At 61.9% G+C, this 57,002-nt stretch carries 51 protein-coding genes, 1 tRNA gene and 1 riboswitch (2 of these 53 cut by a window edge); of the genes, 15 read left to right on the forward strand and 37 right to left on the reverse strand.

What is annotated here, in order from left to right; all coding sequences use genetic code 11:
- From rplS to leuC, 4 genes are all read left to right on the forward strand, one after another.
- Window positions 1–37 carry the final stretch of a 50S ribosomal protein L19 gene (gene rplS, locus ACEN84_RS07830; protein WP_112718353.1) on the forward strand. It extends 500 nt beyond the left edge of the window, so 37 of the gene's 537 nt are visible here — the last part of the coding sequence; its start codon lies off the left edge, out of view; it ends in the stop codon at window positions 35–37.
- Between the two features lie 149 nt (window positions 38–186).
- Window positions 187–984 carry a transporter substrate-binding domain-containing protein gene (locus tag ACEN84_RS07835; RefSeq protein ID WP_413710487.1) on the forward strand — a complete coding sequence of 266 codons (798 nt, stop codon included), beginning with the start codon at window positions 187–189 and terminating at the stop codon, window positions 982–984.
- 16 nt (window positions 985–1,000) lie between these two features.
- Complete coding sequence (locus tag ACEN84_RS07840) at window positions 1,001–1,819, forward strand: amino acid ABC transporter permease (RefSeq protein WP_413710488.1); 819 nt, start codon at window positions 1,001–1,003, stop codon at window positions 1,817–1,819.
- A gap of 241 nt (window positions 1,820–2,060) precedes the next feature.
- On the forward strand, window positions 2,061–3,470 hold the full coding sequence (leuC, locus tag ACEN84_RS07845; RefSeq protein WP_112718341.1) for a 3-isopropylmalate dehydratase large subunit: 1,410 nt from the start codon (window positions 2,061–2,063) through the stop codon (window positions 3,468–3,470).
- A 226-nt stretch (window positions 3,471–3,696) separates the two neighbouring features.
- Here the strand turns inward: leuC and ACEN84_RS07850 are convergent, their stop codons facing one another.
- On the reverse strand, window positions 3,697–4,527 hold the full coding sequence (locus ACEN84_RS07850) for an aldo/keto reductase (protein WP_413710489.1): 831 nt from the start codon (window positions 4,525–4,527) through the stop codon (window positions 3,697–3,699).
- Window positions 4,528–4,622: 95 nt separating this feature from the next.
- On the reverse strand, window positions 4,623–5,171 hold the full coding sequence (locus ACEN84_RS07855; protein WP_413710490.1) for a L,D-transpeptidase family protein: 549 nt from the start codon (window positions 5,169–5,171) through the stop codon (window positions 4,623–4,625).
- Between the two features lie 141 nt (window positions 5,172–5,312).
- Here ACEN84_RS07855 and ACEN84_RS07860 point away from each other — a divergent pair, with 141 nt between their 5' ends.
- Both ACEN84_RS07860 and ACEN84_RS07865 read left to right on the forward strand, forming a co-directional pair.
- Window positions 5,313–5,996 carry a response regulator transcription factor gene (locus ACEN84_RS07860; protein ID WP_112718335.1) on the forward strand — a complete coding sequence of 228 codons (684 nt, stop codon included), beginning with the start codon at window positions 5,313–5,315 and terminating at the stop codon, window positions 5,994–5,996.
- 13 nt (window positions 5,997–6,009) lie between these two features.
- Window positions 6,010–6,465 carry a cyclic nucleotide-binding domain-containing protein gene (locus tag ACEN84_RS07865; protein WP_112718333.1) on the forward strand — a complete coding sequence of 152 codons (456 nt, stop codon included), beginning with the start codon at window positions 6,010–6,012 and terminating at the stop codon, window positions 6,463–6,465.
- On the opposite strand, the gene xth is transcribed toward ACEN84_RS07865, so the two are convergent.
- The 6 genes from xth to tesB all read right to left on the reverse strand — a co-directional run bounded on the left by xth (window position 6,466) and on the right by tesB (window position 13,954).
- Window positions 6,466–7,269, reverse strand: coding sequence for an exodeoxyribonuclease III (gene xth / locus ACEN84_RS07870; RefSeq protein WP_413710491.1), 804 nt, complete (start codon window positions 7,267–7,269; stop codon window positions 6,466–6,468).
- Window positions 7,270–7,389: 120 nt separating this feature from the next.
- Window positions 7,390–8,058 carry an outer membrane lipoprotein carrier protein LolA gene (locus ACEN84_RS07875; protein ID WP_130283179.1) on the reverse strand — a complete coding sequence of 223 codons (669 nt, stop codon included), beginning with the start codon at window positions 8,056–8,058 and terminating at the stop codon, window positions 7,390–7,392.
- 137 nt (window positions 8,059–8,195) lie between these two features.
- The gene (locus tag ACEN84_RS07880; RefSeq protein WP_413710492.1) at window positions 8,196–10,868 is read right to left on the reverse strand and encodes a DNA translocase FtsK 4TM domain-containing protein; all 2,673 of its coding nucleotides are present in this window, start codon (window positions 10,866–10,868) and stop codon (window positions 8,196–8,198) included.
- Between the two features lie 244 nt (window positions 10,869–11,112).
- Entirely contained in the window at window positions 11,113–12,480 is a 1,368-nt protein-coding gene (locus tag ACEN84_RS07885) for an ammonium transporter (protein ID WP_413710493.1), read from the reverse strand.
- Between the two features lie 28 nt (window positions 12,481–12,508).
- Window positions 12,509–12,859: a P-II family nitrogen regulator gene (locus ACEN84_RS07890; RefSeq protein ID WP_162698828.1), complete on the reverse strand. Its 351-nt coding sequence runs from the start codon at window positions 12,857–12,859 to the stop codon at window positions 12,509–12,511.
- A 210-nt stretch (window positions 12,860–13,069) separates the two neighbouring features.
- Window positions 13,070–13,954, reverse strand: coding sequence for an acyl-CoA thioesterase II (gene tesB / locus ACEN84_RS07895; RefSeq protein WP_413710494.1), 885 nt, complete (start codon window positions 13,952–13,954; stop codon window positions 13,070–13,072).
- 82 nt (window positions 13,955–14,036) lie between these two features.
- On the opposite strand from tesB, the gene ACEN84_RS07900 reads away from it, so the two are divergent.
- Window positions 14,037–15,251 carry a ubiquinone biosynthesis hydroxylase gene (locus tag ACEN84_RS07900; protein ID WP_413710495.1) on the forward strand — a complete coding sequence of 405 codons (1,215 nt, stop codon included), beginning with the start codon at window positions 14,037–14,039 and terminating at the stop codon, window positions 15,249–15,251.
- On the opposite strand, the gene ACEN84_RS07905 is transcribed toward ACEN84_RS07900, so the two are convergent.
- From ACEN84_RS07905 to ACEN84_RS07920, 4 genes are all read right to left on the reverse strand, one after another.
- Window positions 15,248–15,436: a Trm112 family protein gene (locus tag ACEN84_RS07905; protein ID WP_112718321.1), complete on the reverse strand. Its 189-nt coding sequence runs from the start codon at window positions 15,434–15,436 to the stop codon at window positions 15,248–15,250. The genes ACEN84_RS07900 and ACEN84_RS07905 overlap by 4 nt on opposite strands.
- Before the next feature lie 10 nt (window positions 15,437–15,446).
- Window positions 15,447–16,118: an LON peptidase substrate-binding domain-containing protein gene (locus ACEN84_RS07910; protein WP_112718319.1), complete on the reverse strand. Its 672-nt coding sequence runs from the start codon at window positions 16,116–16,118 to the stop codon at window positions 15,447–15,449.
- Window positions 16,119–16,219: 101 nt separating this feature from the next.
- A complete protein-coding gene (gene trxA / locus ACEN84_RS07915) occupies window positions 16,220–17,200 on the reverse strand; it encodes a thioredoxin (protein WP_413710496.1) in 981 nt (326 codons plus the stop codon).
- A 58-nt stretch (window positions 17,201–17,258) separates the two neighbouring features.
- Complete coding sequence (locus tag ACEN84_RS07920; RefSeq protein WP_413710497.1) at window positions 17,259–17,768, reverse strand: prolyl-tRNA synthetase associated domain-containing protein; 510 nt, start codon at window positions 17,766–17,768, stop codon at window positions 17,259–17,261.
- A gap of 254 nt (window positions 17,769–18,022) precedes the next feature.
- Between ACEN84_RS07920 and ACEN84_RS07925 the strand changes: the two genes are divergently transcribed.
- Together ACEN84_RS07925 and ACEN84_RS07930 are read left to right on the forward strand one after the other, a co-directional pair.
- Window positions 18,023–18,097 (forward strand) — tRNA-Gly (locus ACEN84_RS07925).
- Between the two features lie 168 nt (window positions 18,098–18,265).
- Entirely contained in the window at window positions 18,266–19,591 is a 1,326-nt protein-coding gene (locus tag ACEN84_RS07930; RefSeq protein WP_413710498.1) for a glucoamylase family protein, read from the forward strand.
- Here ACEN84_RS07930 and ACEN84_RS07935 read toward each other — a convergent pair.
- The 6 genes from ACEN84_RS07935 to ACEN84_RS07960 form a co-directional block, all read right to left on the reverse strand.
- Window positions 19,588–20,628, reverse strand: coding sequence for an ABC transporter ATP-binding protein (locus ACEN84_RS07935; RefSeq protein WP_413710499.1), 1,041 nt, complete (start codon window positions 20,626–20,628; stop codon window positions 19,588–19,590). The two genes, ACEN84_RS07930 and ACEN84_RS07935, sit on opposite strands and share 4 nt — an antisense overlap.
- A complete protein-coding gene (locus ACEN84_RS07940; protein ID WP_413710500.1) occupies window positions 20,625–22,295 on the reverse strand; it encodes an ABC transporter permease in 1,671 nt (556 codons plus the stop codon). Before ACEN84_RS07940 ends, ACEN84_RS07935 begins: the two co-directional genes overlap by 4 nt.
- 63 nt (window positions 22,296–22,358) lie before the next feature.
- Window positions 22,359–23,372 (reverse strand): iron ABC transporter substrate-binding protein, encoded by a 1,014-nt coding sequence (locus ACEN84_RS07945; protein ID WP_112718497.1) that lies wholly within the window; start codon window positions 23,370–23,372, stop codon window positions 22,359–22,361.
- 139 nt (window positions 23,373–23,511) lie between these two features.
- Entirely contained in the window at window positions 23,512–24,501 is a 990-nt protein-coding gene (locus ACEN84_RS07950) for an Ldh family oxidoreductase (protein WP_413710501.1), read from the reverse strand.
- A gap of 77 nt (window positions 24,502–24,578) precedes the next feature.
- The gene (locus ACEN84_RS07955) at window positions 24,579–26,117 is read right to left on the reverse strand and encodes an aldehyde dehydrogenase family protein (RefSeq protein ID WP_413710502.1); all 1,539 of its coding nucleotides are present in this window, start codon (window positions 26,115–26,117) and stop codon (window positions 24,579–24,581) included.
- A gap of 21 nt (window positions 26,118–26,138) precedes the next feature.
- Window positions 26,139–27,422 carry an NAD(P)/FAD-dependent oxidoreductase gene (locus ACEN84_RS07960; protein ID WP_413710503.1) on the reverse strand — a complete coding sequence of 428 codons (1,284 nt, stop codon included), beginning with the start codon at window positions 27,420–27,422 and terminating at the stop codon, window positions 26,139–26,141.
- 188 nt (window positions 27,423–27,610) lie between these two features.
- Here ACEN84_RS07960 and ACEN84_RS07965 point away from each other — a divergent pair, with 188 nt between their 5' ends.
- The 3 genes from ACEN84_RS07965 (at window position 27,611) to ACEN84_RS07975 (ending at window position 30,101) form a co-directional block, all read left to right on the forward strand.
- Window positions 27,611–28,501, forward strand: coding sequence for a LysR family transcriptional regulator (locus ACEN84_RS07965; RefSeq protein WP_413710504.1), 891 nt, complete (start codon window positions 27,611–27,613; stop codon window positions 28,499–28,501).
- A 67-nt stretch (window positions 28,502–28,568) separates the two neighbouring features.
- Window positions 28,569–28,805 carry an Lrp/AsnC ligand binding domain-containing protein gene (locus ACEN84_RS07970; protein ID WP_016556708.1) on the forward strand — a complete coding sequence of 79 codons (237 nt, stop codon included), beginning with the start codon at window positions 28,569–28,571 and terminating at the stop codon, window positions 28,803–28,805.
- Window positions 28,806–28,943: 138 nt separating this feature from the next.
- Window positions 28,944–30,101: a glycosyltransferase family 4 protein gene (locus ACEN84_RS07975; protein WP_413710505.1), complete on the forward strand. Its 1,158-nt coding sequence runs from the start codon at window positions 28,944–28,946 to the stop codon at window positions 30,099–30,101.
- Here the strand turns inward: ACEN84_RS07975 and ACEN84_RS07980 are convergent.
- The 9 genes from ACEN84_RS07980 to epmA form a co-directional block, all read right to left on the reverse strand.
- Complete coding sequence (locus ACEN84_RS07980; protein WP_413710506.1) at window positions 30,098–33,403, reverse strand: polysaccharide biosynthesis C-terminal domain-containing protein; 3,306 nt, start codon at window positions 33,401–33,403, stop codon at window positions 30,098–30,100. The two genes, ACEN84_RS07975 and ACEN84_RS07980, sit on opposite strands and share 4 nt — an antisense overlap.
- Before the next feature lie 69 nt (window positions 33,404–33,472).
- A complete protein-coding gene (locus tag ACEN84_RS07985; protein WP_413711275.1) occupies window positions 33,473–34,648 on the reverse strand; it encodes a glycosyltransferase family 4 protein in 1,176 nt (391 codons plus the stop codon).
- 13 nt (window positions 34,649–34,661) lie between these two features.
- The gene (locus tag ACEN84_RS07990) at window positions 34,662–37,139 is read right to left on the reverse strand and encodes a glycoside hydrolase family 2 protein (RefSeq protein WP_413710507.1); all 2,478 of its coding nucleotides are present in this window, start codon (window positions 37,137–37,139) and stop codon (window positions 34,662–34,664) included.
- 16 nt (window positions 37,140–37,155) lie between these two features.
- The gene (locus ACEN84_RS07995; RefSeq protein WP_413710508.1) at window positions 37,156–38,118 is read right to left on the reverse strand and encodes a DUF1839 family protein; all 963 of its coding nucleotides are present in this window, start codon (window positions 38,116–38,118) and stop codon (window positions 37,156–37,158) included.
- Between the two features lie 8 nt (window positions 38,119–38,126).
- Entirely contained in the window at window positions 38,127–39,035 is a 909-nt protein-coding gene (locus ACEN84_RS08000; protein WP_413710509.1) for an amino acid--[acyl-carrier-protein] ligase, read from the reverse strand.
- Between the two features lie 5 nt (window positions 39,036–39,040).
- A complete protein-coding gene (locus tag ACEN84_RS08005) occupies window positions 39,041–40,222 on the reverse strand; it encodes an acyl-CoA dehydrogenase family protein (RefSeq protein ID WP_112718293.1) in 1,182 nt (393 codons plus the stop codon).
- Window positions 40,222–40,473: an acyl carrier protein gene (locus tag ACEN84_RS08010; RefSeq protein ID WP_130283140.1), complete on the reverse strand. Its 252-nt coding sequence runs from the start codon at window positions 40,471–40,473 to the stop codon at window positions 40,222–40,224. Before ACEN84_RS08010 ends, ACEN84_RS08005 begins: the two co-directional genes overlap by 1 nt.
- A gap of 256 nt (window positions 40,474–40,729) precedes the next feature.
- Window positions 40,730–41,782, reverse strand: coding sequence for a lysine-2,3-aminomutase-like protein (locus ACEN84_RS08015; protein WP_413710510.1), 1,053 nt, complete (start codon window positions 41,780–41,782; stop codon window positions 40,730–40,732).
- Window positions 41,779–42,843 carry an EF-P lysine aminoacylase EpmA gene (gene epmA, locus ACEN84_RS08020; RefSeq protein WP_413710511.1) on the reverse strand — a complete coding sequence of 355 codons (1,065 nt, stop codon included), beginning with the start codon at window positions 42,841–42,843 and terminating at the stop codon, window positions 41,779–41,781. Before epmA ends, ACEN84_RS08015 begins: the two co-directional genes overlap by 4 nt.
- Window positions 42,844–42,993: 150 nt before the next feature.
- Between epmA and efp the strand changes: the two genes are divergently transcribed.
- Window positions 42,994–43,563 (forward strand): elongation factor P, encoded by a 570-nt coding sequence (efp, locus tag ACEN84_RS08025; RefSeq protein WP_112718285.1) that lies wholly within the window; start codon window positions 42,994–42,996, stop codon window positions 43,561–43,563.
- A gap of 54 nt (window positions 43,564–43,617) precedes the next feature.
- Here efp and ACEN84_RS08030 read toward each other — a convergent pair whose 3' ends face one another.
- The 6 genes from ACEN84_RS08030 to metA form a co-directional block, all read right to left on the reverse strand.
- The gene (locus tag ACEN84_RS08030) at window positions 43,618–44,346 is read right to left on the reverse strand and encodes an SIS domain-containing protein (protein WP_413710512.1); all 729 of its coding nucleotides are present in this window, start codon (window positions 44,344–44,346) and stop codon (window positions 43,618–43,620) included.
- Between the two features lie 2 nt (window positions 44,347–44,348).
- The gene (gene nagA, locus ACEN84_RS08035; RefSeq protein WP_413710513.1) at window positions 44,349–45,500 is read right to left on the reverse strand and encodes an N-acetylglucosamine-6-phosphate deacetylase; all 1,152 of its coding nucleotides are present in this window, start codon (window positions 45,498–45,500) and stop codon (window positions 44,349–44,351) included.
- Window positions 45,500–46,531, reverse strand: coding sequence for an SIS domain-containing protein (locus tag ACEN84_RS08040; protein ID WP_413710514.1), 1,032 nt, complete (start codon window positions 46,529–46,531; stop codon window positions 45,500–45,502). Before ACEN84_RS08040 ends, nagA begins: the two co-directional genes overlap by 1 nt.
- On the reverse strand, window positions 46,528–47,301 hold the full coding sequence (locus tag ACEN84_RS08045) for a GntR family transcriptional regulator (RefSeq protein ID WP_413710515.1): 774 nt from the start codon (window positions 47,299–47,301) through the stop codon (window positions 46,528–46,530). The genes ACEN84_RS08040 and ACEN84_RS08045 overlap by 4 nt, the downstream gene beginning before the upstream one ends.
- Window positions 47,302–47,414: 113 nt before the next feature.
- A complete protein-coding gene (locus ACEN84_RS08050; protein WP_112718275.1) occupies window positions 47,415–48,437 on the reverse strand; it encodes an aldose epimerase family protein in 1,023 nt (340 codons plus the stop codon).
- A gap of 138 nt (window positions 48,438–48,575) precedes the next feature.
- On the reverse strand, window positions 48,576–49,499 hold the full coding sequence (gene metA / locus ACEN84_RS08055; RefSeq protein WP_413710516.1) for a homoserine O-acetyltransferase MetA: 924 nt from the start codon (window positions 49,497–49,499) through the stop codon (window positions 48,576–48,578).
- A gap of 61 nt (window positions 49,500–49,560) precedes the next feature.
- Window positions 49,561–49,638: riboswitch (SAM riboswitch) on the reverse strand.
- Between the two features lie 149 nt (window positions 49,639–49,787).
- Here metA and ACEN84_RS08060 point away from each other — a divergent pair.
- Window positions 49,788–51,623, forward strand: coding sequence for an ABC transporter ATP-binding protein/permease (locus tag ACEN84_RS08060; protein ID WP_413710517.1), 1,836 nt, complete (start codon window positions 49,788–49,790; stop codon window positions 51,621–51,623).
- Window positions 51,624–51,629: 6 nt separating this feature from the next.
- On the opposite strand, the gene ACEN84_RS08065 is transcribed toward ACEN84_RS08060, so the two are convergent.
- The 4 genes from ACEN84_RS08065 to ACEN84_RS08080 form a co-directional block, all read right to left on the reverse strand.
- Window positions 51,630–52,253, reverse strand: a complete 624-nt coding sequence (locus ACEN84_RS08065) for a hypothetical protein (RefSeq protein ID WP_112718269.1) — start codon at window positions 52,251–52,253, stop codon at window positions 51,630–51,632.
- 100 nt (window positions 52,254–52,353) lie between these two features.
- Window positions 52,354–54,177: an ABC-F family ATP-binding cassette domain-containing protein gene (locus ACEN84_RS08070; RefSeq protein ID WP_413710518.1), complete on the reverse strand. Its 1,824-nt coding sequence runs from the start codon at window positions 54,175–54,177 to the stop codon at window positions 52,354–52,356.
- Between the two features lie 3 nt (window positions 54,178–54,180).
- Complete coding sequence (locus ACEN84_RS08075) at window positions 54,181–54,837, reverse strand: thiamine diphosphokinase (RefSeq protein ID WP_246777534.1); 657 nt, start codon at window positions 54,835–54,837, stop codon at window positions 54,181–54,183.
- A gap of 42 nt (window positions 54,838–54,879) precedes the next feature.
- Window positions 54,880–55,407 (reverse strand): MarR family winged helix-turn-helix transcriptional regulator, encoded by a 528-nt coding sequence (locus tag ACEN84_RS08080; RefSeq protein WP_112718263.1) that lies wholly within the window; start codon window positions 55,405–55,407, stop codon window positions 54,880–54,882.
- A 115-nt stretch (window positions 55,408–55,522) separates the two neighbouring features.
- Here ACEN84_RS08080 and ACEN84_RS08085 point away from each other — a divergent pair, with 115 nt between their 5' ends.
- Window positions 55,523–57,002, forward strand: the 5' portion of a protein-coding gene (locus tag ACEN84_RS08085; protein ID WP_413710519.1) for an MDR family MFS transporter. 56 nt of this gene lie beyond the right edge of the window; 1,480 of the gene's 1,536 nt are visible here — the first part of the coding sequence; it begins with the start codon at window positions 55,523–55,525; its stop codon lies beyond the right edge, outside the window.

Consider the following 57,002-nt stretch of genomic DNA (forward strand, 5'->3'; position numbering starts at 1 on the left):
AGAAGCAGCAGCCGCCGCTGAGCCGGCAGCAGAATAAGTTCTGCGAAGCAAAATCATTGCATGAAAAGGCGGTCTTCGGGCCGCCTTTTCTGTTTTAAGGCAGCAACTGCAAGTTCACCGCTCTTGCCATCGCCTTCTCTTCTATGACAGTTTTCGCCAGCCACATTTTTCCGGGGACTTTTCAGCATGCTTTTCCGCCGCACCATTCTCGCAGGCCTTGCCGCTCTCACGCTCTCGCCGCTCGCGGCCGTCGCCGACACCCTGCCCGATCTCGGCGGCAAGACGGTCGTCGTGGTCACCGAGAACGCTTATCCGCCGTTGCAGTTCGTCGACCCGAAGTCCGGCAAGCAGATCGGCTGGGAATATGATGCGATGAACGAGATCGCCAAGCGGCTGAACTTCAAGGTCGAGTACCAGAACACCAGCTGGGACGCGATGATCCAGGCCGTCTCCGACAATCAGTACAACATCGGCATGACCGGCATCACCATCAAGGACGACCGCAAGGCGAAGGTCGATTTCTCCGACCCCTATATGCGCTCGCAGCAATTCATGCTGGTTCGCGCCGATGAGAGCCGCTTCACCGACGGCAAGACCTTCGGCGCCTTCAAGGACGGCCTGGTCGGCGCCCAGCCCGGCACCTCGCCCTTCTACACCGCCGTCTACGAAATCCTCGACGGCAACGAACAGAACCCGCGCATCAAGCTCTTCGAAACCTTCGGCGCCACCGTCCAGGCCCTGAAGACCGGCGACGTCGACACCGTCCTGACCGATGGCGTTGCTGCAAAGGGCTATGTCGATGCCTCGAACGACACGCTGAAGGTCATCGGTGGCCCGCTCGGCACGGAGGATTTCGGCTTCATCTTCCCGAAGGGTTCCGATCTCGTTGCGCCCGTCAATGCGGCAATTGCCAGCCTGAAGGCCGACGGCACGCTCGACGCCCTGAACAAGAAGTGGTTCCTCGACTACAAGATGGGTCAGTAATTCCGGATCATCGCAGATGGCGCCACATCCATCCCCGCGATCCGAGAAGGGCGACTATCCCTGGTGGCTGGTCGCCCTTGCCATTATCGGCATCATTCTCGCCATCGTCATCGTCACCAACGGCATCTATGCGCAGGTCTTCCAGACCGTCGTCAACGGCGTGTGGGTGACGGTCTTCGTTACCGTCGTCGCCTTCGCGCTGGCGACGGCGCTCGGCCTCGGCATCGCCCTCCTCGGGCTGTCGGACAGCGTCGTCCTCAGGCAGATCTCGCGCTTTTATATCGAGGTCATCCGCGGCATCCCGATGCTGGTGCTGCTCTTCTACGTCGCCTTCGTCGGCGCGCCTGGGATCGTTGCCGCCTATAATTTCCTGATCACGCCGCTCATCAAAGCCGGTGCCGCCGAGCCTATTCTCGTGCGTGACCTGTCGCTGATGTGGCGGGCGATCATTGCGCTGATGATCGGCTATTCGTCCTTCATCGCCGAGGTCTTCAGGGCAGGCATCCAGTCGGTCGATCACGGCCAGATCGAGGCCGCCAAGGCGCTCGGCCTGTCGCGCTACCACCGCTTCCGGCTGGTCGTCTTTCCGCAGGCAATCAAGGTGATCTTCCCGCCGCTCTCCAACGATTTCGTCTCTATGGTGAAGGACAGTTCGCTGGTTTCTGTGCTCGGCGTCTCCGACATCACGCAGATGGGCAAGGTCTATGCGTCAGGCTCCTTCCGCTTCTTCGAGACCTATTCGATCGTCACCTACATCTACCTGATCCTGACGATAGGCCTGTCTCTGGCGCTGCGGCGGGTGGAGATGCGCATGCGCCGGACAAGAGGCCGCTAGGCCACCTCACGATTCGAATTGCCGACACGCGGAAAAATCGCTATATCCAGCGCCATGGAAAGCAAGTTCAAGTGCATTGGCGCGCATATCTTCGTGCTGCAGGACCATTACCGCCTGCCCGCACGCTTCTTTGCGTCCGTTTCCGGTGCGCTCAACAGCCGACTTCGCTGATCGACGCCGGCCGGCGGGCCTTGCCGCCATTTCCCTTTTTCCATTGCATCCAAACACGGATTGAACTGCCATGAGCGCACCGCGTACTCTTTACGACAAGATCTGGGACGATCACCTGGTTGACGAACAGGCTGACGGCACCTGTCTTCTCTACATCGACCGCCACCTGGTCCACGAAGTCACCTCGCCGCAGGCTTTCGAAGGCCTGCGCATGACGAACCGCAAGGTTCGCGCGCCGGAGAAGACTCTGGCGGTGGTCGACCACAACGTTCCGACCTCGCCGGATCGCCACCTCGGCATCAAGAACGAGGAAAGCCGCATCCAGGTCGAGCAGCTCGCCATCAACGCTGCCGAATTCGGCGTCGAATATTACTCCGAGAACGACAAGCGTCAGGGCATCGTCCACATCATCGGACCGGAACAGGGCTTCACCCTGCCGGGCATGACGATCGTCTGCGGCGACAGCCATACCTCGACGCACGGCGCCTTCGGCTCGCTCGCCCATGGTATCGGCACGTCTGAAGTCGAGCACGTTCTCGCCACCCAGACGCTGATCCAGAAGAAGGCGAAGAACATGCTGGTGCAGGTCGATGGCCAGCTGCCGGCAGGCGTCACCGCCAAGGACATCGTTCTCGCCATCATCGGCGAAATCGGCACCGCAGGCGGTACCGGCTACGTCATCGAATATGCCGGCGAAGCGATCCGCGCGTTGTCGATGGAAGGCCGCATGACGATCTGCAACATGTCGATCGAAGGCGGCGCCCGCGCCGGCCTGATCGCGCCTGACGAGATCACCTTCGAATATCTGAAGGACAAGCCGCGCGCGCCGAAGGGCGAAGCGCTGGAACAGGCGATCGCCTACTGGAAGACGCTGAAGACCGACGAAGGCGCGCATTACGACCGCATCGTCAAGCTCAACGCCGCCGAACTGCCGCCGATCGTTTCCTGGGGCTCCTCGCCCGAGGACGTCATCTCGGTTCAGGGTATCGTTCCGAACCCTGATGATATCCAGGACGAGACCAAGCGTACCTCCAAGTGGCGCGCGCTCGACTATATGGGCCTGAAGCCCGGTACGCCGATCACCGATATCAGCATCGATCGCGTCTTCATCGGCTCCTGCACCAACGGCCGCATCGAAGACCTGCGTGAAGTCGCCAAGGTCGTCGAAGGCAAGACCGTTGCTTCCACCGTCAACGCCATGATCGTTCCGGGCTCCGGCCTCGTGAAGGAACAGGCCGAGAAGGAAGGCCTGGACAAGATCTTCAAGGCTGCCGGCTTCGACTGGCGCGAGCCGGGCTGCTCGATGTGCCTCGCGATGAACGACGACCGCCTGAAGCCGGGCGAGCGTTGCGCCTCGACCTCGAACCGCAACTTTGAGGGCCGCCAGGGCTTCAAGGGCCGCACGCACCTCGTGTCGCCTGCGATGGCCGCCGCTGCGGCGATTGCCGGCCACTTCGTCGACATTCGCGAATGGAACTGAGCCTTTAGGTTCAAGAGATGAAAAGGGCGGCTTGAGCCGCCCTTTTTCGTTTGCGAAGACCCCGCCCCAAACCCCTCCCCACAAGGGGGAGGGGCTTATCTTGTTGCGCCGCCGCGACCCAACCTGACCATCAAATAGGGAGCCGGTGCGCAAACCTTGCGGCTCGCCGCAGCGAGCCCCTCCCCCTTGTGGGGAGGGGTTGGGGAGGGGTCTTGACCGCGGGATATTAGAACGTAGCCGTATAAGGATCCGGCCCCATCCGCGCGCCCTTGTCGTCGAGCTTGGCAATCGCAGCCATATCGTCCGCATCCAGCTTGAAATCGAAAACCTTGAAGTTTTCTTCGATGCGCGACGGCGTCACCGACTTCGGGATGACCACCAGGCCGGTATCGATATGCCAGCGGATGATCACCTGCGCCGGCGTCTTGCCATGCTTCTTAGCGATGGTGCCGATCACCGGGTTGGCGATGAACTTACCCTGGCCAAGCGGGCTCCAGGATTCGGTGACGATGTTGAGCTTCTTGTGAGCCTCCTGCGCCGCCTTCTGCTGGAAGTCGGGATGCAGTTCGATCTGGTTGATCACCGGCACGACGCCGGTATCACCGATGATGTGCTCGAGATGATCGGGATAGAAGTTCGACACGCCGATCGAGCGCGCCCGGCCCTCTTCCTTGATCTTGACGAAAGCCTTCCAGGTCTCGCGGTAGAGGCCGCGATGCGGCGAGGGCCAGTGCACGAGGTAGAGATCGACATAATCCATGCCGAGCTTCTTCAGGCTGCCGTCGAAGGCGCGCAGCGTATTGTCGTAGCCCTGATCGGTGTTGCGCAGCTTGGTGGTGATGAACACGTCCTTGCGGTCGAGACCGGAAGAACGGAAGCCTTCGCCGACACCTTGCTCGTTGTCGTAGCCGGATGCCGTATCGATGTGGCGGTAGCCGGCTTCCAGCGCCTTCAGCACTGTCGGCGCGGCGATATCCTGCGGCGTCTGCCAGACGCCGAGGCCGACCTGCGGGATGGAATGTCCGTCATGGAAAGTAATAATGGGTTGATTGGCCACAATATGTCTCCGTCAGTTTGAAAGCCGGCGCGCCGGGCAGCGCGACGTCGAAAAGCCATATAGGACGGCGGCGAAGAATTATCACCCCTTGAGATTCAGAGAACCCGGACGACCGTCCCCTTGCGCATGTGGGGAAGCATCCGGCGCATGTCCTGCGGTTTGACGGCGACACAGCCATCCGTCGGCTGATAGCCCGGGCGGATCAGGTGGAAGAAGATCGCCGAGCCGCGATGGCGCGCCCGCGACGAGACGTTCCAGTCCATGACGAGGCAGACGTCGTAGAGGCCGTCCTTGCGCTTCAGCTCCTCGTGGCTCGGCTTGAAGGGTGCCTTGACCAGCCGGTTATAATTGGCGTTCTCGGCCTGATCGCACCAGAGCATCCCGGCGCGGATCCGCGAAAGAGCAAGCGGCGTTGTGAGCCGCTGCGGGCGCTCGCCGCGCCGGAAGCCGTAAAGCAGCTTCATCGCCGCGACGGGTGTTGCCCCGTCGCCCTCACGCTTCAGGATGCTGCGCCCGGTCCGGCCGATCGCCGCAGGCACGACCATAGGCCCGCATTGCACCAGCGCCCGGCTTTTTTTCCCCGGTTGAGGCCTTACAAGGATGGTGGAGATGCGCTTCGGCGCTCTCTGCCTTGTTTTTTCCATTATTCTCACATGTTTTTGTTTTGCTTGGATGTTCGATGAAATCATATCGATCCGAGCCCCGCAACCGCGCGTCTTGTGCTCTTTGCCAATCGTCGAATTTGGCGTAGGACTTGTAAGACGGAACCTGAGGAACAGACCCGCATGACCGCACGCACCATTCTACTGGTGGATGACGATGACGACCTCCGCGAAACCCTGACGGAGCAGCTGTCGCTCTATGAGGAGTTCACGGTTCTCCAGGAATCGACCGCCGGCAAGGGTGTGCAGGCGGCGCGCAGCGCGCCTGTGGACCTCCTGATCATGGACGTGGGCCTGCCCGACATGGATGGCCGCGAGGCCGTCAAGCTGCTCCGCAAGGGCGGCTTCAAGGCGCCGATCATCATGCTGACCGGTCACGATACGGATTCCGATACGATCCTCGGCCTTGAGGCCGGCGCCAACGACTATGTCACCAAGCCCTTCCGCTTCGCCGTCCTGCTCGCCCGCATCCGCGTGCAGCTGCGTCAGCACGAGCAGAGCGAAGACGCGACCTTCACGGTCGGCCCCTACCTCTTCAAGCCGAGCCAGAAGCTGCTGACCGCCGAAAACGGCCAGAAAATCCGCCTGACCGAAAAGGAAGCGGCGATCATCCGCTATCTCTACCGCGCCGAACAGAAGGTCGTGACCCGCGACGTGCTGCTCGAAGAGGTCTGGGGCTACAATTCCGGCGTGACGACGCATACACTTGAAACTCACGTCTACCGCCTGCGCCAAAAGATCGAGCGCGACCCCTCCAACGCCGAAATCCTCGTCACCGAGAACGGCGGCTACAAGATCATACCGTGAGGCAGATGCGCAGATGGCGCTGACCGACGACATCCACACGCTCTCGCAGCTACCCTTGTTCAACGGCATGTCCGACGATCAGCTTCGGCTGATCGCCTTCGGCGCCGACCGCCGCATCATCTCCACCGGCCAGATGCTGTTCCGAGAGGGGTCGCCGGCGGAAAGCGCCTATGTCGTGACCAGCGGCGCGCTGGAGCTGACGGTGATGGACAAGGATGGACATCACCGCGTCCAGCATGTCGCCGGACCGGGCACGCTCTTGTCGGAGCTCGCACTGGTGACGCTCGTCGAGCGCAAGTACACGGCGGTCGCCCGCGAGGACACCGGCATCATCCGCATCACCCGCGCACTCTTCCATCGCCTCATCGAGGAATATCCGGAAGCCGCAAAGCTGATCGAAAACCGCATCCGCGACAACATCGCCGCGCTCGCCGCCCGGGCGACGGCGCAGCTGCATCGCTTCTCCTGATCAGAGATTGAAGTACGCCGTGACGGGCACGTGGTCCGACGGCTTCTCCCAGCCGCGCGCTTCCTTGAGGATATCGACGCGCTGAAGCAGCGGGCCGAGATCGGAGGACGACCAGATATGGTCGAGGCGGCGACCCTTGTCGGCCGCCTCCCAATCCTTGGCGCGGTAGCTCCACCACGTGTAGAGCTTCTCGTTGGCCGGCACGTGCTGGCGCATGAGGTCGAGCCAGGCGCCGCGCTTGATGACCTCAAGCAACCCTTCGGTTTCGACAGGCGTATGGCTGACGATCTTCAGGAGCTGCTTGTGCGACCAGACATCGTGCTCCAGCGGCGCGATGTTGAGATCGCCGACGAGGATGGCCGAAGTATTCACCTCGGCTTCCGCCTTCAGGAGCTTCATCTCCTCGATGAAGTTCAGCTTGTGCTCGAATTTCGGATTGATCGCCGGATCCGGCTCGTCGCCGCCTGCCGGAACGTAGAAGTTATGCAGGCGCACACGGCGGCCGCTGCGCTCGAAGATCGCCGAGATATGGCGGGCATGGCCGACGCTGCCATAATCGAAACTATGATCCTCGGTGAGCGGAATGCGCGAGGCGATCGCCACCCCATGATAGCCCTTCTGCCCATGGATGATGATGTGCTCGTAGCCCATCGCCCGCAGTGGCGCGAGCGGGAAGAGCTCGTTCGGAACCTTGGTTTCCTGCAGGCAGAGAATATCCGGCTGATGCTTCATCAGAAACTTCTCGACGATCGGCATGCGCAGCCGCACGGAATTGATGTTCCAGGTCGTGATCGAGAAGCTCATGCCAATGCCTTTCATCAGGGGTCGCAGAGGCTTTAGAGCAAAGCGGCGCCAGAGGAAACGGGCCGCAAACAAAAACGCCCGGACGAAGCCGGGCGTTTCCAGAAACCGCGGAAGGCGGGATCAGTCGCGATAGGCGGCAGTGCCCGGGATGCTCTCGTAGGGCACTTTGAAGACCTTGTCGTCGAACTGCACGCCGGTCTTGACGTTGAACACCATGACGGAGGTGTCCTTGCCCTGATTGTCGGTGATCGTCCACTGACGCAGATCGTAGGTCTTCGGATCGAACATCATGGTGATCGTCGAATTGCCGAACACCGTGTTGTTGCCGAGCGCGATCGTCGTCAGGTCGGACTCTTCCTTGACGCTCTTTACCGAGCCGTCGCTCAGATTGATCTTCTGTGCCAGCAGCAGGCTGAGCGGCGTCTTCGACAGCGGATAGAGGTTCCAGGTCTTGAGCTTCAGATTGCCCACGGCAACGTTCTTTCCATCCGCGATCACGCGGATCGGCGATGGGTCGTCGTAGTTGAAGCGCAGCTTGCCGGGGCGCTGGATGAAGAACTTGCCGCCGGTCTGTTCACCGCGCGGTCCGAACTGCACGAACTCACCCTGCATGGTGCCGACGCTCGAGAAGTGGTCGGCAATCGCCTGAGCCGTCGCCGAACCTCCGGCAGCAGCCTGAGCGAAGACATTGACCGGCAGGGCCGCAGACGCAGCCACCAGCGCCATCGCGCCCAGCATATGGCGGCGCGTCAGCGAAAAGCCTTCGAGGAAGGAATCGGAGTTGTTCATCTAAGTCTCCTTTATGCGACCTGCTTGCTGCCGAAAGGCGGCGTCTTCATGGCGCAGAAGCATGGCTGACGCAGGTAACGTTTTCGAGGCGATCAGGTTTCCGTGAAGTTGTTGCCTCGAAAGATTTTTTTCGGCCTCTAGCGATCGAGTATATCACCTTCGGTCGGAACGAGAATCTCGCGTTTACCGGCATGGTTCGCCGGACCGACGACCCCTTCCTTCTCCATACGCTCGATCAGCGATGCGGCACGGTTATAGCCGATGCCGAGACGGCGCTGGATATAAGAGGTCGAGGCCTTGCCGTCACGAAGCACGACGGCCACCGCCTGATCATAGGGATCGTCGGAATCGGCAAGATTGGAGGTGCCGGCCGGGCCGCCGCCGTAGTCGTCGTCTTCATCGTCGTCAGCAGTAATCGCGTCGAGATATTGCGGCGCGCCCTGGGTCTTCAGGAAGGAGACGATCTCTTCGACTTCCATATCGGCAACGAACGGACCATGGACGCGCTGGATACGGCCACCACCGGCCATGTAGAGCATGTCGCCCATACCGAGCAGCTGCTCGGCGCCCTGTTCGCCAAGGATCGTGCGGCTGTCGATCTTCGAGGTGACCTGGAACGAGATGCGGGTCGGGAAGTTTGCCTTGATCGTACCGGTGATGACGTCTACCGACGGACGCTGCGTTGCCATGATGACGTGGATACCTGCGGCACGCGCCATCTGCGCCAGACGCTGAACGGCGCCTTCGATATCCTTGCCGGCAACCATCATCAGGTCGGCCATTTCGTCGATGATGACGACGATATAGGGCATCGGCTGCAGATCGAATTCTTCCGTCTCGTACATCGCCTCGCCGGTGTGGCGGTCGAAACCGGTCTGGACGGTGCGCGAAATCTGCTCGCCCTTGGCAAGCGCCTGCTCGACGCGGGCGTTGAAGCCGTCGATGTTGCGTACGCCGATCTTCGACATCTTCTTGTAGCGCTCTTCCATCTCGCGGACGGTCCACTTGAGCGCCACGACGGCCTTCTTCGGATCGGTCACAACAGGCGAGAGCAGATGCGGAATGCCGTCGTAGACGGAGAGTTCGAGCATCTTCGGATCGATCATGATCAGGCGGCACTGCTCCGGAGTCATCCGATAGAGCAGCGACAGGATCATCGTGTTGATGGCGACCGACTTACCCGAACCGGTGGTACCGGCAACGAGCAGATGCGGCATCTTCGCGAGGTCGGCGATGACGGCTTCGCCGCCGATCGTCTTGCCGAGCGCCATGGCGAGCTTCGCCTTGGACCCCTCGAAGTCGCGCGATGCGATGAGTTCGCGCAGGTAGACGGTTTCGCGGGTCGAGTTCGGCAGTTCGATACCGATCGCGTTGCGGCCTGGAACGACGGCGACGCGGGCGGCGATCGCGCTCATCGAGCGGGCGATATCATCCGCAAGACCGATGACGCGCGACGACTTGATGCCGGGAGCCGGCTCCAGCTCGTATAGCGTGACGACCGGGCCGGGGCGGACATGGATGATCTCGCCCTTGACACCGAAATCTTCGAGAACGCCTTCCAGCATGCGGGCATTCTGCTCCAGCGCGTCGGCCGAGAGCGAGGAATCGCGCACGACATTCTTCGGCTCCGCCAGAAGATGCATGGGCGGCAGCTGGAAGCCTTCGGGGCGAATGAAGCTGCCCTGCGATTCACGATCGACGCGGGCACCGGGCTTGGGACGAGATGCCGCGGGAATGACCCGCGGTTCCGGCTTGCCGCCGTTGGAGCGCGCCGGAGCGCGCATCATCCAGGCGTCTTCATCGTCATCAGGCAGGATGTCGGCAGGACGCGGCGGCATGTCCGTATCGAACGGCGCGTCATCATCGTCATCGTTGAGCGAGATCGACGGGGCGGAAACGACGCGGCGCTGCGAGCCCGCACCCATCTCCATCGACGGGTCCATGCGCTCGCCGCGGCCGGCGGGCGCCTTGGCGCGAACCGGTTCGTTGAGCTTGCCGAACTCGTCGTCGTTGAAATCGTAAGGCGATTCGAAATCGCTCTGGCGGCGCTTGCGCGGACCCATGCCGAAGATGCGGCGCATGCGCGCCTGGCTCATGTACCAGGCATGCGTCAGCGCGCCGAAGGCAAGCCAGCCACCCTCGTCTTCGCCATCGTCCTCATCGGCTTCGCCGACCGAGCGCGCCTTCGAAGGGGTGGCGGCAGCGTAGTCTTCGGCGAAATCCTCGTCCTCTTCGGTACGGCCGACGAGACCGGCAGCAAACAGCATCATCCAGACGGTCGGAATGGCGAAGACGCAGCCGACAGCAGTTGCGAAGGTGCCGGTCGGGTAGGCGCCGACGAAGAGGGCCGGAAAGCGCAGGATCATGTCGCCGACGACACCGCCGATACCGTTCGGGATCGGCCAGGTGAGCGGCGGCGGGAAGCAGCCGACAACGGCCGAGGACAGCACCGAGCCGAGGGCCCATGCGCCACCACGGGCCGGAATGCGGCTGATATGGCGGCCGGAGATCAGGGAGAGCGCCCAGGCGACGACCGGCAGCAGGGCGATGACGCTGGCGAGGCCGAAGAACTGCATGGCGATATCGGCGAAAGCGGCGCCGCTATAGCCGAGTATGTTGGTGGGGGCATTGCCGGTGGCATAGGAATAGCTCGGATCGGCAACATTCCAGGTTGCCAGCGCTGCAACGGCAAGCGCCAGCATCAGGAAGATCGCAAAGCCCAGAAGAGCCTGCGCCTGCCTGAAAAGGAACCCCGAAAGGGAGAAACGGTCCGGCCGGCTATCGATCGCCGGCGACGTGCTTCTTGCCATGTAACCTACCCGTCCATTTGCTGCGGCGCGAATCGCCCTCGCGCCATCCACGCAGAATGCGTCCGCTCCACCTAATCAGAGGACGGTTAAAGCGATGTTAACCATGACAGGCAGGATTAGCAGCTTCAAAATAAAAGGGCCCGAACCTTGGAAGGTCCGGGCCAAAATGCGGTCTAGGCGTTTCGCTAGGCCGCGACGGGCCATTCAGCGGCGCCCTTTGTTTCCGGGCGCCGCAATCCCTTGACTACGAGTGGTAGGCAGCTTCGCCGTGGGTTGCGAGGTCGAGACCTTCGCGTTCGGCTTCGACTGCAACACGCAGGCCGACGATGAGGTCGACGACCTTGTAGAGGATCGCCGAGCCGATGCCGCACCATACGATGGTGGTGGCGATAGCCGTGATCTGGGTCATGACCTGACCGCCCATCGTTACGCCTTCTGCGTAACCGACGCCGCCGAGCGAAGCGCTGGCGAAGATGCCGGTAGCAACGGCACCGAACATGCCGCCGACGCCGTGAACGCCGAAAACGTCAGCCGTATCGTCGTAGCCGAACTTGTTCTTCACGACGGAGACGAAGAAGTAGCAAAGCGGCGAAACGATCAGACCCATGACGATCGCACCCATCGGGCCGACGATGCCGGCAGCAGGCGTGATGGCAACGAGACCAGCGACCATACCGGAAGCGCCGCCGAGCATGGATGCCTTGCCGCGCGTCAGGCTTTCAACGATCGCCCAGGAGATGACGGCAGCAGCGGTTGCAACGAAAGTGTTGACCGTTGCGAGCATGGCGCCACCGGAAGCTTCGAGGTTGGAGCCGGCGTTGAAGCCGAACCAGCCGAACCAGAGCATGGATGCACCGACCATGGTCAGCGTCATCGAATGCGGAGCCATCATGTCCTTGCCGTAGCCGGTACGCTTGCCGACCATGATCGCGCCGATCAGACCGGCAACGCCGGCGTTGATGTGAACGACCGTGCCGCCTGCGAAGTCGAGCGCGCCCATCTTGAAGAGCATGCCGTTGGCATCCCAGACCATGTGAGCGATCGGGAAGTAGACGAAGGTTGCCCAAAGTGCGCAGAAGAGAACGACTGCCGAGAACTTGATGCGTTCGGCGAAGGCGCCGACGATCAGGGCAGGCGTGATGGCTGCGAAGGTCATCTGGAACATCGCAAAGATGAACTCAGGAATGACAACGCCCTGCGAGAAGGTCGCAGCCGTCGAATCCTTGGTGACGCCGGCAAAGAACATCTTCGCCGTACCGCCCCAATACGGGCTGTCCGAGCCGCCGAAGGCGAAGGAATAGCCGTAGATGACCCAGATGAGCATCAGAACTGCAGCAACCATCGTGCACTGCATGAGAACCGAGAGCATGTTCTTGGCGCGAACGAGACCGCCGTAGAACAGGGCGAGACCCGGCAGGATCATGAAGAGAACCAGCAGCGTAGAAATGAACATGAAGGCGGTATCGCCCTTGTCAGCAACCGGTGCTGCAGCGGCAGCTGCCGGAGCGGCCGTCGTTGCCGCATCCTGTGCGAAAGCGGCGACTGGCGCGAGAAGCGCAGCCGACGCAGCGCCGAGCCGCGCAAAAGTGGAGGAAAACTTCGAAATTGACATTGGTATAAAGCTCCTTGCTCAGCGGTTCTTAGAGCGCTTCGGTATCGGTTTCGCCGGTGCGGATGCGGACGGCATGGTCGATCGAGTAGACAAAGATCTTGCCGTCGCCGATCTGGCCGGTCTTGGCCGACGACGCGATGGCTTCGACCGCCTTGTCGACGATCTCGGTGGCAACAGCGATCTCGATCTTGAGCTTCGGCAGGAAGCTGACCGCATATTCAGTGCCGCGATAGATTTCGGTATGTCCCTTTTGGCGCCCGTAGCCCTTAACTTCGGTCACGGTCAGGCCCTGGATGCCGATCGCGGTGAGGGCTTCGCGCACCTCATCGAGCTTGAACGGCTTGATAATGGCCATCACAATTTTCATCTGGTTTCCCATCCTTCGTTATCCTCGGCACGGAGCCGACTCTCCTTGCCGCTGACGTTCACGACCAGCGACCGGGGATACACATTCAAGGGGCGTGCCAGATTCGAGGCGCGTTATAAGTTATTGAAAAGTAAAGACGATATTAGAGGATGCCAATTATGAGGCATCTGACGAAGCAATTGCAGCTTAAAAAATGCGCAAAAACACAAATATGCACATTATTTATTCATCTGCCTTTTTCCGAATCAAACCCTCCTGGGCGACCGACGCAATCAGAACACCCGAACGCGTAAACAGACTACCGCGCGTCAGCCCGCGAGCACCCGAAGCAGACGGGCTATCCTGGGTATAGAGCAACCAATCGTCCAGTTTGTCGGGCCTGTGGAACCACATCGAATGGTCGAGGCTGGCGACCTGCAGGGTCTGATCGAAAATCGACGTGCCATGCGCATAGAGCGAGGTGTCGAGCAACGTCATATCCGAGAGGTAGGCAAGCACCGCCGCCTGATAAAGCCGGTCATCGGGAACCGCACCCGTGGCACGCACCCAGACATCCTGGCGCGGCTCCAGCTTCTCATTGGAGAAATAATGCTTCAGCGATACAGGCCGGATTTCGATCGGCCGTTCACGCTCCCAGTACTTGCGGATCGCCGCCGGTGCGTGCGCCAGATACTGGTCCTTGATCTGCTGCTCGCCGAGAAGCTTCTCCGGAGGCGGCACATCCGGCATCGCGGCTTGATGGTCGAAACCGGGTTCCTCGATCTGGAATGAGCAGGACAGCGCAAAGATAGCCTTGCCATGCTGGATGGCGACGACACGGCGGGTATTGAAGCTGGAGCCGTCGCGGATACGCTCGACCTGATAGATGATCGGCACCGAGGGATCGCCGGGACGCATGAAATAGGCATGCAGCGAATGCACGATCCGCCCCACCTCGATCGTCCGCTGCGCCGCCATCAGCGCCTGGCCGATCACCTGTCCGCCGAACACCCGCTGCCAGCCCACCTGCGGGCTGCGGCCGCGAAAAATGTCGATCTCGATCGGCTCAAGGTCGAGCGTCGCAAGAAGGGTTTCCATGGCGGTCGGTTTTGCCGCAGCTGCGGTCATTTGCTTGCCCCCGGCAGTAGGAAGTAAGGGAGCGATGATCTATATAGATCACGATTGTATTCACAAGGCTGAGGAGTAAGCGATGCTTGATATGCTGGTTGTTGGCGGAGGCTATGTGGGCCTGTCCGCGGCGGTGGCGGTCAAGCAGGCCGCGCCGCATCTTGATGTCGCCGTCGTCGAGGCCGCACCCGAGCACGTCTGGCAAAAGGACATGCGCGCTTCGGCCATCATCGCCGCCGCGGCCAAGATGCTGGAAGTCTTCGGCATCTGGGAGAATATCCGCACCGAGGCGCAGCCGATCACCAAGATGATCGTCACCGATTCCAAGACATCGGATCCGGTACGCCCCGTTTTCCTAACCTTCGACGGCGAGATCGAGGAAGGCCGCCCCTTCGCCCACATGATCCCGAACGCCGTCATGGTACGCGAATTGCGCGGCGTCTGCGAGCGGCTCGGCATCGAGATCCGCCATGGGCTGAGCGCAACGGGGCTGAGCAGCGGTGAAAACCACGCGACCGTCGAACTCTCCGATGGCAGTGCCATAGAAGCACGTCTCGTGGTCGCGTGCGACGGCGTGCGCTCCAAGCTGCGCGATTTCGCAGGCATCAAGACGGTCAGCTGGGACTACGGCCAGTCCGGCATTGTCGCCACCGTCGAGCACGAGCGGCCGCATAATGGCTGCGCCGAGGAACATTTCCTGCCCTCCGGCCCCTTCGCCATCCTGCCGCTGACCAACAACCGCTCCTCGCTCGTCTGGACCGAACGCACCAGCGATGCGAACCGGCTGGTTGCCGGTGACGATCTGATTTTCGAAGAGGAACTGGAACGCCGCTTCGGCCACAAGCTCGGCGCCCTCAAGGTGATCGGCGCCAAGCGCGCCTTCCCGCTTGGCCTGACTTTGGCGCGCTCTTTCGTCTCCCCGCGCTTTGCGCTTGCCGGCGACGCTGCCCACGGCATTCACCCGATCTCGGGCCAGGGCCTCAATCTCGGTTTCAAGGACGTGGCGGCGCTGGCCGAAACCATCGTCGAGGCCGACCGTCTCGGCCTCGATATCGGCTCGATCAATATCCTGGAGCGCTACCAGACATGGCGCCGTTTCGACACGTTCCGCATGGGTGTTACGACCGACGTGCTGAACCGTCTGTTTTCGAACGACGTGACGCCGATCCGCATCGCCCGCGACGTCGGCCTCGGCATCGTCGATCGCCTGCCGGGCCTGAAGTCCTTCTTCATCGGCCAGGCCGCCGGAACGACGGCAAAGGATAATCCGCGGCTATTGGCGGGCGAGGCGATCTAGTCGTCCAGCCTGCGTGCCTCAGACACCAGCATGATCGGAATACCGTCACGGATCGGGTAGGCGAGCCGCCCCTTCTCGGAGACGAGTTCGTTGTGGTCGCGGTCATAGGTCAGCCGCCCCTTGGTGAGGGGGCAGACGAGGAGTTCCAGGAGCTTTGGATCAACGCGGCTGAGTTTTTCGTCCATCTCTCAGGACTTACTGCAAAACCGTATCGGAGTCACCGAAGACGCGCGCCAGCACGATTTCAGTAATGGCGATCAGCGTCTCAGCGCGTGTCTTGAGATCGGGCGCTTCCAGCAGAGCCTGCTTCTCCGCAGGGCCGAAGGGCGACATCATGGCGAGCGAATTGACGAGCGTCAGGTTGCTTGCCCGCTCGACGCTCTCCCAATCCGCTTCCAGCTTGTTGGCATCGAGATAGGCACGGAAGGCAGAGAGCAGGGCGGCGCGATCGACTGCATCCTCCTCGTCACGTGCCGAGAGATCGGAAATGAACGGAGCGATACGGAAGGTGCGGAACGGGTCGTGGCTCACCTTCTCGCCGATCAGCCTGAAACGGCAGATGCCGGTCAGCGATACGATATAGCGGCCATCGCCCGTTTCGGCGAAAGAGGTGATGCGGCCAAGGCAGCCGACAGGCGCCAGATTGCAATCCGGCATCTTTTCGTCGCTATCGCCAAGTGCCGGCTGCACCATGCCGATCAGCCGGTTTCCGGCCATGGCGGCATCGAACATCGCCAGATAGCGCGGCTCGAAAATGTTTAAGGGAAGCTGCCCGGTCGGCAGGAGGAGAGCGCCGGTCAGGGGGAAAACAGCGATCGTGTCCGGCAGATCACCGGGTTTCAAATATCTCGCATTCCCGACTTGCATGAAATTTCGTCCCGCATTCTTCAAGCAGGAAAAATCGGAGCCCCTGCCATTCAACTGAATGTGGTGCCCCCGCTCAAAAACGCAAGGGCACCCGCATCAAGTTACGAGAACAGCATCGCTGAAAGCTTGCGGCGTGCGGCAACGGTGGCCGGATCCTTGAAGCCCCAGACCTCAAAGAACTGCAGCAACTGGCGGCGAGCGCCGTCGTCGTCGAAGGTGCGGTCCTTGCGCATGATGGTCAGGAGATGTTCAGCAGCTTCGTCGCGGCGCCCCTCGACATTGCGGATCTTGGCAAGTTTCATCCGCGCTTCGTGGTCGTCAGGATTGCCCGAAAGCTGCTGTTCCAGCGCAAAGGGATCGCCGAGCTTGCGGGCTTCTTCGATCTGGTCGAGCTTCTTGAGAACGGCCTGGATGGCGGCATCCTTCGAAAGTTCTTCCGGCAGATCGGTGAGCGCTTCGCGGGCACGCTCGTGCTGATTGGCGGCGATCATGCATTCGGCCATGCCGGCGAGCGCCTTGGCATTTTCCGGATCGGCCTGCATGACGGCGCCATAGAGCTGCGCGGCGCCATTGACGTCGCTCGACGCCAGAAGCCCGGCGGCCTCTTCGAGAACGGCTTCAATCTCGGCTGCCTGATCGGCACCGGCGGGACCGGCGAGCCGGTCGATGAACTGGCGAACCTGGCTTTCCGGTACCGCGCCCATGAAGCCGTCAGCCGGACGGCCGCCGACGAAGGCGATGACGGCCGGGATCGACTGGATGCCGAGCTGGCCGGCGATCGACGGATGATCGTCGATGTTCATCTTCACGAGCTTGACGCGGCCCTGGGCCTCGTTGACGACCTTTTCGAGCACCGGCGTCAGCTGCTTGCAAGGACCGCACCAGGGCGCCCAGAAATCGACGAGAACCGGCTGGTTGCGCGAATCCTCGATGACATCCTTGGTGAAATTCGCCGTCGTCGTGTCCTTGATATAGCTACCGGCTGCTGCCGGAGCCGCCGCAGGCTGCTGTGCGCCGCCATAGGTCGCCGTTGCCGACATCGTGCCGTAGGACGTGCTGTAGGGGTTGTCGTTGCCGCTCATAGGTATCTCCCGCCACGCCGGTCGTGCCCGGCCTTTTTTCTAGCGTTAAAATCGTATGTCAGGCCGTGACTTTCAAGACAAGCGGCTTGTGGCCCGTCGCTTCCATGAAACGGACGAGATCGGCACTTGATATAGAGGTCGTCGCGTCGTTCGACAGCGGATGGCAGTTGATGATCTCGTCCTTCATCAGATCCGCATCGAGAACGAAGGTCACGTTGTGGCCGGTATCGTTGATCGCGCCGAAGGCCGTGACCGAGCCGGGAATGACGCCGAGATATTCCATCAGCTTCTCGGGCTTGCCGAAGGAAACCTTGCTCGCCGCACCGATCAGCGTGTGCACTGTCTTGAGATCAACAGAAGCATGCTCCTCTACAGTCAGCAGGAAAAACTGGTCCTTCTTGTCCTTCACGAAAAGGTTCTTCGTGTGCCCGCCCGGAATTTCATCACGCAGCGACACCGATTCGGCGACCGTGAAGACGGGTGCGTGATCCTTGGTGGAATGTTTGATGCCGAGGCTGTCCAGAAAGGCGAAAAGTTCGTCGCGGGTCTTCGGTTTGGTATCGGTCATCGCGGCATCCATCTGATGAAAATTGCGGGCAGGCGCTTTGATTAAGTCCGGGTAGCGGCTTTGGCAATGCGCATGATCGACGCTTTCGCGCAGATTTGCGGCGTTTTCGGAAATCATTTCAACAGCTTGGAATTTTTCTTCGACTTTCCGTCATTTCCCTGTTGCATTTGAAAATCGTTTGGGCGATATAGCGCCCGTCGCCGCAAGGTGGCGCCCACGGTCCTCACAACTACCACAGGCCGACGGGATTATGAGCGGGTGTAGCTCAGTGGTAGAGCACAACCTTGCCAAGGTTGGGGTCGAGGGTTCGAACCCCTTCGCCCGCTCCAGTTTCTCCTTTGACATCTAGAATACAGACAGCACGCTCCGGCGTGTGCTTTGTCGTTTCCGCCTTTCCGGCCGCAGCATCCATCGAATTTGCGCGCTTTTCAAAAAGGTTTGATTTGCACGCAACGCATCGCCATGTTGAAGCAGGGGCGAAAACGAATGGTTTGAGTATGCTGCAACGACTCGACGACACGGATGCTGCGCTGATCGACAGGCTGCAACAATCCGCCTTCAACTACTTCCTGAAACATACCAATCCCGATAACGGGCTTGTTGCCGACACCTCGATCGAGGGCGTGCCCTGCAGCATCGCCGCCGTCGGCTTTGCGCTGTCATCCTATACCGTCGGCGTAGAGCGTGGCTGGATGACGCGGGCGGGCGCCATCGAACGCACGCTGACGACGCTTCGCTTCTTTGTCGGAAGCCACCAGGGCCGGGAGCGCCACGCGAGCGGTTATCGCGGCTTCTATTATCACTTCCTGCACATGGATACCGGCCACCGCGCCTGGAACAGCGAGCTCTCGACCATCGATACGACGCTGCTTGTCGCCGGCATGCTGACGTCTTCGGCCTATTTCGATCGCGCCGATGGCGACGAGCAGGAGATCCGCGACCTCGTAAAGGTCATTTACGAGCGCATCGACTGGCACTGGGCGCTCAACAAGGGCGAGACCATCTGCATGGGCTGGAAGCCCGCCAGCGGCTTCCTGCACTGGCGCTGGCAGGGTTACGACGAGGCGGTGCTGCTCTATACGCTAGCGCTCGCCTCGCCGACGCACCCCATCCCGCAGTCGAGCTACGACGCCTTTACCTCGAGCTATTCATGGATGCTCTTTGGGGAACAGGCCTATCTCTATGCCGGCCCGCTCTTCATCCATTTCTTCTCGCATGCCTGGATCGATTTCCGCGGCATCCAGGACCGGCCGATGGCAGCCCGCGATTGGGACTATTTCCGCAATACGCAGGTCTCGATCGCCGTCCAGCGCGATTATGCCTTGCGCAATCCCGGTCATTTCGTCGGCTATAACAAGGATGTCTGGGGCCTCTCCGCCTCCGACGGCCCGCCGCCGAGCCGCCATATGCGCGGCGGACGCCATCCGAAGGTGCTGGGCTATGCAGCCCGCGGCGCCCCGCTCGGCCCCGATGATGGAACGATCGCGCCCTGGGCTGCCCTGGCATCGCTCCCCTTTGACCGGCAGGCAGCGCTCGACGGCACGAAGGCGTTGCTCGAAACCTATCCTGACCTCACCTACGAGGGACGCTTCCCCGGCGGCTTCAATCCGACGGTGAAGACCAGACGTCCCGAAGGCTGGGTGGACGACCGCTGCGTCGGCATCGATCAGGGCCTTCTGGTGATGACGATCGAGAACGACCGTTCGGATTTCATCTGGAGCCTGATGCGGCAATCGCCGGTCATTCGCCTTGGCCTCGAGCGCGCCGGTTTCACCGGCGGCTGGCTGGAGCAGGGCGAAGAAGCCGATCGCAGGACGGCCTAGCGCGCCGAGAAAACATGTGCGCGGCCGGCGATGTCCAGACGGACACGGTCGCCGGTTTCCGGCAGTGCGACGCTCGACGTCTTGATCAGGATCGGCGGCAGCTGCACACCCTCAAGCGAAACGGCGACGGTGCAGGTCGCCCCCCCGAATTCCACTTCGACCACCCGGCCGTGATAGGCAGGCTTGCTGTCATCAGGCACGACGCGGATCTGTTCCGGCCGCAGCATGATCTCGGCCTTGCCCTGATGATCGCCATCGACGGCGACCCGGCCAAGCGCACAATCCGCAAAACCGTTGCGGATGACCGCAGGCAGCATCACGGCATCGCCGAGGAACAGCGCCGTCTCGCGGTCCTTGGGCTGCAGATAGAGCTTCTGCGGTGAACCTGATTGCACCAGCTTCCCATCCCGCAACACCGCCACCTGATCGGCGAAGGACAATGCCTCGCCCTGATCGTGGGTCACGAGGATCGTGGTGATCCCGGCTGCCTGCAGAACGCGCGACACGGCCTTGCGCATGTTCTCACGAAGACCTGTGTCAAGCGCCGAGAACGGCTCGTCGAGCAGCATCAGGCGCGGCTTGCGGCCAAGCGCCCGGGCAAGCGCCACGCGCTGCTGCTGGCCGCCCGAGAGCTGATGCGGACGGCGCGTCAGCATATTGCGATCGAGCTCGACCATATCGAGAAGCTCGACGATCCGTTTCTCGCGGTCCATTGCCCCGCGCTCGAAGCCGAAGCCGATATTCTCGGCGACACTCAGATGCGGAAACAGTGCTCCGTCCTGCGAAACGATGCCGATGCCGCGCTTGTGGGCGGGAACGATTGCCGGGCCGTCGGCGAGCATCTCGCCATTCAGCACGACCCTGCCCTGATCCGGTCGCTCGAAACCGGCAATCAGCCGCAGCAGCGTCGTCTTGCCGGAGCCCGACGGGCCTACGACCGCAGTGCGGCTGCCGGCAGGCACATCCAGCGATACGTTGTCCAGCGCGGTGACCGGACCATAGCGCTTGCTTGCGGATTGAATCGTGAGCAGCGTCATTGTCCGGCAGTCCGTTTCGATTGGGAATAAAGAAGCAGCGTCAACGGCAGCGACAGGATGATCATCATCACCGCGTAAGGCGCCGCCGACACGTAATCGATCTCGCTGGTCAGCGACCAGAATTTCGTCGACAGCGTCTCGACGCCATTCGGCGAAAGCATCAGCGTTGCCGTCAGCTCGTTGGTGATCCCGAGCGCCACAAGCGCCACGCTGGCGGCAAAACCGGGTGCTGCAAGCCGCATGGTGATCTGGCGCACGGCCTGCGACGGCGTGCGGCCAAGGCCCATGGCGGCACGTTCGAGCTCGACCGGCGCCTGCGCAATGCTGGCGCGCAGGCCGACCATGGCGCGCGGCAGGAACAGCAGAACATAGGCGACGGTCAGCGTCGCGAAGGTCTGGTAGAGCGGCAGCACCAGCCGCACGGTGATCGTCACCAGCGCCAGCGCCACGACGACGCCCGGCAGCGAGCCGACATAGTAATGGCAGGCCTCAAGGAAACGCTGGAAGCGGCCGGGGGCACGCACCGAGAGCCAGGCCATCGGTACCGCGGCAATCGTCGTCAGCACACCGCCTGCGACGGCAAGGATGATGGTCTGAATGAACGCATTGCCGACCGTATCCAGCCGCCAGATCTCAGCGCCGCCGAGATAGAGCCAGCGTCCGAGCGTCACGAGGGGAACGCCAAGCGTCAGAACCGCGACAGCGATCGGCAGCAGCACCGCCGGAATGGCGAACCATCCGAGCCTGCGCCGGTCTGCCGGGCGAGCCGAGCCGGAGCCGACGCGGGCATAGCGCTCGTTGCCACGAACGAGAATTTCCAGCCCAAGCAGGAACAGACAGCAGGCGACGAGCACGCCGCCGAGCATATTGGCGGCCGGGCTGTTATAGGCGGACTGAAACTGGTCGACGATCGCCGTCGCAAACGTGTCGAAGCGGATCATCACATAGAGCCCGTATTCCGACAGCAGATGCAGCGCGATCAGCAGCGAACCGCCGCAGATCGCCAGCCTGAGCTGTGGCAGGATCGTGCGGAAGAACACGCGCCAGGGACCGAGCCCGAGCGACGCGGCAGCATCCTCGATCGCTGGATCGAGACGGCGAAGTGCCGCGGCAACAGGCAGGTAGAGGAAGGGATAATAGGCCAGCACCGAGACGAAGACGCCGCTCTGCAGCCCCCGCATGCCGGGCACAAGGCTGATCCAGGCATAGCTGTGCACGAAGGCGGGAACGGCGAGCGGCGCGACCGCAAGCCACGACCAGAGCCGCGCAAAGGGAATGTCGGTCCGTTCCGTCAGCCACGCGAGCGTCACCGCAAGCACGATCGACAACGGGACCGTCAGCGCTTCCAGGAACACCGTGTTGATCATCAACTCGCCGACGCGCGGGCGGAAGACGAGCGCCTTCACGGTTTCCCAGCCGACATCGTAGGTGATCCAGGCGATGAAGCCGAGCGGCACGAGGCTGAAGAACGCGACGATGGTTGCGAAGACGACGACGGAAGCGTGCGGCATGCGCCCGCGCAGGGAACCGATTGTGCTGACCGGCGCTTCATTGCCGGCAAGGCCGGTCACGAGCGATCTGTTGTCTTGCAGCAAGGCCGACGCCTTTGTGACGCTGAAAAAGGAAGGCAACCGCCTCGTCAGGAAGCGGTTGCCATGATTGGTCATGCCGTAAGGTTTTCTTGAGCCAAAAGCAATAGTTTTGACTCCGTCCGCCTGCGGCAGATGGGCTTAGATCAGGCCTGCAGCGGTCATCATTTCGACGACCTTCTTGCTGTTCAGTTCCGAGGCTTCGACCTTCGGTGCGTTCAGATCCTTGAGCGGAACGAGCTTGTCGTTGGAATCGCCGCTGACGGCATATTCATAGGACGTGCCGTTCTTCAGGATCGCCTGACCGGCCTTGCCGGCGATGAACTTCAGGAATGCCTGCGCTTCCTTCATGTGCTGCGTCGACTTCAGAACGCCGCCGCCGGAGATCGAGACGAATGCGCCCGGATCCTGGTTCTTGAAATAGTGCAGGCCGACATTGGCGCTGTTTTCCGCCGTCTTCGCCTGATCGCCGAACCAGTAGTAGTGGTAGATGATCGCGCCTTCGACTTCACCGGCATTGACCGCCTTCATCGCAACGCTGTTGCCCTTGTAAGGCGTCGCATTGTCCTTGAGGCCCTTGAGCCATGCGGCAGTCGCTTCCTCGCCCTTCAACTGCAGCAGCGCGCTGACGATGGCCTGGAAGTCGGCACCGGCAGGAGCCGCACCCCAACGGCCCTTCCAGGCCGGATCAGCGAGATCGAGCATCGACTTCGGCAGCTTGTCTTCGGTCAGCTTGCGCTTGTCATAGGCAAAGACAGTCGAGCGGGCGGCAATGCCGGTCCACATGCCATCGGACGGGCGGTATTCGGCCGGAACCTGATCGAGCGTTTCCTTATCGACGGGTGCGAAGAGGCCTGCGCCGTCGACCAGCGTCATGGCCGGGGAGTTTTCCGTCAGGAATACGTCTGCCGGGGAGGCGTCGCCTTCCTGGATGATCTGGTTGGCGAACTGCATGTCGCTGCCCTGACGAATGGTGACCTTGATGCCGGTCTCCTTGGTGAAGGCATCGATCCATTCGCGGCCGAGGCTTTCGTGCTGGGCGTTATAGACGACGATGCCTTCGTCCTGCGCGCTGGCGCCTGATGCGAGCGATGTTGCAGCGAGAAGAGACGCAGCCAGCGCGAGCGCGGAACGGCGCGTAATGGAATTCTTCATGATGCCCTCCATGGCAATATCTCCCCTGGGGGTGGGGTGATGCGCGCCCCCTATATTTTTCCTGACTTCAATTTTCAAGTTTGCTTCACCGTGGGATGATCACAAATACTTGAAATTATTTATCAAGTTTAGAACGATTCTATACCGCGAGGATCGCATCGACGACATCATCCTCGACATCAATGCCGTTTTCGATCGCGGCGCGCCGCGCCGTCAGCCCGCGCCTGCCGGGTAACCGCACCCCCGGATCCGAGGAAATTTCATTGGCAAGCTCGGTCAGCCGGGCCGCCGCAAACGCACCACCACCCGCTTCCGGATTGATGACGATGATCATCTGACCGAGGCCGGGAGCAGCACCTTTGTCGTCGAACAGCGAAGTCGATTCATAGGAGAAGTTAGCGCCCGTCAGCGGCGCAGCCAGGATCTCGACCATCATCGCAAGGGCAGCGCCCTTGGCCTCGCCCGAGGGCACCATCGTGCCGTCGAGCGCCGCAACCGCATCCGTCGTCGGCTGGCCATCGCGGTCGAAGGCCCAGTCGGCGGGGATCGGCACGCCCTTCTGCCGCGCCGCCATGATCTTGCCGCGCGCCACGCGTGATAGCGCGAGGTCTATGACAACAGGATCCTGGCCCGTTACGGGCGCGGCAAAGGCAATCGGGTTGGTGCCGAACAGCGGCTTGCGCCCGCCCCAGGCCGCCATCGCCGCCGTGGCATTAGCAACCATGATCGCAACGAGGCCAGCCTCAGCAAAACGCTCGACCGTCAGCGCCAGAACGCCGGCATGGTGCGAGCGGCGGATCGCCGCCATGGCGATACCCTGCGACCGGGCCATTTCGGTCAGGGCAGGAACGGCGAGATCGAGCGCCGGATAGGCATATCCATGGCAGGCATCGATCTGGATCACGGAAGGATAGGGCTGATAGAGGATCGGCTTGGCGACGCCATCGACCTTCCCGGATTTCGCCTGAGAGGCATAGGCCACGGCGCGGCGAAGCCCGTGCCCGCTCTGCCCGGCAGCTTCCGCCGCCACAAGCGCCCGCGCCACGGACTGCGCATTCCCCTCCTCGACGCCGTTGCGTTTCAACGCATCGAGAACGAGCGTTTCGGCAGCGGCGAGCGTCAGATGCATAGGAAAGACCTTGGAATAAACAAAAGGGGCGACGACGGTGTTACGTCATCGCCCCCGATGCTGCAATGCAAGCGTCCTTATTCGACGTCGAACTTGACGCCCTGTGCGAGCGGCAGGGTCTTGCCGTAGTTGATGGTGTTGGTCGCGCGGCGCATATAGGCCCTCCACGCATCCGAACCGGATTCACGGCCGCCGCCGGTTTCCTTCTCGCCACCGAAAGCACCGCCGATTTCGGCACCGGACGGGCCGAGATTGACGTTGGCGATGCCGCAATCCGAACCACGGGCGGAGACGAAGGTTTCCGCTTCACGCATGTCGTTGGTGAAGATCGACGAGGAGAGGCCCTGCGGCACGGCATTGTGCAGCTCGAGCACATCGTCGAAATCGCTGTACTTCATGACGTAGAGGATCGGCGCGAAGGTCTCGTCAACGACAGGACCCGTCTGCGACGGCATCTCGACCAGAGCCGGGCGAACGTAGAAGGCTTCGCCGGCACCGTTTTCGACGCGCTCGCCACCGGTGACCTTGCCGCCCTCCGACTTGGCTGCAGAAAGTGCCGACTGCATCTTGTCGAAGGCCGCCTTGTCGATCAGCGGACCGACCAGCGTGCCGCTTTCCAGCGGATTGCCGATGGTGACCGAGCCATAGGCCTTCTGCAGGCGCGGAACGAGCTGGTCGTAGACGCTGTCATGCACGAAGAGGCGGCGCAGCGTCGTGCAGCGCTGACCGGCCGTGCCCATGGCGGAAAAGGCGACGCCGCGCAGCGTCAGGTCGAGATCGGCCGTCGGGCAGATGATCGCGGCATTGTTGCCGCCGAGTTCGAGGATGGCGCGGGCGAAACGCTGTGAAAGGCGCGGACCGACGGCGCGGCCCATCGCCGTCGAACCGGTCGCCGAAACCAGCGGCACCTTGGGATGGTCGACGAGGGCTTCGCCGACATCGCGGCCGCCGATCAGCAGCGTCGAGAGATTTGCCGGCGCCTTGCCGCCTTCGGCGACGAAGCGCTTCAGCGCCCGCTCGAACAGTGCCTGCGTCGCAAGCGCCGTCAGCGGCGTCTTTTCGGACGGCTTCCAGACGGTGGCATTGCCGCAGACGAGAGCTAGCGCCGCATTCCACGACCAAACGGCGACCGGGAAGTTGAAGGCCGAGATGATGCCGACGACGCCGAGCGGGTGCCAGCTTTCCATCATGCGGTGCTCGGAGCGCTCGGTGGCGATCGTCAGGCCGTAAAGCTGGCGGGAAAGACCGACGGCGAAATCGCAGATGTCGATCATTTCCTGAACTTCGCCGAGACCTTCGGACGTGATCTTGCCGACTTCGATCGAGACGAGACGGCCAAGCGCGCCCTTGGCGGCGCGCAGTTCTTCGCCGAGCAGCCGGACGAGCTCGCCGCGCTTCGGCGCCGGAACGGCACGCCATTCGGCAAAGGCCTTGTGTGCTGCATCGATCGCCTTCTTGGCGTCGGCAACGGTATCTTCCTTCAGTGCACCAATTTCCTTGCCGGTGACGGGCGAGGTGACGCGCAGCGTGCCGCCGGTATAGCGGGCGGCGTCGACGCCGAGTTCGGAAAGCAGCTTCTTCGTTTCGGCTGCGAGATCGAGGCTAGCGATGGTCATGTGTTTCCAACCTTCTTGTTCTTAAAAACGTGCATCGGCGAAGTGGGCAAGCTGGGCGCCGGCTTCGTACCACATTTCCTTGATTGCCCGGAACCCCGGCTCGCGCGGGTCGGTCAGCGGCAGCGGCAGATCGGCTTCGCTCATCCGGCCGAGAATATGCTGCGCCAGCGTACGCCCGAAGACCGTGCCCGGCGCAATGCCGCGGCCATTATAGCCGGAAAAACCGACGACGTTTTCGGCAAACTTGTGGAAGCGCGGCAGGGCATTGTCGGTCATGCCGATCTTGCCGTACCACTCGCATTCGAACTCGACCTCGCCGATCTGCGGGAAGAGTTTCCGCAGCGAGCGCTTCGCCCAGTTCTTATGGACCGAAATACCGGTATTGCGTAGCGCACCAACGCTGCCGAAGACGAGGCGGCCGGCCTGGTCCATGCGGAAGGACGACAGGATCTCCATGGTATCCCAGACGCCTTCGCGGCCGGGCAGGATTGACTTGCGCAGATTGTCGCTGAGCGGCGTGGTGGCGAGATTGAAATAGGGAAGATGGACCTGCTCGGTTCGCACCTGCTCCCAGGGGCCGGTGCTGTAGGCATCGGTGGCGACGATGATCCAGTCGGCGGTAACCGAACCCCTTGCCGTCTTCACCACCCATTTGGCGCCCTTGCGCTCGGTGGCGGTCACCGGACTTGCCGTGTGCAGCGAGACGCCGGCCTTGACGGCAGCATGTGCCAGCCCGCGCGCATAAGCGAGCGGCTGCAGCGTGCCGGCGCGCATGTCGAGCAGCGCGCCCGCATAGGCGTCGCTGCCGATCCGGCGGGCGGTTTCCGCCGCGTCGAGCAAGGTCACCGGCGCACCGCGCCTGCCCCATTGCTCCGCCCGGTCCTCGATCTCCTTGAGGCCCTCGGCACCGACGGCGCAATGCAGCGTGCCGTTCTTTTCGAGCTCGCAGGCGATCGCATGCTTGTCGATCAGCTCCATGACCAGACGCGGCGCATTGCCGAGCATATCGAGCAGCCGCTCGCCGTAGACCTCGCCGAGAACGCCGGGAAGATCGTCGGGCATCACCCACATGCCGGCATTGATCAGGCCGACATTGCGGCCGGCGCCGCCGAAGCCGATCTCCTTGGCTTCGAGCAGAACGACCTTCGTCCCGGCTTCCGCCAGATGCAGGCCGGAGGAGATGCCGGTATAGCCGCCGCCGACGATCACCACATCAGCCTCGACTGCGCCCTGAAGCGGCGCGGTTACAGGCGGTTGCGGAGCGGTCTTTTCCCAGAGCCCGTGCGAGCGCGGATCATTCAACATCGGTCGTTCCATCCCAAGGCAAAATCGCCGTTAATCTACCGCTACCGGACGGCCTGCGAAAGCGTCTGACGGCAGGGCTTTTGCAGCGCCAGTTCATTCCAAAATTGCGGCAAACCATTCTTTACAAAGCGCTTATTGGAGTGAATATCGACGTTTCGGAAACAGGTCATTCTGAAATGGAATGAGATATGCTCGCATCACGCCGTTTTCTGCCATCGATCTCCCTGCTTGCCGCCTTCGAAGCGGTGGCACGCACCGGCAGTGTCACCGCTGCAGCTCGCGAGCTGGACCTCACCCAGAGCGCCGTCAGCCGGCAGATCAAGGCGCTCGAAGAACAGCTCGGCGTCGAGCTGTTCCTGCGCGAACGCCAGACCGTCAGGCTGACCTTGGCGGGAGACAGCTACGCGCGAGAAATCCGGGAAGCACTACGCCGCATTTCCAGCGCCTCTTTGAACCTGCGGGCCAACCCGCATGGCGGCACGCTCAATCTGGCGATCCTGCCGACCTTCGGCACACGCTGGCTGGCGCCGCGACTGGGGGGCTTCCTGCGCAACAACCCGGGCGTCACGATCAATCTCGTTACCCGGCTCTCCTCCTTCGATTTCCGCCTCGATGCCATTGATGCCGCGATCCATTTCGGCCACCCGCACTGGCCGGGTGCCGAGCTGACCTTTCTGATGTCGGAGAAGACGGTTCCGGCCTGCAGCCCGCAGTTTCTGAGGGAGCATGCGATCAGCAAGCCCGAACACCTGCTGGACCTGCCGCTGCTGCATCTGACGACACGGCCGGACGCCTGGGAGGTCTGGTTTGCCGAAAACGGCGTCGCCTTCCAGAGCCTTCACGGCATGCTGTTCGACCAGTTCGCCACCGCAGCACAGGCCGCGGTCGCCGGCCTCGGCGTCGCCTTGCTGCCGACCTTCCTGATCCAGGACGAACTGAAGCGCGGAGATCTCGTCGCCGCGATCGACCGGGAGATCGAAAGCCGCGACTGCTACTATCTCGCCTACCCCTCCGAACGCGCCGATTACGCGCCACTTGCCGCCTTTCGCGAGTGGATAGAGGCAGAAGCCAAGTCTTGAGCTTGCATCCGGGGAGAGCTTTCGCGCATTATGCGCGCCAACAGCATCCGATCCGCAGGAAAGTACCATGAAGCCCATTTTCGTCCAGCTCCAGTGCGCTCCAGGCAAGACCTACGAAGTCGCCGACGCCATCTACCAGACGGAACGTGTTTCTGAGCTCTATTCGACCAGCGGCGATTACGATCTGCTGCTGAAGGTCTATATCGAAGAAGGCCAGGATATCGGCAAGTTCATCAACGACAACATCGCCAATATCCCGGGCATCGTCCGTTCGCTGACGACACTGACTTTCAAGGCTTTCTGAGCCATCTGGCGATTAACCGTCTTCGCAAGATTTCCAGCCGCGCGCCGCACCGTAAACCCGGCCTTAAGGCGATCGGGTATTTCGTCCGGCTATGTGGCCGCGCGGGGTCAGGAGTATCGTTTTGGAGCAACGGCGGGCATGACCACGAAAGTACAGAGGGCAGACGCTCCGCTGATCGTCCATGTCGTGCGCCAGTTCCTGCCGAACCGCGGCGGCCTCGAAGACGTCGTCGCCAATCTGGCGCGTGAAACCGCAAGACGCGGCTTCCGCGTCCGCGTCGTAACGCTCGATACGCTCTTCACCGCCCGCGACCGCAAGCTGCCACCGCGCGAAACCATCGACGGTATCGAGGTCGTCCGCATTCCCTGGTCCGGCAGCACGCGCTACCCGATCGCCCCACAGGTCTTCAGCCATCTCGGCGATGCCGATCTCGTGCATGTCCACGCCATCGACTTCTTCTTCGATGCGCTGGCGATCGGCCGGATACTCCATCGTAAGCCGATGGTGGTGACCACCCATGGCGGCTTCTTCCATACGCAGAAACATGCCGCACTGAAGAAGGTCTGGTTCCAGACGCTGACGCGTCTGTCGGCGATGAATTATCGCCGCGTCATTGGCTGCAGCACCTCGGATATCGCCCAGTTCTCGCAGATCGCCCCGAATACGGTGCTGATCGAGAACGGCGTCGATATCGGAAAGTTCGCCGACAGCGCATCGCGCACCCCGCTTCGCCGGATCGTCACCATCGGCCGCTTCTCGGTAAACAAGCGTCTGGATCATCTCCTCGACGCGATGAAGGTGCTGACGGGCCGCGACGCGTCCTGGCATCTCGATATCGTCGGCTCGGAATCCGATCTCAAGGCCAGCGATCTTCGCGCCGAAATCGCCGCGCGCAATCTCGGCCAATCGGTCGGCCTGCATGTCGGCATCGATAACGAGGCCATCCGCGCACTGATCTCGGGTGCCTCGCTCTTCGCCTCCGCCTCCGAATACGAGGGCTTCGGCCTCGTCGCCCTGGAAGCTATGAGCGCCGGGCTCTATCCCGTTCTAAACGGCAATGCCGCCTACCGCGCCCTCGCAGAGCGTCAGGCACCGGTGACGATCACCGATTTCAGCGACGCCGGGACAGCGGCCGATGCGATCGGCGCGGCATTCGATGCGATCTCTGCAAATCCATCTGCCATGCGTGAAGCGCTGATAGCGGCAGCCCGCCCCTATTCCTGGGATCATGTCGCCGGGCTCTATATCGAGCTCTACCGGTCGCTCGGCATCCCGGCTTTCAAAGCTAGCGCTTAAGCTTTCGCCAGCTTGGCGATCTCTTCCAGAACGATCCGGCGCGATTCCAGCGGCGTCAGGTTATGGTCGGCGTCCTGAAGCATGACGAGGCGCACATTCGGATAGCGCTGCAGCTTGCGGCCACCCGGGCCGAAGTGGAAATACATATGATCGAGGCCGACATCGGCTTCGCTGTAGATCAGCGTCAGCGGCACATTTCGCTTGCCGAAGGAGGCGAAGGCATGCTTCACCTCGCGGGCGACATGACCCTTGTGCGGCAGAAGCTCGATCAGCGGCGCGAAGCGGTATGACACGCGGCGGCCGACGGCGATGAAGAAATTCTGGAACGCGGCCTTCACGTCAACCTGGCCGCGGAACAGCCGCTTCAGCGTTTCGATATTCATCAGGCGCTGGCTGTAGTCGTCGACGCTGCGCGGCACCGAAACGACGTGCTCCTTGGCAACCTGGACCGCCGGGTCCCAGTAATAGACGAAGGGATTGATCGAGACGACCGCCTTCAGGCGCTCGTCGGCAATCCCGGCGCGGAAGGCGACATAGCCGCCGCTGCAGCGCCCGGCGACCATGACCGGCCCCGGCACATACGCCTCCAGAAGATCGAGCGCCGAGACGGCGTCTTCGATCTGGGTGGTCGAATAGAGGATCTGATCGGGCGCATCCGGGCGCGGAACGCTGTCGCCGACATTGGCTGAATCGAAGCGCAGCGACGTGACACCCTGGCGGGCGAGATCACGCGCCATATCGACGATCGTCCGGCCCCAGCCGGCATGACGGTCATAGGCGGTGGTCAGGAACATCACCGAATTGCCCTGGGACTCACCGATCGGGCGGCTGAGAACGCCGACGAGATGATGATGATCGCCGAAGCGAACCGGTATCTCCTCGAAACCGTCACCGCGCAGGATCTGGTTTTCGGCTGGAACGACCGAGTTGGCGGCAGTGGCATCGGGAACGGTATTCGCTTCGATCCAGCGGGCAAGCTCCGCGACGACGGCCATTGGCGTCTTGGCAAACAGCGGATTGGTCGCCAGTTCTTCGTAGCCTTCGAACACCTTCTCATCGACGCTGGCGCCAAGCGCTCGCAAGGCTTCGGCAAAGGCGGAATCGCCGGCGCGCGACGGATGCTCGAAGAGAACATACTTGGCCGCGGCAATGCTTTCCGGAGTGGTCAGATTGAGCTTGCGGATTTCGGCGGCGATCGCTTCCGGCATGAACAGACCGGCGATCGTCACCTGGTCGGCAGGCGCATGTTCCTTGCTGAGGCCGAGATCGGCGTGAATGATCTTCGCCCACATGTTGAGTTCGCGGAGATACCCGCGGCCGCTCAATACGGGAGCCAGAAGCGCGACTCCGCTGACACCCGGTATCGTCGCGCCTATGCGCTGCACAAGTGCTGCGCCGATGCCCTGAGCCGCCAGAATGATCTGGTCGCAGCCGCTGAGCGACTTCAGCTCCTCTGCCGCTGCACGGATCGATTTCTCCCAGCTTGCCAGCGTCGCCGGCTCGCTGTCGAAATCGAGCGCATCGCCGGTGCCGAGATAGTCGAAACGCAGGCTGGGAACGCCGATATCCGAAAGATGCTCGGCGGCCACGCGATAAAACTTGCGGCTGCACATTTCCTCGAAGCCCCAGGGGCTGACGAAGAGCACAGCCGAGGAACGCTTGGTGACGGCAGGATTTTCAGGCATAAACAGCCCGATCGTTCCGTCGAAGGCAACCGGAAATGCGGCGCTGCGGCCGGCACCTTCCGCGGGCTCCTGAACCATTGCGGCAGAAGCTTCGCCGTCCTTTTCAGGTGGCAGCGGCGCGATGAACTGTGCGGCCTTCAGCGCGCGGCTACGCAATGCCGAGGGAACCTTGCCGAGGATGGAGCGGATGACCAGCGCATCCTGCCGCGGAATGACCTTGAGGAACTTCAGCGCCAGCAGATAGGCAATGCCACCGGCAATTATCGCGAGGACGAGCCCAACCGGATTATGGAAAACTTCAAGCACGGCAAGCGCTGCCAGCGCGCAGAGCACTGCGGCAGCCGTCACCTTCGCGAGGCTGACATAGAGAGTCGACAGCTGACTGCCAAATCCGGTCTGTTTGATCATGATCACGCACATCACGACAAAAACGCCGATGCGAACGAGTGCCGCACCTTCCGCCGCAAAACTAGGCACCAGGAGTAAACAACCGCCTACCATCACAAGGCCACCAATCACACTGGTCTTCAGGCGATCGCGCACCCGGTCCATCGACAGGAGGTAGAGGCTGAGGATCTGCATGAAGGTGTAGGCGGGCGCGGCGAGCGCCAGCAGCATGACGACGGGACCGCTCGGGCGGAAGGCCTCACCGAAGACGCTGACGACGAGCACGCCCGAGATGGCGGCAAGCCCGAAGCTCATCGGCAGGATGATATAGGCCATGCTGCGGGTGACGGCGGCGAAGACTTCGACGGGAAGCGTGGCATCCTTGCTGCTGTGGCGCTGCTCGGAATAATAGGGCAACAAGCTCCCGGTCATCTGGATCGGCAGCTGCAGGGCGATATTGGCGACCGACAGGCCGATCGCATAATAGCCGACCATCTCGACCGACCAGAACTGCTGCAGGAACAGCAGTTCGAGGCGGTTGATGAAGACGGAATCGATCAGGAACTGCGTCGAGATGATCACCGAGGACGAAGCCAGCGCACCGAAGGCGATGCCGCATTTGTCCCGCTTGGCGAAGAGGATCGGCATGGTCGCGACGAAGAACACCAGCTGGCCGAGCGCATAACCGATCAGCACCCCCTCGACGCCATGCAGGACGGCACCAATCGCAACGCCGCCGAGCTGCAGGATCGAGACCCCGACCGTCAGCTTGAAGAAGTCTCCGAGCCGCTTTTCGCCGATCAGGTAGAATTTGACGAAGGAGCCGATCGCCTGGATGAAGAACAGCGCGCCGGTAACGAGTGCCACTGACGGCGCGGTTTCGGCCCAATGCATCTCCTCCGACGACAGGAAGAAGATCGCGTAGAGCCCGAGCAGCACCACCGTCGAGAATACCATGAAGGTGACGAGGATCGACGCAAAGCCCATGCGCCTCCTGCTGTCATAACCCTGGGCGCTGAGCTGCGGCAGGGTTTTCAGCAGCGTGATGCTGGAGCCAAGTTCGGCAATCGAAGCGCCGGTGACGACGAGCCACAACGAGAAGGCAACGATGCCGTTCGCCTCGGGGCCGAGCAGGCGCGCGGTGATGATCGACGAGGCGAAGCCGGTGGCAAGCAGCAGCATGCCGGCCGCAGCGTTCATCACCGAGTTTGCTATGATCCCGTTCGACATCAGTCCCGTTCCGTTGCTTTCTCAGCCATTCCTAAAGTGAAACCGTTAAATAAGGCCCGAAGTTTTCGGTTAACGGGCAGCGCTCGCCAGTGTTTGCAGCGCTTTCTCGTAGGTATTGGCCTCGAGATAGGCGATCAGGAAACGTTTTGCCCGCGCCGCTTTCGCCTTGGCGGTTTCCGGATCGGCATAAATCTGTTCCAGATATCCGGCGGCGATTTCAGGCGATGGATCGGCCCAGACAGCGCCGGTCAGCGCCGCAAATTCCGGATGCGTATCGACAACCGGTATCAGCGACGGCGCGACGTTCCAGGTGTTGTCCGGATCGCAGAAATCCACTGTGCCCGACCAGCCCGTGCTCACGACAGGCGTATTGTGGATGATCGCCTCGGCAACGGTGAGACCGAAGCCTTCCGAACGGTGCAGCGAGATATAGGCATCCGAATCTCGGATCAGTCCGTTGATCTCGCTGCTTGCCAGCTTGTCGGTGACGATCCGAATCCGGCTATTGCCCTCGGCGGAGCGATAAAGCGCGGCCAATCCGGCATCCTTCGCCGGATCGCCACTGCCCTTCATCAGCAGGAATGCCTTCGGGCAGCGCGCTTGGAAGATCTTGAAGGCGTCGATTACCGCCTGCGGGTTCTTCCGGTTGATCGACGATCCCGCACTGAAGATGAAGCTGACGAGGAAAGCATCGTCGTCGATCCCGAACTTTGCGCGCATGCCGTCGGCAGCGGGCTTCTCTGTCACCGGATGCGGCACGACGATAACGGGCGCCGACGTCAACGGCGCGATCGCCTTGCGGGTGAATTCGGAGGGCACGAAGACGGCATTCACATAGCGCGCACCGTTACACCATTCGGCAGGAACGACTTCCAGTTCCCAGGCCCAATAGCCGATATTGTAGGCCCGCGCGAACTCGCCGAGACCGGTGCTGAGCACGGCGCGCGGCAGCATCGGCGGATTGAGGTGCCAGATGCGGGTGCCGGGCTTCGCCGAAGACTGCGCAACCGCCGTCCACTCGACCGACGAGCCCTCGCCAGCATGAGTGCTGACATCGCGCAGCGAAATCGTCCGTCCCGCCGAGACCAGGGCGTCGGCACAGAGCCGCGCCGACTCACCCACACCTGCCATCATCGAGAGATAGCCGGCGACTTCGACCGGGCGCGCCGGATCGAACGCAACACGCGATTTCGGGATCAGCCGCTGCAGAACATGGGAGCGAAAGGCACGGTAAAGCGATCGGATCGACATCTTGTCCTTAACCACCGGCACTGAAGGCAAACCGGCGCATGTTTCCGGCGCAGAGCACCTCGCCCTGCGGCTCGCCCGCATCTGCCGTCATCGGCGTCAAACGAATGCGCCGCTGAATGCCTGGCGCGAGATGGAACCAGTCGTCCGACGGACCGTAACCGGCAGCTTCGACATGCACCGACTGCGCAAAGCGATCGGTCGTCAGATCGACCGCCCAATGGCCGGCATCCTCGACGAGCCTGACGTCAACGGTGGCGTCATGGCAGGCCTTGGCGCGCCCGAGCGGGAAATGAAACGCTTCGCCCAGCAATTCGCCATTGACGGAGCGAAGCCGCGCGACCGTAACGTCATGCGACGGCGGCCCAAAGCGGAAGGCGTAGGTCGTGTCGAAGAAAGCACCGAAAAGCTCGGTCGCGGCGATCTTCTGTTTGCTGCGCGCAGCAAGCGCCAGGCTGTGGCTACCACTTGCCGCCTGCTGCCGGCCGTCACGGAAGCAGATGATCTCGAGCTCGGCCGCAAGATCGGCCGCCGTCTCGTTGATGACGTGAATATCGAGCCCGTTGGTGCCTTCGTCGGTCAGCAGCACCTGCAGCGGCTTGAAGGCACGGCGCATCGCATACCAGACCGGCTTGGGCTCACCGGTGGAATCGATCACGCCCCAGCCCGGGCCGGGGAGCAGGTCCTGCAGTGTCCAGACAAGCGCACCGTCGCAGCGCGAACCGGTGCGGCGCCATTCGGCAAAGGTCTCGGTCAGCACCTCTCCCGTGACGGCGCGGGAGAGCTCGAGATAGCGCTCCGGGTTCTCGCGGCGAAGGCTTGCCGGGTCAGTGTCGTAGAGAAGGCCGAGATAGAAATCACGGACATCCTCGAAATCCCAGGAAGCGCCGCGATCGCGGGGCACACGCGCCTTCCAGAGCGGGCTGTGGACGGCGGGAACATCGAGATGCCGCTGCAGCGTCGATTGCTGCGGAACATGTGCAAAAGCGAGGCTCTCGGCGGCAAAACGCACATCCGCCCGACGCGCGTCCTCAAGCGGGCGCATATAGGCGCCGACACCGTAATAGTGGGTCACCCCTGCATTCGGGGAAAACGGCATCGCGCCGCCATAGGGCGAATTCGGCACATAGGGCACGTCGGGCCGCAGGCGGGAAGCAATCGCCGGGATCACCTCGTCGGTCACGGGACCGCCCCAGAATTCGCGCGGCAGGCCGAGCATTGCCGCCTGCTGGTGGACCTCGCTGCCGCCGCAGAGCACGGCGAGCGACGGCGATGCCTGGACGCCATGCAGGAAGCCTTCCATCTCGGTATGGACATGACCGGCAAAAGCCTTGTCGTTTCGCGGATAGTCGAAATTGGCGAACATGAAGTCCTGCCAGACGAGCAGGCCGAGCTCGTCGCACAGCGCGAAAAACTCCGGCGTCTCGTAGGCCATCGTGCCGCCGATGCGGATCATGTTCATACCAGCTTCCGCCGCAAGCCGCAGGAAAGGCTCGTAGGCGCTGCGATCTCCAGGCAGCCGCACGATATCGGCCGTCGTCCAGACCGCCCCGCGGCAGAACACCCGCTCGCCGTTGATGACAAGACCAAAACCATCGCCATCGACACCCCGATCCAGCTCGATCCGCCGGAAACCGGTCTTGTCGAGCGGATATGCGATCCCGTCGGAGAGAAGCGTCAGATCGTAGAGATGCGGCGTGCCATGCGTATGCGGCCACCAGGGCGTCACGTCGGGGATCTTCAGGATCGCCGAATAATGGTTGTCGCCAACCTTCTCGAAGGACGCTTCATGCTCGCCGCAGCGCAGCTGCAGCACCGGCTCCTCGGCATCGCAATAGAGCGACACGCTGAGGCGCCCGGCACCATCCTCGTCGAGAACCGCGCGGATCGAGACATTGTCGATCGAGACCGGGCCGCCGCGCACCAGCGAAATCGCCCGCCAGGGGCCGACAGCATGAATTTCAGGGCACCAGCCGGGCATGTGGCCGAGAACGGTGGTGCGGATATTCTTGAGGCCGGCGGGCGTGATCATCTGCGGGCGCCAGCGGGCCCGCGGTCCGGGTTCGGCAAGCTTCGGCGCCAGGGCGCGGAAGCAGAGTGCGAGCTCATCGCCGCCAGCGAGCGTCACCGGGATTTCGTGCGCGGTGAACATGCTTTCCGAAAACAGCATCTCCTTGCCGTTGACGAAGACATGGCAGAGCGTCGCCAGCCCTTCGAGCCGAAGTATCCAGTCGCCCGGCTCTGCATCGAACAGGCGGCAGACATACCAAGCATCGCGGGTGTTCAGCGGCTGCGGATTTTCGCGGTCGAACAATCCGGCCTTTTCGAGTGCCGCTGCCACCGTACCCGGCACGGGTGCGGCGATGAACTGCGATGTCGGCGGAATATCATGCGGCGTCGCATAGGCATCCGGCTCGGTCAGGACGAGGTTCCATCCTTCCGAAAGCAGAACTTCCTCTGCCGCGACGCTTGCCAACCTCCCACGCATGCTCAAGTCTCCGGTGTCACAACCGCTCGGAAATCGAAGCCATCATGGAATCCCATGCATCGGCAGCCGGATCAAGCGCGGTCTGCAACGGCTCGAATTTCTTGCGGGTGACGGCGCGTGCCAGCTGGAACTGCACCGATTTTGCAGTCTCGGAAATTTGCCTCGCGCTAGCTTCGGCATCGGCGAAGCGGCCGGGTGCCAGCCAGGCAAGATGATCGGCCGCGAGCTCGAAATTGGCACCGAACTGGCGCAGGGTGTTGAACGCATATTTGTGGAAGAAGCCGAAGGGACGCTCGGCAACCGCCTCGACCTGCTGCGGGAAAACCGAAGCGAAGGCCCGTATCGGATTTGTGGAAGGGCGGCGCGCAAAATGCTTGCGGAATAGCTCGCCGGAAACCTTGCGGATATCGGCATCGCCGGGAAGCATCGCCGGAAATTTCGCAAATTCCGTATAGGGCAGGAACGGCGCATCGGCTTCCGTCAGATGCAGCTGGAACAGCCCGTCGAAATCCTCGCCTTCGAGCGAGAAGAAGCCGGCATTGTGGAAGTATTCGACGCGCTTTGCCGCCATGTCCAGGCGGTTGATCGCTACGGTCGTCTTGCCGTGTTCGGTGCGATAGGCGGTGCCCTGGGTATCGGGCATGAAATAGGAATCCATCTCGATCAGGCAGAGACGGCCCCGGCCGATCTGCATCTGGATATGGCTTTCCACCGCATCGAAAATCGCCAGCTCGCTGACGCGGATGCCGAACAGCGCTTCGAGATCTTCGAGCGGGACCTTGAAGAAGGTGAACTGATCGCCCTCGAAATCCTGCGTCATCGTAAAGCCGAGCATGGCTTCTGGCGGCAGGCGAAGCGCGTTCAGCACTTCGATCCAGAGATCGATATAGCAATTGGTTTCAGGCCACATGCGCTCACTGGAATGGAGCGCATGCCTGGCGTAGCCATCGGGACGGATGGCTGGAAAAACGGCGTTCATCCGAGATCTCAGCCCCAGAGCGCCTTGCGAACCGTTTCGGGCCATTCCTTCACGTCGAGACCGTGGTGATGGAAGAGCGCGAGCGCGATGCGTTCAAGACCGAAGCCGACGCAGGCCGTATGCGCGACGCTGCCGTCTTCTAGGTTCAGGCCCCACTTCAGACCAAACGAATCCTGATGATAGTTGAAGCTCATGCAGGCCGTTGGATTGGCGGTCGAGGTGATCGGGATCAGCAGCTCGAACTTAAGATTCTGGTCACGCTGGTTGTTGACCATCATCTTGCCGGCGCGGCCGAAGAACGGGTCGTTGGCAACGTCGATGACGACGTCGAGACCGACCTGCTTCATCATCTCCACGCCGCGATCCATCCAGCGCTGGCGGAATTCCGTCACGTGCTGCTCGTTGCCCATGCAGACATATTCGCGCATGCGGAACAGCTGCTGGCGTGCCGGATCCTTGGAAGGTTCATGGCGGAAGCAATAGGACTGCAGATCGTAGAGACCACCCTTCGCCGGCAGATTGCCGCGCTTGGCAACAGTCGGATAGAGCGGATAGCAGGCGGCCGGCGTCAGCACGATTTCGGTGGCTTCCTGGCCCTTGGTCCAGTCGTCGCCGACTTCCATGCATTGCAGCAGGTTCATGTGGTCGAGCTCGGCGCCGCAGAAGCTGTGCACGGTACCGGCCAGCTGCGGGAAGCTCTTCATGTAGCCGCTCTTTTCGAAGATCGCCCGGTTCATACCCGGCGGAAAGCGCATCGCCTCCGCGCCATCGGCGCCACCGAACTTGTCGATCAGCCGCTCGAAGGCGGTGATCACGTCTTCGAACTGGCCGCTGCGGCCATAAAGACCATCAACGCCGGTATCGATCAGCAGGCCGGATTCGAAAAGCCGGTCCAGAAACGAGGTCTGCATATCCATGTGAGTCACCCCAGTAGGCTAGTGTCCTGCTTGTGGACGAGAAGCATGCTCGACGTGTTGCCGAGGATGCGGTCATTCGAGATCATGAGCTGCGCGGAATGCGCGTCTCGCAGATGGCGGCCGACGCTGAAGGGCGTGCCGTTCTTGTAGCCCATGATGCCGCAGATCAGCATGACGTGGTTGACGATCTCCAGGATCGTTTCCGACGAGGCGATCTTCACGTTGTTCATGGCAACGGCAAAGCCCATCGACGACAGCTTGTCGGGATCGGCCTTGGCGTCCTCATAGGCCTTGAGGCCCGCAACGACATTGGACTTGACCATCTGCAAAAGGTTCGAGACTTCCGCGAGCCGGAGCGCGCCTGGGGGCGGGGCGCCGGGAGATTTGCGCGCAGCAGCACGCACGAAGGATTGAGCGCGCGAGACGGCATCGACGGCGATACCGTACCAGACGCCGCTCCAGAGGAGGTGCGAGGAGGCAAGCATCGACTGCGCGGCGATCTCGGCGAAGGGTTTCGGCAGGATCTGGACCGCCGGCGCCTCGCCCTTGAACAGGAAACCGTCCGAGCAGGTGCCGCGCATGCCGAGCGTGTTCCAGACGTGAGTCCGCTCGATCGTGTACTGATCCTTGGTGAAGGCCGTCAGAACCTGGTCGGAGGAGGCGGCTTCCGGATTGCTGCGCGAGGTAATCAGGATCGCATCGGCATGCGAGCCGTAAGAAATGACGGTCGCGTCTTTTTCGAGGCGGCAGATACCGCCGCTGACCTCGATGGCGCAGATACTGTTGCGCAGGTTGCCGCCGATGCCGCCTTCCGTCGTCGCCGAGGCGATCAGCAGCTGTTCGGCAGCAAGCCGCTGCATGAAGCCCGCATGCCATTCGCTTTCGGTGCCGTGTTCCACCAGGCTCGAAAGCTTGATGTGATGCATGGCGAAGACCATGGCGCTTGCGGCACAGGCCTGGCCAAGAATGGAGCAGAGTTCGGCGATTTCGGTCGTCGTCGCACCCTCGCCACCGAGATGACGGGGGACCTGGATGCCGAGCAGCCGCTCAGCCTTCATCGCATCGACAGCTTCGCGCGGGAAGCGGCCTTCCGCATCGACCGTATCGGCGTGCTTGGCAGCGATCTCGGCGACGCGTGCGGCCCGTGCCGCAAAACTCTCTTCGGCAATCTTGACCTGGAAGTTCATCAGGCGACCTTCCGGCTATCCTTGATCTGATCGACGGTCTTCTCGATCGCCGAAATGCTGGCGAAGGATTTGCGGTTGAGCAGATTGTCGGGGAACTCGATGTCGAAGGCTTCTTCGATGCCCAGCATCAGCTGCACGGAGGCGAAGGACGTAAGACCCGCCGCATAGAGATCGGCATCATCGGCGATCTGGTCGACCGCCACCGGAAGCTTGCCGAACTTGGTTATAAGGTCGCGGATTGTCGTGTTCATCCTAGCATCTCCAAGATTGTCATGATCCTGAGCAGGCAGTCATCGCCTAAATCATGAGCGTTCTTTTAGGCCGGAAAAAACAACATTCCGCTAATTGGTCTGGTTAAATATGAGCAAGGTTCATACTTAAAGTTTTATCGGATATTCGAAAGCGATCGATGTTTTATATTTGATTTCAGCAATTTGCGGCAACGATCTGCCGAAATACCCGAAATTGGCGTTCAAGCCTGCAGTGCAGAAATGAAACGCAAAACCGTCAACCCACCGGCGGATAGACGTGCTCGCCGCCACGATAATCGGAGACCGAAAAGCAGCCGTCCGCCGTCTTGCGCAACCCGCTCTCCGAGATCACCGTCTTGCCGTGGCCGCCGGGGATATCGAGAATATAGGCAGGCTGGCAGAGCCCGGAGATGCGCCCGCGCAAGGCGGCGACGATCTTTTGGCCCTCTTCGATCGAGAGCCGGAAATGGCTGGTGCCCGGCGCGAGATCGGGATGATGCAGGTAATAGGGCTTGATGCGGTTCTCGACGAACCGCTTCATCAGGTCGGCAAGCACGGCCGGATCGTCGTTGACACCCTTCAGCAGCACCGACTGGCTGATCATGACGATCCCGGCATCGACGAGGCGGGCGCAGGCAGCGCGGGCCTCGTCGGTGAATTCACGCGGATGGTTCGCATGCAGCGCGACATAGACGGTCTTGCCACTCGCCTTCAGCGCCGCAATCAGCGCCGCATCGATCTTGCGCGGCTCGACGACCGGAACGCGGGTATGGAAACGGACGATCTTGACGTGATCGATCGTCGCCAGTTCCCGCATGATCTCTTCGAGGCGCCGCGGCGACAGGATCAGCGGATCGCCACCCGTCAGAATGACTTCCCAGATTTCATCGTGCTGGCGGATATAATCGAAGGCGGCCTTCATCGCCTCCGGCTCCAGCGTGCCCAGCCCCTGAGGGCCGACCATCTCGCGGCGGAAGCAGAAGCGGCAATAGACCGGGCAGACATGCACGGCCTTCAGCAACACACGATCCGGATAGCGATGCACGATGCCCTCGACAGGGCTATGCGCGATATCGCCGATCGGGTCGGCGCGCTCTTCCGGCAGAATCCGCAGTTCGTCGCCGACAGGTACGAACTGGCGCGCGATCGGATCGGCCGGATCATCGCGATCGATCAACGCCGCGACTGAAGGCGTCAGCGCGATCGCATAGCGGGCCGCGACCTCTTCGAGGGCCAACCGGTCGCCCTCGGCGATCAGGCCGGCGTTCGACAGGTCATCGACGCTCTTGATCGGCCGGACGATATTCATCGGCCATACTCCGCGACAGGCGCCCAGAGCACCTGATCGATGCGCGTGGCCCCCGTCGCCAGCATCACCAGTCGGTCGAAGCCGAGCGCGATACCGCTCGCTTCCGGCATGATCTGCAACGCGTCGAGAAAATCCTCGTCCAGCGGATAGCGCTCACCATAGATGCGCGCTTTCTCGGCCATCTCGATCTCGAAACGGCGGCGCTGTTCTGCGGCGTTGGTCAGCTCGCCGAACCCATTGGCGAGCTCGACTCCGCAGGCATAGACCTCGAAGCGCTCAGCAACTCTGGGATCGCCAGCCGAGGGTCGCGCCAGGGCAGCTTCCGAAACCGGATATTCGTCGAGAATGGTGATGCGGCCGAAACCGAGATGCGGCTCGATCTTTTCGACCAGCGCCCGGCTGAAGAGATCGGCCCAGCCATCGTCTTCGGCAACGCGCAGGCCATTGCGTCGCAGTTCGGCCGCCAGATGCTCGCGATCCGTCGAACCATCGGCAGCGACGGAGGCGAGCAGATCGATGCCGGCGTAACGCTCGAAAGCCTCGGCAACGGAAATCCGCTCCGGCCCGGCAAAGGGATCGGCCTCGGCGCCGCGATAGGTGAGCTTGGATGCCTTGACGGTCTCGGCGGCGAGTGCGGCCATCCGCACGCAGTCCATCATCAGCGTCTCGTAGCTCTCGCCCGCCCGGTACCATTCCAGCATGGTGAATTCAGGGTGGTGCAGCGGCCCGCGCTCGCGGTTGCGATAGACATGCGCGAAACAGGCAATGCGCTGCTCGCCGGCCGAGAGCAGCTTCTTGCAGGCAAATTCCGGCGAGGTGTGCAGATAGAAAGGTGCGGGCTGCCCGTCGGTCGTCAGCGCTTCCGTCGCGAAGGCATGAAGATGCGCCTCGTTGCCGGGGGAGACCTGTAGAGCCGATGTATCGACTTCGATGAAGTCTTCCTTGGCAAAGTAAAGACGCAGAGCCGCCTGGATCGCATTGCGCCCGATCAGGAACGGGCGGCGATCCGCATGAACATCAGGCGTCCACCAGGGCGAGGCTTTGGCGCTCGTCAGGGTCATTCTCCGCTTCTTCACTGCAAGGACCAACGCGAGGGCTGGCTTTTCACCGGATTTTACGTTAGTTGCCGCCCCAAAGGAAAATCAATCGCGTCTCCGGGGCTATTGCGACAGTCCTCTACGACGCCGAAGCCTGAGTTACAAGGAAGTCTTATGGTCAAGGTCATCGCCTCCTCCGTCCGCAAGGGCAACGTTCTCGAAGTGGAAGGCAAGCTCTACGTCGTTCTCACTGCCAACAACTTCCACCCGGGCAAGGGCACGCCGGTCACGCAGGTTGACATGCGCCGCATCGTCGATGGCGTGAAGGTGTCCGAGCGTTGGCGCACGACCGAACAGGTCGAGCGCGCTTTCGTCGAAGACGTCAACTTCCAGTTCCTCTACGAAGACGGCGAAGGCTTCCACTTCATGAATCCGCAGACCTATGACCAGGTCGTCGTCGATGTCGAAACGATGGGTGACCAGAAGGCCTATCTGCAGGAAGGCATGACCTGCATCCTGTCGATTCACGAAGGCATCCCGCTGGCGCTCGAGCTGCCGCGTCACGTCACGCTGGAGATCACCGAGACCGAGCCGGTCGTCAAGGGCCAGACGGCTTCTTCTTCCTACAAGCCGGCAATGCTCTCGAACGGCGTTCGCACGATGGTTCCGCCGCATATCGATGCCGGCACCCGCGTCGTCATCGCGACGGAAGACAATTCCTACGTCGAGCGCGCCAAGAACTGATTGGCCCTCAGGGACCGAACAAAAAAGCCGGCGAAGACGCCGGCTTTTTTCGTTTCAGAGATGAGGATTGCGCGGCCGGTAGCGCTTGACCAGCCGCTGATTGACATCGGCGGCACCGGGCATGTTGGCGCTGAGATAGACAGGCGCATCGCCGGCTTTCGCGAGCTCCGAGGCCACCTCGGCGAAGATCGCATTCAGAACCGTCACACCGATCGCCGTCGACACCGGCCCGACCTTCAGCCCGCTGCCTTCGATCTCGATCACGGCATCGCCGGGTGGCAAGCCATTGTCGAGGACGATATCGGCAACGTCGGCCAGGCGGCGTCGGCCATTGGCGATGGCGCTCGAATACTCGACCGAGGTTATGGCGATCACCTTGGCGCCGATCTCATGGCCGTAATCCGCCGCCTCTATCGGTGCGGCATTCACGCCCGAGTTTGACGCGATGATGATCACGTCGCCGGATTGCATGCCGTAGCGCTCCAGAACCGGTCGCACCAGACCCTGCGTCCGCTCGTAGACCGAGCTGATGACAGCCCCCTCATGTAGCATTGCCGAACCGACGAGAACGGGCACGGTAAAGGCGAGACCACCCGCGCGGTAATGGACCTCTTCGGCCAGCATATGCGAATGGCCGGTGCCGAAGACATAAACGCGCCGGTCATGGCGTGCCGCCTCCAGAATAGCCGCCGCAGCCTGTTGCATCGGATCATCAAGAGCGGACTGCAGCTTGCCGAGACGGGCGATCAGGTTGGAGAAATAGGCGTCGGTAATCGCCGTCATCGCTATTTCCTCTCGCCGGAGATCCAGGCGGCCGTCACTTCGGTCTTGCCGTTCAGGTGGACCACATCGGCGCGGTATCCCGGCAGAAGCTGTCCGTAGCCTTCGAGACGCAGGAAGCGGGCCGGATAGAGTGTCGCCATCCTCAGCGCTTCCGCCAGCGTCAGGTCGAGATAGGTCGTGCAGTAGCGGATGCTGGACGCCATATCGACATCCGAGCCGGCCAGCGTGCCGTCGGCCAGAACCACCTTGGAGCAGAAGCTGCCGCTCTCGCGATGGACCGTGCGGCCATTCAGCGTGAAGCTGTCCTTGTCGGAACCGACAAGCGACATCGCATCGCTGACCAGAAAAAGCTTGCCCTCGCCGCGCTTGGCGCGAAGCGCCGTGCGCAGGGCCTTCGGATCGACATGGTGACCGTCGGCAATCACGCCGCACCAGGTCGCCGGATGATCGATCGCCGCGCCGACGAGGCCAGGTGCGCGATGACCCATCTGGCTCATGGCATTGAAGAGATGCGTGACGCCGCGGGCACCGGCATCGAAACGCTCTTCGGCCTGCTCGCTGGTGCAGTCGGAATGGCCGATGCTGACGGTGACGCCTGCTTCGGCGAGTTCCTGCACCTGCTTCACGGAAACCTGCTCCGCCGCCATGGTCACCAGCAGCGTACCGATCGCCTCGCGTGCCGCGATGAACGCCTTGACATCGCTGTCTTCGACCGGCCGCATCAGCGAGGCGAGATGCGCGCCCTTGCGCGCCGGCGCCAGATGCGGGCCTTCCAGATGCAGACCGGCGACACCGCGGTTGGTCTTCACGGCTTCCTTGGCCGCCTCGATCGCCGCCTTGGTCGCATCGGCGGTATCGGTGATCAGTGTCGGCAGCAGGGCGGTCGTACCGTAACGGCGGTGACCGTCGGCGATGATATACATCGAGCCGGCCGACGGCTCGTCATTCAGCATCCGGCCGCCGCCGCCATTCACCTGCGCGTCGATGAAACCGGCGGAGAGAACGCCGCCGTCGAGCACGACCCGCTCGCCTTCGGGCAGATCGTTGAGCGCAGCGATCGTCTCGATGCGCCCATCGGAAACGATGAGCGCCCGCTCGTCATGAAAGCGCTCGCCATCGAAGATGCGCGCGCCGGTGAAAATCTTCCGGGACATCAGACGGTCTCCGTGACCTTGAGCAGGTTTGCCGGCTTGTCAGGATCAAAACCCTTGCGGCGGGTAACAGACTCGATCAGGCGATAGTAGACGAGCAGCGAGACAAGCGGATCGAGCAGACCGTTGCCGGTCGTCGGCACACGCAGGTTGACGCCGGCAAGCGGCTGCGCCGAGAACGGAACTGTCGTCGCGCCGAGCTTCTGCAGGCGCTCCAGCGCCTGGACGTTATTGGCATAGGCGGCATCATCAGGCGCGAAGGCGACGATCGGGAAGCCCGGCTGCACGAGGCGCATAGGGCCGTGCATCAACTCGGCAAGCGAGAAAGCCTCGGCATGCAGGCCGGAGGTTTCCTTGGCCTTGAGCGCGGCTTCGAGCGCAATCGCGAAAGCCGGACCGCGGCCTGCCGTATAGAGCGAGCTCGCGTTGAAGAGCACGTCTTCGGCAGCGGCAGTATCGATGCCGGAAGTCGCAGACAGCGCCTCCGGAAGCTTCTGCAGGGCAGCCTGAAGATCGGTCTTGCCGCCGATTGCAGCGGTAACACCAGCCAGTGCGGCAACGGAAGCGATGAACGACTTGGTCGCGGCGACGCTCTTCTCGGGTCCGGCATTCAGGCCAAGCACGATATCGGCCTGATTGCCGAGCGGGCTGTCGGTGACGTTGACGACGGCGATCGTCGTTGCGCCACCCTTCTTGGCTGCTTCCTGCAGGGCGACGATGTCAGGGCTGGCGCCCGACTGCGAAACCGTGAAGTGAATGCCACCCTTCAGATGCAGCGGCGCGCCATAGACCGAAGCGATCGACGGACCGACCGATGCGACCGGTACGCCGCAGCTGATCTCGAAAAGATATTTGAAGAAGGTCGCGGCATGGTCGGAGGACCCGCGCGCTGCCGTCGTCACCACGCTCGGCCGGGCCGAGGAGAACAGCTTGGCGATCTCCGCGAATGCCGGCTTTTCCTTTTCGAGGAGTGTCGCCACCACGTCCGGCGATTGACCCGCCTCCTGCAACATCAGCGACTTGTTCTCACTCATAGCTCATCTCCAATTCTCAATTCTGCAACGAAATCATATGCATCGCCACGATAGTGCGAGCGGGTATATTCAACGACGCGCTGGTCTTCGAGGCGGGAAATCCGCTCGATCAGCAGCGCAGGCGCACCGGCCTTGACATTCAGCATCGCGGCCGAAGAAGGGTCGAGCGTCACCGCCGTCAGGCGCTGCAGCGCGCGCACCGGCTTGTGTCCGCTGGCAGCCAGCGCATCGTAAAGCGATCCCTCGCCACCGGCATGCTCGCCGACGAATTTCACCGGAACGACCGCGCGCTCGATCGCGAGCGGCAGGCCATCGGCCAGGCGCAGTCGGTCAAGCCGCAGCACCGGCTCATCCTGACTGAGACCTAGGAGAAAGGATTCTTCCGGCGAGGGCTGGTTGATCTGTCTCGACAGAATTTTTGCAGCAGGTGAGCGGCCGCGCGAGCGCATATCGGCCGAGAAGGAAGAGAGACACCAGAGCGGCTGCTCCATGCGTTCGACCCGCGCCGAGACAAATGTGCCGCTGCCATGTCGCGATTCCAGCGCGCCCGACGACATCAGGTCGCGATAGGCGGTCCTGACGGTGACACGGCCGAGCTTCAGCGCTTCGGCAAGATCACGTTCGCCCGGCAATGCCGCGCCGGGCTTCAGCAGTCCTTCCTGAATGAGACCGGTCAAGGCCAGTGCCAGCCGCTTATAAAGCGGGCCGGTGGACGCCTCGTCGCGCAGTCCGCGCGCGTTCAGCTCTGCTATCAGACTGGTTCTATCCATGGAAACTGATTAGAACCTATTTAGAACCACTCTTCAAGATGAATTTACGCCAAAAACACAAAACCCTCGTGACGGGGTCACGAGGGTTTCGAAAATGGCGATGGTGAAGCGGCTTAGCTCTTGCTGAAGATATAGTCCGTTTCCTGACGCAGCACCTCACCCGGCCGCAGCACGGCATTGGGGAAGCCCTCGTGATTGATCGCATCGGGCCAGACCTGCGTTTCCAGGCAGAAACCGGCAAACGGGCCATACTTGCGGCCATCGAGACCCGGCACCGCCACATTGAGCTTGAAGCCGGCATAGAACTGCACGCCGGGCTCGGTTGTGCGTACTTCCAGCGATACGCCGGAATTGACGCTGCGCGCCAGAACGACCGAGCGCTTGGCGACACGATCCTTCGACAGGCAGAAATTATGGTCGTAGAGCGCCTGCTCGGAGCCCTCGAAACGCTTCATCGAGGTCATTTCGCGGAAATCGAAGGTGGTGCCGTCGACCGGGCGCAGCTCGCCGGTCGGGATCTGCCGCTCGTCGGTCGGCAGATAATGGTCGGCGGCGATCATGATGTCGTGGCCGAGTGCATCGTCGCGGCCATCGAGATTGAAATAGGCGTGCTGGCAGACATTGGCGAGCGTCGGCTGGTCCGAGGTCGATTCATAGACGATCGAGAACTCGCCGTTGCCATGGACCCGGTAGGTCGCCTGGATCGTGCAATTGCCGGGATAGCCGGCGCGGCCATCGGGATCGACGATCTTCAGCACGACGCGATCGACATCATGCTCGACGATTGTCCAGTTGCGCTTGGCGATATTGTCGCTGCCGCCGTGCAGATGCGACACACCCTTCTCGTTGAGCTCCAGCTGATAAGCCTTGCCATCGAGCGTGAACTTGCCGCCGCCGATGCGGTTGGCACAGCGGCCGGGCGTCGCACCGAAATAGGAGGAATAGGCCGGATAGTCGGCGAAATTGTCGAAGCCGAGCAGCAGCGGAGCCTCATGGCCGTCGAGCCGCAGATCCTGGATGACCGCGCCCCAGGTCATGATCTTGGCCGTCAGACCGCCGCCCTTGATCTCGACGCGATAGACGGTCTCGCCATCCTTCGTCGTTCCGAAAACTTCCCGCTTCAGCTGTTCAGCCATCTATCCATCGTCCTGAAATCTGTTCGCTTTCCGGCAGCGAACCTGCCCCCATTTTCCGCGAACCGCAACTGCCAAAGGCAAAAAAGAAGCGCCGCGGCATCAAGGCCAGCGGCGCAACGTCAACAGATTGATAAGCCCTCAGATTTTCGTCCCGATCTCGCTGAGCTCGTAGGGCGTCGTCTGGTAGATTTCATTGATCCAGTTGCCGAAGAGCAGATGCGCGTGGCTGCGCCATCGGTTCTGCGGCTGAAGGGCTGGATCGTTATGCGGGAAATAGTTATGCGGCATCTTGATCGGCACGCCGGCATTCACGTCGCGGAAATACTCGTCCGACAATGACGTCGAGTCATATTCGACGTGATTGAAGATATAGAGCCGCTTGGCCGCTTCTTCCTGAACGAGGCAGACGCCCATCTCGTTCGATTCCATCAGGATTTCCAGACCCGATGCCTTTTCGATATCGGCACGGCGAACCTCGGTCCAGCGGGAGACCGGGATTTCGAAATTGTCGGAGAAACCGTTGAGATAGACGGAAGAGGGTTTTAGGTTCTTGTGGCGATAGACGCCGAACGCCTTTTCCGTCAGCTCGTGCTTCGGAACACCGTGGAAATGATAGATCGCCGCCATGGCGCCCCAGCAGACATTCATCGTCGAATGCACGTTGGTGCGCGTCCATTCAAAGATGTCCTGCATCTCCTTCCAATAGGTGACGTCTTCATAGGGCATCAGCTCGATCGGCGCGCCGGTGATGATGAAACCGTCGAATTTGCGGTGCTTCACTTCTTCCCAGGTCTGGTAGAAGGCGAGCAGATGGTCTTCGGAGGTGTTCTTGGCCTTGTGATTGCCGATGCGCACCAGCGAGAACTCGACCTGCAGCGGCGAGGCGCCGACGAGGCGCGCCATCTGCACCTCGGTCTTGATCTTGTTCGGCATGAGATTGAGAAGCCCGATCTGCAGCGGACGGATATCCTGGCGGATAGCCATCGTTTCGGTCATCACCCGAACCCCCTCCTGAACGAGGGTTTCGAAAGCGGGGAGCGTGTCAGGAATCTTGATGGGCATCGCATTCACTCGATCGAACAAAACAACCGGCAAATAAAAAACCGGCAACGAAAGAATCGCTACCGGTCCGCACGCGGCCCTTTAGCGACTTATTTAACGTGGCTGCAAGCCGGCCGGCCAAATCACCACGAGGTCCCCTAGATAGCGCTGACAGCGGCGCGAATCAATGAGGATTCGCATGCGGCGCCTTGGCGCAAGGTAACTCACGCATTAATGACTGGTAGAATCTGTTGATGGACAGTGGGCGCTACCATGTTAATCAGGGGCGATGCTGTACGGGAATGCGTGATGACGGACGACGCCAAAGGCGCGGCTGGCGGTCAGCGGCAAGACCGGGTCGGATATGACCTGAGCCTCGGCTACCGCCTTAAATTGATGTTTCAGGCTTTCTGGGCCTCCAAGGTGCGCGGCAAGATCCTGTCGCTCGCGGCGATTCTGCTCGCCGTCATCCTGGCGACGGCCTATGGCCAGGTGGTCCTGAACCGCTGGAATGCCCCCTTCTACGATTCGCTGCAGCGGCGCGATGTCACCGAATTCTTCCACCAGCTGCAGGTCTTCGGCCTGATCGCCGGCTCTCTCCTGCTGCTCAATGTCGGCCAGGCATGGCTGAACCAGATGACCGCGCTCTACATGCGCGAGGGCCTGACACGCGATCTCGTCGATCAATGGCTGAAGCGCAAGCGAGCCCTTCGGCTGGCCTCGAGCGGCCTGATCGGCGTCAATCCCGACCAGCGCCTGCATGAAGACGCCCGAAACCTGGCGGAAAGCACCACCGGCCTCGTTCTCGGGCTCATTCAGTCCACCATCCTGCTCGTCAGCTTCATCGGCGTTCTCTGGGAACTGTCGAGCGGCTTCGTCTTCCACTTCAGCACCTATTCCTTCGCCATCCCCGGCTACATGGTCTGGGCCGCGGTCTTCTATGCCGCCTCGGCATCGATCCTCAGCCAGATCGTCGGCCGCAAGCTGGTGCCGATCAATGCCGAGCGCTTCTCGAAGGAAGCCGAGCTACGTTTCTCGCTGATGCATGCCAACGAGAACATGCCGGCGATCACCGTTGCCAAGGGCGAGGAAAACGAGCGCCAGCGCATCAATATCGATATCAGCACCGTTCTCGCCGTCCTGAAGCGGCTGACGATGGCGAATACCAATCTCACCTGGGTCTCTGCCGGCTATGGCTGGCTGGTCATCGTCATCCCGATCATCGTCGCTGCCCCCGCCTATTTCTCCGGCGGCCTGACCTTCGGTGAGCTGATGATGTCGGTCGGCGCCTTCAACCAGGTCAATACTGCGCTGCGCTGGTACGTCGCCAATTTCGGCCCGATCGCCGAATGGCGCGCAACGCTGAACCGCGTCACCGATTTCCGCCATGCGCTTCAGCACATGGACGACGCGATGAACCCGAAAAACGTCATCGCCTACGAGGACACCGCTGCCGACAGGCTTGTGATGAAGAACGTGACGATCGCCGCAAAGCTCGGCGAAGAAGTCGACCAGTGCGGCGGCTTCCGTGTGCACGAGCCCGACGTCACGCTGAAGGCCGGCGAGAAGGTGATGATCAACGGCGATCACAACGTCAATCGAAAGCTGCTGTTCCAGGCGATGGCCGGTCTGTGGCCCTGCGGCAGCGGCACCATGGGCCTGCCGCCATCCGACGACATGCTGTTCATCCCGCAGGTCGCCTATATCCCCGGCGGCACGCTGCGCGAGGCGCTCTGCTTCCCCGAACCTGCCGGGTCCTACAAGAACGAGGATATCGAGGCTGCGATGGAGAAGGCCGGGCTGCGTCAGCTCATCGGCCGTCTCGATACGCGTGCGCGCTGGGACAAGGTGCTGGATTCCGACGAGCAAAAGGCCATCGGCTTTGCCCGGCTCCTACTGGTGCGGCCGCGCTGGGTCGTATTCGACGAAGTGCTCGAAGGTCTCGAACCGGAATGGCAGACGACGCTGACCAACCTGCTGACGGCGCTGCCGGACACGGCGATGATCTATATCGGCCGCTCCGAGAGCTACATGGAAGTGCTGAAGCCGCGGGTGTTGCATCTGGAAGCGATCGCTTCCAAGACCGAAGAACCCGCGCCGCCGAAAGCCGGCACCGGCCGCCCGACGGCGGCTCCGGTGCTCTAGCAGTCATCACATCGGCTGGACGCCGCTGAGGCCGACGGAAACCTGCTTGGACGAAACGCTGCCATCGGCGGCCTTCTCGGCCGTGACGATGACGGCGGCACCCGGCTTCAGATCATCCTTGGTAGCCGACGCGATGGTGACGATCTGCGTGCCATCGGGAATGGCGATCGTCTTTTCCTTGCCCTGATAGGTGAGCGTGATCGTCTTGCCGTTGACCGCCTTGACGGAGGTGCTGACCGTCGCATTGGTCATCTCGGTATTCGGCTTGGCATCCCAGGGGCGATTGCCCTCGCCGGTGCCCTTCATCGAGGCCGGGAAGATCATCACCTGCAATGCGTCGTTCGGGCCGCTGCCCTTCGGCATCGAGCCGACACCGACGAAATCGCCCGGCTTGATGTCATCGACGGATGCCCGCTGGATGCCGCCGACCTTGAAACCGGATTGCATGGCGATCGACTGATCGCTGCCGTCGCGCGTCTTGATCGTCAGCACGTCGCCATTGAGGCTCTCGACAACCCCGCGGATGCGAACCCGCTGCGTATCGTCGGCCTGGCTGGACTGAATGGCAGAAAAGGTGATGGCTGCGGCGGCGAGCGCCGTCAGAAATGCGGAAGAGGACTTGCGAGACATATGACTATTCCTTGTCGCCACGATAGCAGGCATATCCCCGGCTGCCGGAGCGGAATGTAGAGCCGCACCGGGACACCGGCGAATCAAGGAAACGTGAAACTCACCCTTCGAGCTCTTCTCTCAGCATTTCGAGCTCGAGCCATTCCTCTTCCATCCTGGTCAGACTGTCGCGCAGCTTTTCCATCTCGGCAGCAAGCTTGTCGAAGGTCTTGCGATCCTTGGTGAAGAGGTTGGGATCGGCCATCTTCTCTTCGCGATTGGCGATCTGGGCCTCGGCCTTTGCCATTTCTTTTGGCAGATTTTCCAGCGCGAATTTCTGCTTGAAGGAAAGCTTGCCTTTGCCTTTCGGCCCCTCGGCAGCAGGCGAAGCCTCCGCCTTTGCCTTCTCGGCAGCCTTCTCCGCCTTACGCCGCTCCTCCAGCGCGCCTTTGCGCTGCGCCATCATGTCGGAATAGCCACCGGCATATTCGATCCAGCGGCCATCGGGCGCATCCGGAACGGCAGGCGCGATCGTTGACGTCACGGTGCGGTCCAGGAAATCACGATCGTGGCTGACGAGAATGACCGTGCCCGGAAAGCCGGCAACGATTTCCTGCAACAGGTCGAGCGTTTCGATATCCAGGTCGTTGGTCGGTTCGTCTAGGATCAAGAGGTTCGTCGGCCGCGATAGAATCCGCGCCAGCATCAGACGCGCACGTTCGCCGCCGGAGAGATTCTTGATCGGCGTGCGGGCCTGCTCCGGCTGGAACAGGAACTCCTTCATATAGCCGGTCACATGCCGCTGCTCGCCATTGACGAGCAGGTTCTCGCCGCGGCCATCGGTCAGATAATTGGCAAGCGTATCGTCGGGATTGAGATCCTCGCGCTTCTGATCGAGCGTGGCGATCTCGAGATTGGTGCCGAGCTTCACCGTACCGGTATCCGGCGACAGTTGCCCCGTCAGCATCTTCAAGAGCGTCGTCTTGCCGGCGCCATTCGGACCGACGAGACCGATGCAATCGCCGCGATGGACACGGATCGAGAACGGCGCGACGATCGGCCGGTCGCCGTAAGTCTTCGTGATCTTCTCGGCTTCGATGACAAGCTTGCCGGATTCCTGTGCATCCGAAACCGTGGCCTGCACAGTCCCCTGCGGACCCTTGTGGCCGCGATATTGCGAGCGCATCGTCTGCAACTCGCCGAGGCGGCGCATGTTGCGCTTGCGGCGCGCGGTGACGCCGTAGCGCAGCCAATGCTCTTCGCGCTCGATCGCCTTGCCGAGCTTGTGTTGCTCCAGCTCTTCGGCTTCGAGAACCTGATCGCGCCAGGCTTCGAAATGCCCGAAGCCGCGATCGAGCCGCCGCGATGTTCCGCGGTCGAGCCAGACGGTCGCCGTTGAGACCTTCTCTAGGAACCGGCGGTCGTGCGAGATCAGAACCAGGGCGCTCCGCGTCTTCTGAAGCTCGCCTTCCAGCCATTCGATGGTGGGCAGGTCGAGATGGTTGGTCGGTTCGTCGAGCAGCAGGATATCCGGCTCTGGCGCCATGACGCGGGCAAGCGCCGCGCGGCGGGCTTCGCCGCCCGAAAGGTTCTTCGGGTCTTCCTCGCCGGTCAGGCCGAGATGCGACAGCAGATAGGTGACGCGATAGGGATCGTCGCCCGGCCCGAGCCCGGCTTCGGCATAGGCCTGCACAGTCGAGAAGCCGACGAAATCGGGCGCCTGCTCCAGATAGCGCACCGTCGACGACGGATGGCGGAACACCTCGCCGGATTGCGCTTCGGCGATGCCGGCCGCGATCTTCAGCAGTGTCGACTTGCCGGAACCATTGCGGCCGACGAGGCAGATCTTGTCGCCGGGCTCCACCTGCAGGCTTGCGCCCGCCAGCAACGGCGTGCCGCCGAAGCTCAGGAAGATGTCGTCCAGTTTGAGAATGGGAGGCGCCAAGAATCAGACTCCGGAAAGATCATAAGGGCGGGCAAGGATGATCGCGCGGCCGCTGCCGAGCGTGAACCGGACCTTGCCTTCCGCCACATTGGAAATGGTACGCGATGAGCCGAAGGGCAAATGGAAATCCGAGAGCGGATAGCGGGCATTCTCGATGAAGAGCCCGCGCAGCTCGCTGAATCCGGGGACGGAAAACAGGCTGTTCTTCGGCAGATCAAGCTCGATGGTTCCGGCAAGAAGCGGAACCGCTTCCTCCACCCCGGAGGTGAGCAGCAGGTCGAAACCCTCTTCTGCCAGGCTGACGGCGTAAAGCAGATGCTGAAGCGCATGGTCGGACCGTTCGCCCGCCAGGGCGCCGGCTAGGATCAAGCGCTTTGCCCCACGCGCAATGGCTTCAGACACGGCGATCTCGCCATCTGTCGAGGCTTTGGCGGCCGGGTAGGGCTGCTTCGGCACATCGGGAAAGGCGCCTTCGAGATCAGGCGCCGTGGAATCGAAATCGCCCACCCAGAGCTCCGGCACGACGCCGAGCTCGGCCGCATGCCGCATGCCGCCATCGGCCGCGATGAAGCGGCTACCAGCAACGGCGCTGCGCAGCCGTTCCGTCGGCGTCAGCTCGCCGCCAAGCAGGATGGTAAAGGTGGTTTCCGTCATGGGCATTGCCCATAGCGCAAAGCAGGGGTCGAGGGAAAGGGGCAGCGCTCAGCCGGGCGTACCCTTGTCGCGCCGTTCGAAGGCTTTTTCATAGCCGTCGATGAAGCGCTCATAGAGTGCGGCAAAGGCATCGACGTCCTTTTCGCTCCATCCGTCGAGGATTTCGCCGATCAGCGCCATCTTCTGCGCACGGATTTCAGCAAGCAGCCGCTGCCCGATGGGTGTCATTACCACGACGATCCGGCGCGCATCGGCCTGCGATGCCGCGCGGCGAAGAATGTTGCGGCTGACCATGTCGGCAACCACGCGGCTGGCGCGTGACGGATCGATGCGCAGCATCTCCGCGATCGTCCCGACCGTCACTTCGTCAGCCGGCTGCGCGCGGCGTACGGCATCGAGCACATCCAGATGCGACAGTTCGAGATCCGGCGCGACGCTCTGGATCGCAAGACGCCCGATCAGCCTGCGGCCCGTCATGAGCTTCATGCGCGTCATGCTCTGGCCGATGCTCAAGACGCTTTCGCTTTCCAGCGACAGGGGATCGAGCTCGTGAATTCGGGCGGGTTTCTCGTTCATGTGGCAAGCATAACAGAAGGCTTTCGGGAAGGAAACATGCCTGCGTCATTCAAGTGTCATTGACATTTATGTGCTTTTGTCACATAAATTGGCGATCAAGATCGGAACTGTCTTCATGGATATGCAGCTTGCCTCCCAGCCGCTCGTGACGGATCCCCGCCGCAGGCTTATTCTCTTCCTGTTTCTGATGACCGCAATGTTCATGGCAACGCTGGACAATCAGATTGTCTCGACGGCGCTGCCGACGATCGTCGGCGAATTCGGCCATCTCGAGCGCTTCGGCTGGATCGGGTCCGCCTATCTCCTGTCGCTCAGCGCCGTGATGCCCGTCTATGGCAAGCTCGGCGACCTCTTCGGCCGCAAATATGTGATGATGACGGCGATCGCGATCTTCACCGTCGGCTCTGCCGTCTGCGGTCTGGCCGTCTCGATGAACACGCTGATTGCCGCCCGCGTGCTGCAGGGCCTCGGCGGCGGCGGCATCATGGTGTCGATCTTCGCCGTCAATGCCGATCTCTTCGAACCGCGCGAACGCGCCCGCTACCAAAGCTATTCCAGCCTCGTGCTGATGGCCTCCAGCGCCATCGGCCCCGTTCTTGGCGGCATGATGAGCGATCTGTTCGGCTGGCGCTCAATCTTTCTGGTCAATGTCCCCATCGGTTTCGTCGTGCTCATCGGCCTGGCGCTGATGCTGCCCTACCGCAAGCCGCACCGCCGCCCGAAGATCGATTATGCCGGTGCCCTGCTCTTGGCGATGACCACCACCAGCATCGTGCTGATGGCCGATGGCAGCGAACTGTTCGGCTCGATCCTGGCCCCGCAGAGCCTCGGCATTATCGGCATCGGTATTCTCTGCGCCATCGCCTGGGTTTTCGTCGAGCGCCGCGCCGCCGAACCGATCGTGCCGCTGTCGCTGTTCCGCAACCCGACCTTCCCGCTTCTCCTGATCATGTCGATTACCGGCGGCGGCATCGCCATCGGCATGGCCAACTATTTCGCGCTGTTCCTGCAGACGACAACCGGCCTCTCGCCCTCGCATGCCGGCCTGCTCTTCATCATGCTGACCGGCGGTCTTGTCTGCGGTTCGTTGTTTGCCGGCCGCACCATCTCGCGCACCGGCCGCTACAAGCCCTTCGCCATCGCCAGCCTCTCCTGCAGCGCCATCGCTTTCGCGTTGCTGACGCAGGTTCACGCTGGAACGCCCCTACCAGTTATCGGCCTGTTGATGGCTCTGCACGGGATCGGTATCGGCCTCGCGCAGCAGGTACCGATCATCGGCGTGCAGAACGCGGCTCCCGCCCGTGATGTCGGCGCCGCCACTGGTTCGGTGACGCTGTCGCGCATGGGCGGCGCCTCGATCGCCATCTCCATCTATGGCGCTATCATCGGTTCGCAGCTTGCCAAGGTCGGCGTCTCCATCCCCGGCGTCGCCGATATCGAGCAGCTGACTCCGAAGATGATGGCGGCTTTGCCGGAAGTCAGCCGCCAGGCGGTGGCCGATGCCTACTCGGCGGCCTTCACGCCGCTCTTCATGACCTCCTGCGCTTTCGCCCTGATCGGCCTGATCGCGGCGTTTTTGCTGAAGCCGGTACAGC

This window comes from Rhizobium sp. Rhizsp82, from assembly GCF_047325115.1.
Lineage (GTDB): Bacteria > Pseudomonadota > Alphaproteobacteria > Rhizobiales > Rhizobiaceae > Rhizobium.

Coding starts and splice junctions, on each gene's coding strand:
- epmA (WP_413710511.1), bottom strand. CDS start 42,843: ATGACCCTGACGAGCGCCAAAGCCTCGCCCTGGTGGACGCCTGATGTT.
- ACEN84_RS07940 (WP_413710500.1), bottom strand. CDS start 22,295: ATGACCAATCATGGCAACCGCTTCCTGACGAGGCGGTTGCCTTCCTTT.
- ACEN84_RS07950 (WP_413710501.1), bottom strand. CDS start 24,501: ATGCATCTGACGCTCGCCGCTGCCGAAACGCTCGTTCTCGATGCGTTG.
- efp (WP_112718285.1), top strand. CDS start 42,994: ATGGTCAAGGTCATCGCCTCCTCCGTCCGCAAGGGCAACGTTCTCGAA.
- ACEN84_RS07905 (WP_112718321.1), bottom strand. CDS start 15,436: ATGGACGAAAAACTCAGCCGCGTTGATCCAAAGCTCCTGGAACTCCTC.
- ACEN84_RS08050 (WP_112718275.1), bottom strand. CDS start 48,437: ATGGCTGAACAGCTGAAGCGGGAAGTTTTCGGAACGACGAAGGATGGC.
- ACEN84_RS07840 (WP_413710488.1), top strand. CDS start 1,001: ATGGCGCCACATCCATCCCCGCGATCCGAGAAGGGCGACTATCCCTGG.
- ACEN84_RS08000 (WP_413710509.1), bottom strand. CDS start 39,035: ATGGATATGCAGACCTCGTTTCTGGACCGGCTTTTCGAATCCGGCCTG.
- ACEN84_RS08040 (WP_413710514.1), bottom strand. CDS start 46,531: ATGAGTGAGAACAAGTCGCTGATGTTGCAGGAGGCGGGTCAATCGCCG.
- xth (WP_413710491.1), bottom strand. CDS start 7,269: ATGAGCTTCTCGATCACGACCTGGAACATCAATTCCGTGCGGCTGCGC.
- ACEN84_RS08010 (WP_130283140.1), bottom strand. CDS start 40,473: ATGAACACGACAATCCGCGACCTTATAACCAAGTTCGGCAAGCTTCCG.
- ACEN84_RS07980 (WP_413710506.1), bottom strand. CDS start 33,403: ATGTCGAACGGGATCATAGCAAACTCGGTGATGAACGCTGCGGCCGGC.
- ACEN84_RS08060 (WP_413710517.1), top strand. CDS start 49,788: ATGACGGACGACGCCAAAGGCGCGGCTGGCGGTCAGCGGCAAGACCGG.
- ACEN84_RS07970 (WP_016556708.1), top strand. CDS start 28,569: ATGAAGCCCATTTTCGTCCAGCTCCAGTGCGCTCCAGGCAAGACCTAC.
- ACEN84_RS07910 (WP_112718319.1), bottom strand. CDS start 16,118: ATGCAAGTCGGGAATGCGAGATATTTGAAACCCGGTGATCTGCCGGAC.
- ACEN84_RS07955 (WP_413710502.1), bottom strand. CDS start 26,117: ATGACCATCGCTAGCCTCGATCTCGCAGCCGAAACGAAGAAGCTGCTT.
- ACEN84_RS07960 (WP_413710503.1), bottom strand. CDS start 27,422: ATGTTGAATGATCCGCGCTCGCACGGGCTCTGGGAAAAGACCGCTCCG.
- ACEN84_RS07860 (WP_112718335.1), top strand. CDS start 5,313: ATGACCGCACGCACCATTCTACTGGTGGATGACGATGACGACCTCCGC.
- ACEN84_RS07975 (WP_413710505.1), top strand. CDS start 28,944: ATGACCACGAAAGTACAGAGGGCAGACGCTCCGCTGATCGTCCATGTC.
- trxA (WP_413710496.1), bottom strand. CDS start 17,200: ATGAGCGGCAACGACAACCCCTACAGCACGTCCTACGGCACGATGTCG.
- ACEN84_RS07965 (WP_413710504.1), top strand. CDS start 27,611: ATGCTCGCATCACGCCGTTTTCTGCCATCGATCTCCCTGCTTGCCGCC.
- ACEN84_RS07855 (WP_413710490.1), bottom strand. CDS start 5,171: ATGGAAAAAACAAGGCAGAGAGCGCCGAAGCGCATCTCCACCATCCTT.
- ACEN84_RS07835 (WP_413710487.1), top strand. CDS start 187: ATGCTTTTCCGCCGCACCATTCTCGCAGGCCTTGCCGCTCTCACGCTC.
- nagA (WP_413710513.1), bottom strand. CDS start 45,500: ATGTCCCGGAAGATTTTCACCGGCGCGCGCATCTTCGATGGCGAGCGC.
- ACEN84_RS07890 (WP_162698828.1), bottom strand. CDS start 12,859: ATGGGAAACCAGATGAAAATTGTGATGGCCATTATCAAGCCGTTCAAG.
- tesB (WP_413710494.1), bottom strand. CDS start 13,954: ATGACCGCAGCTGCGGCAAAACCGACCGCCATGGAAACCCTTCTTGCG.
- ACEN84_RS08075 (WP_246777534.1), bottom strand. CDS start 54,837: ATGCCCATGACGGAAACCACCTTTACCATCCTGCTTGGCGGCGAGCTG.
- ACEN84_RS08065 (WP_112718269.1), bottom strand. CDS start 52,253: ATGTCTCGCAAGTCCTCTTCCGCATTTCTGACGGCGCTCGCCGCCGCA.
- ACEN84_RS07930 (WP_413710498.1), top strand. CDS start 18,266: ATGCTGCAACGACTCGACGACACGGATGCTGCGCTGATCGACAGGCTG.
- metA (WP_413710516.1), bottom strand. CDS start 49,499: ATGCCCATCAAGATTCCTGACACGCTCCCCGCTTTCGAAACCCTCGTT.
- ACEN84_RS07990 (WP_413710507.1), bottom strand. CDS start 37,139: ATGCGTGGGAGGTTGGCAAGCGTCGCGGCAGAGGAAGTTCTGCTTTCG.
- ACEN84_RS08080 (WP_112718263.1), bottom strand. CDS start 55,407: ATGAACGAGAAACCCGCCCGAATTCACGAGCTCGATCCCCTGTCGCTG.
- ACEN84_RS07885 (WP_413710493.1), bottom strand. CDS start 12,480: ATGTCAATTTCGAAGTTTTCCTCCACTTTTGCGCGGCTCGGCGCTGCG.
- ACEN84_RS07880 (WP_413710492.1), bottom strand. CDS start 10,868: ATGGCAAGAAGCACGTCGCCGGCGATCGATAGCCGGCCGGACCGTTTC.
- ACEN84_RS07920 (WP_413710497.1), bottom strand. CDS start 17,768: ATGACCGATACCAAACCGAAGACCCGCGACGAACTTTTCGCCTTTCTG.
- ACEN84_RS07900 (WP_413710495.1), top strand. CDS start 14,037: ATGCTTGATATGCTGGTTGTTGGCGGAGGCTATGTGGGCCTGTCCGCG.
- ACEN84_RS08045 (WP_413710515.1), bottom strand. CDS start 47,301: ATGGATAGAACCAGTCTGATAGCAGAGCTGAACGCGCGCGGACTGCGC.
- ACEN84_RS07865 (WP_112718333.1), top strand. CDS start 6,010: ATGGCGCTGACCGACGACATCCACACGCTCTCGCAGCTACCCTTGTTC.
- leuC (WP_112718341.1), top strand. CDS start 2,061: ATGAGCGCACCGCGTACTCTTTACGACAAGATCTGGGACGATCACCTG.
- ACEN84_RS07875 (WP_130283179.1), bottom strand. CDS start 8,058: ATGAACAACTCCGATTCCTTCCTCGAAGGCTTTTCGCTGACGCGCCGC.
- ACEN84_RS08015 (WP_413710510.1), bottom strand. CDS start 41,782: ATGAATATCGTCCGGCCGATCAAGAGCGTCGATGACCTGTCGAACGCC.
- ACEN84_RS08005 (WP_112718293.1), bottom strand. CDS start 40,222: ATGAACTTCCAGGTCAAGATTGCCGAAGAGAGTTTTGCGGCACGGGCC.
- ACEN84_RS07945 (WP_112718497.1), bottom strand. CDS start 23,372: ATGAAGAATTCCATTACGCGCCGTTCCGCGCTCGCGCTGGCTGCGTCT.
- ACEN84_RS07935 (WP_413710499.1), bottom strand. CDS start 20,628: ATGACGCTGCTCACGATTCAATCCGCAAGCAAGCGCTATGGTCCGGTC.
- ACEN84_RS08030 (WP_413710512.1), bottom strand. CDS start 44,346: ATGACGGCGATTACCGACGCCTATTTCTCCAACCTGATCGCCCGTCTC.
- ACEN84_RS07995 (WP_413710508.1), bottom strand. CDS start 38,118: ATGAACGCCGTTTTTCCAGCCATCCGTCCCGATGGCTACGCCAGGCAT.